The 56,795-nt window shown below is 61.7% G+C and carries 55 protein-coding genes (2 of these 55 running past the window's edge); 22 read left to right on the top strand and 33 right to left on the bottom strand.

Annotation, left to right across the window (positions count from 1 at the left end; translation table 11 throughout):
• A protein-coding gene (locus LDN82_RS11965; protein ID WP_224164382.1) for an NAD(P)-binding protein crosses the window boundary here: on the top strand, positions 1–578 show its end. It extends 808 nt beyond the left edge of the window; 578 of the gene's 1,386 nt are visible here — the last part of the coding sequence; its start codon lies off the left edge, out of view; the stop codon is at positions 576–578.
• Positions 579–614: 36 nt separating this feature from the next.
• Here the strand turns inward: LDN82_RS11965 and LDN82_RS11960 are convergent, their stop codons facing one another.
• Genes LDN82_RS11960 through LDN82_RS11950 form a run of 3 tightly spaced genes read right to left on the bottom strand, consistent with a single transcriptional unit; the run spans position 615 to position 3,105 of the window.
• Positions 615–1,508: an RNA methyltransferase gene (locus LDN82_RS11960; RefSeq protein WP_224090295.1), complete on the bottom strand. Its 894-nt coding sequence runs from the start codon at positions 1,506–1,508 to the stop codon at positions 615–617.
• A gap of 7 nt (positions 1,509–1,515) precedes the next feature.
• Positions 1,516–2,301 carry a sulfite exporter TauE/SafE family protein gene (locus LDN82_RS11955; RefSeq protein ID WP_224090293.1) on the bottom strand — a complete coding sequence of 262 codons (786 nt, stop codon included), beginning with the start codon at positions 2,299–2,301 and terminating at the stop codon, positions 1,516–1,518.
• Between the two features lie 6 nt (positions 2,302–2,307).
• Positions 2,308–3,105 carry an ABC transporter ATP-binding protein gene (locus LDN82_RS11950; RefSeq protein WP_224090283.1) on the bottom strand — a complete coding sequence of 266 codons (798 nt, stop codon included), beginning with the start codon at positions 3,103–3,105 and terminating at the stop codon, positions 2,308–2,310.
• A gap of 111 nt (positions 3,106–3,216) precedes the next feature.
• On the opposite strand from LDN82_RS11950, the gene serB reads away from it, so the two are divergent.
• The gene (gene serB, locus LDN82_RS11945; protein ID WP_224164381.1) at positions 3,217–4,110 is read left to right on the top strand and encodes a phosphoserine phosphatase SerB; all 894 of its coding nucleotides are present in this window, start codon (positions 3,217–3,219) and stop codon (positions 4,108–4,110) included.
• A gap of 5 nt (positions 4,111–4,115) precedes the next feature.
• Here serB and LDN82_RS11940 read toward each other — a convergent pair whose 3' ends face one another.
• A complete protein-coding gene (locus LDN82_RS11940; protein WP_224164380.1) occupies positions 4,116–5,654 on the bottom strand; it encodes a SpaH/EbpB family LPXTG-anchored major pilin in 1,539 nt (512 codons plus the stop codon).
• A gap of 191 nt (positions 5,655–5,845) precedes the next feature.
• Between LDN82_RS11940 and LDN82_RS11935 the strand changes: the two genes are divergently transcribed.
• Both LDN82_RS11935 and LDN82_RS11930 read left to right on the top strand, forming a co-directional pair.
• Positions 5,846–6,295: a hypothetical protein gene (locus LDN82_RS11935; RefSeq protein ID WP_224164379.1), complete on the top strand. Its 450-nt coding sequence runs from the start codon at positions 5,846–5,848 to the stop codon at positions 6,293–6,295.
• Between the two features lie 325 nt (positions 6,296–6,620).
• Positions 6,621–6,989, top strand: a complete 369-nt coding sequence (locus tag LDN82_RS11930) for a hypothetical protein (RefSeq protein WP_224090277.1) — start codon at positions 6,621–6,623, stop codon at positions 6,987–6,989.
• Positions 6,990–7,066: 77 nt separating this feature from the next.
• Here LDN82_RS11930 and LDN82_RS11925 read toward each other — a convergent pair whose 3' ends face one another.
• The 3 genes from LDN82_RS11925 to LDN82_RS11915 form a co-directional block, all read right to left on the bottom strand.
• Positions 7,067–8,569 carry a sugar ABC transporter ATP-binding protein gene (locus LDN82_RS11925; protein ID WP_224164378.1) on the bottom strand — a complete coding sequence of 501 codons (1,503 nt, stop codon included), beginning with the start codon at positions 8,567–8,569 and terminating at the stop codon, positions 7,067–7,069.
• A 288-nt stretch (positions 8,570–8,857) separates the two neighbouring features.
• A complete protein-coding gene (locus LDN82_RS11920; RefSeq protein WP_224164377.1) occupies positions 8,858–9,610 on the bottom strand; it encodes an SDR family oxidoreductase in 753 nt (250 codons plus the stop codon).
• Between the two features lie 125 nt (positions 9,611–9,735).
• Positions 9,736–10,461, bottom strand: coding sequence for a beta-ketoacyl-ACP reductase (locus LDN82_RS11915; protein ID WP_224164376.1), 726 nt, complete (start codon positions 10,459–10,461; stop codon positions 9,736–9,738).
• Positions 10,462–10,614: 153 nt separating this feature from the next.
• On the opposite strand from LDN82_RS11915, the gene LDN82_RS11910 reads away from it, so the two are divergent.
• The 4 genes from LDN82_RS11910 to LDN82_RS11895 are packed head-to-tail and all read left to right on the top strand — an operon-like array spanning position 10,615 to position 12,729.
• A complete protein-coding gene (locus LDN82_RS11910; protein ID WP_224167527.1) occupies positions 10,615–11,115 on the top strand; it encodes a DUF3099 domain-containing protein in 501 nt (166 codons plus the stop codon).
• Positions 11,112–11,387 carry a hypothetical protein gene (locus LDN82_RS11905; RefSeq protein WP_224090264.1) on the top strand — a complete coding sequence of 92 codons (276 nt, stop codon included), beginning with the start codon at positions 11,112–11,114 and terminating at the stop codon, positions 11,385–11,387. Before LDN82_RS11910 ends, LDN82_RS11905 begins: the two co-directional genes overlap by 4 nt.
• On the top strand, positions 11,388–12,260 hold the full coding sequence (locus LDN82_RS11900; protein WP_224164375.1) for an SURF1 family protein: 873 nt from the start codon (positions 11,388–11,390) through the stop codon (positions 12,258–12,260).
• Positions 12,244–12,729 carry a YbaK/EbsC family protein gene (locus LDN82_RS11895; RefSeq protein WP_224164374.1) on the top strand — a complete coding sequence of 162 codons (486 nt, stop codon included), beginning with the start codon at positions 12,244–12,246 and terminating at the stop codon, positions 12,727–12,729. Before LDN82_RS11900 ends, LDN82_RS11895 begins: the two co-directional genes overlap by 17 nt.
• A gap of 34 nt (positions 12,730–12,763) precedes the next feature.
• Here LDN82_RS11895 and LDN82_RS11890 read toward each other — a convergent pair whose 3' ends face one another.
• Complete coding sequence (locus tag LDN82_RS11890) at positions 12,764–14,362, bottom strand: ABC-F family ATP-binding cassette domain-containing protein (protein WP_224164373.1); 1,599 nt, start codon at positions 14,360–14,362, stop codon at positions 12,764–12,766.
• 277 nt (positions 14,363–14,639) lie between these two features.
• Between LDN82_RS11890 and LDN82_RS11885 the strand changes: the two genes are divergently transcribed.
• From LDN82_RS11885 to LDN82_RS11875, 3 genes are read left to right on the top strand one after another with little or no spacing between them, the layout of a single operon-like run.
• The gene (locus LDN82_RS11885) at positions 14,640–15,254 is read left to right on the top strand and encodes a biotin transporter BioY (protein ID WP_223946046.1); all 615 of its coding nucleotides are present in this window, start codon (positions 14,640–14,642) and stop codon (positions 15,252–15,254) included.
• Positions 15,255–15,287: 33 nt separating this feature from the next.
• Positions 15,288–16,040, top strand: coding sequence for an ABC transporter ATP-binding protein (locus LDN82_RS11880; protein ID WP_224164372.1), 753 nt, complete (start codon positions 15,288–15,290; stop codon positions 16,038–16,040).
• Between the two features lie 10 nt (positions 16,041–16,050).
• Positions 16,051–16,680: an energy-coupling factor transporter transmembrane protein EcfT gene (locus LDN82_RS11875; protein WP_224164371.1), complete on the top strand. Its 630-nt coding sequence runs from the start codon at positions 16,051–16,053 to the stop codon at positions 16,678–16,680.
• A 57-nt stretch (positions 16,681–16,737) separates the two neighbouring features.
• Here LDN82_RS11875 and LDN82_RS11870 read toward each other — a convergent pair whose 3' ends face one another.
• Positions 16,738–17,919, bottom strand: a complete 1,182-nt coding sequence (locus LDN82_RS11870; RefSeq protein WP_224164370.1) for a thiolase family protein — start codon at positions 17,917–17,919, stop codon at positions 16,738–16,740.
• A 10-nt stretch (positions 17,920–17,929) separates the two neighbouring features.
• The gene (locus LDN82_RS11865) at positions 17,930–19,321 is read right to left on the bottom strand and encodes an AMP-binding protein (RefSeq protein WP_224164369.1); all 1,392 of its coding nucleotides are present in this window, start codon (positions 19,319–19,321) and stop codon (positions 17,930–17,932) included.
• Positions 19,322–19,382: 61 nt separating this feature from the next.
• On the opposite strand from LDN82_RS11865, the gene LDN82_RS11860 reads away from it, so the two are divergent.
• Positions 19,383–20,282 carry a neutral zinc metallopeptidase gene (locus LDN82_RS11860; protein WP_224090248.1) on the top strand — a complete coding sequence of 300 codons (900 nt, stop codon included), beginning with the start codon at positions 19,383–19,385 and terminating at the stop codon, positions 20,280–20,282.
• Between the two features lie 76 nt (positions 20,283–20,358).
• On the opposite strand, the gene LDN82_RS11855 is transcribed toward LDN82_RS11860, so the two are convergent.
• From LDN82_RS11855 to LDN82_RS11825, 7 genes are all read right to left on the bottom strand, one after another.
• Positions 20,359–21,249, bottom strand: a complete 891-nt coding sequence (locus LDN82_RS11855; protein WP_224164368.1) for a hypothetical protein — start codon at positions 21,247–21,249, stop codon at positions 20,359–20,361.
• A 306-nt stretch (positions 21,250–21,555) separates the two neighbouring features.
• A complete protein-coding gene (locus LDN82_RS11850) occupies positions 21,556–21,888 on the bottom strand; it encodes a metal-sulfur cluster assembly factor (RefSeq protein WP_224164367.1) in 333 nt (110 codons plus the stop codon).
• Between the two features lie 13 nt (positions 21,889–21,901).
• Positions 21,902–22,687, bottom strand: a complete 786-nt coding sequence (sufC, locus tag LDN82_RS11845; RefSeq protein ID WP_224090246.1) for a Fe-S cluster assembly ATPase SufC — start codon at positions 22,685–22,687, stop codon at positions 21,902–21,904.
• A 44-nt stretch (positions 22,688–22,731) separates the two neighbouring features.
• Positions 22,732–23,088 (bottom strand): non-heme iron oxygenase ferredoxin subunit, encoded by a 357-nt coding sequence (locus LDN82_RS11840; RefSeq protein WP_216925772.1) that lies wholly within the window; start codon positions 23,086–23,088, stop codon positions 22,732–22,734.
• 18 nt (positions 23,089–23,106) lie between these two features.
• Positions 23,107–24,420, bottom strand: coding sequence for a Fe-S cluster assembly protein SufD (sufD, locus tag LDN82_RS11835; protein ID WP_224164366.1), 1,314 nt, complete (start codon positions 24,418–24,420; stop codon positions 23,107–23,109).
• 2 nt (positions 24,421–24,422) lie between these two features.
• Positions 24,423–25,886, bottom strand: coding sequence for a Fe-S cluster assembly protein SufB (gene sufB / locus LDN82_RS11830; RefSeq protein ID WP_223932865.1), 1,464 nt, complete (start codon positions 25,884–25,886; stop codon positions 24,423–24,425).
• Entirely contained in the window at positions 25,886–26,689 is an 804-nt protein-coding gene (locus LDN82_RS11825; protein ID WP_224091012.1) for a helix-turn-helix domain-containing protein, read from the bottom strand. The genes sufB and LDN82_RS11825 overlap by 1 nt, the downstream gene beginning before the upstream one ends.
• 127 nt (positions 26,690–26,816) lie before the next feature.
• On the opposite strand from LDN82_RS11825, the gene LDN82_RS11820 reads away from it, so the two are divergent.
• From LDN82_RS11820 to LDN82_RS11810, 3 genes are read left to right on the top strand one after another with little or no spacing between them, the layout of a single operon-like run.
• Positions 26,817–27,782: an ABC transporter ATP-binding protein gene (locus tag LDN82_RS11820; RefSeq protein WP_224164365.1), complete on the top strand. Its 966-nt coding sequence runs from the start codon at positions 26,817–26,819 to the stop codon at positions 27,780–27,782.
• The gene (locus tag LDN82_RS11815) at positions 27,779–28,543 is read left to right on the top strand and encodes an ABC transporter permease (protein ID WP_224164364.1); all 765 of its coding nucleotides are present in this window, start codon (positions 27,779–27,781) and stop codon (positions 28,541–28,543) included. Before LDN82_RS11820 ends, LDN82_RS11815 begins: the two co-directional genes overlap by 4 nt.
• Positions 28,544–28,574: 31 nt before the next feature.
• Positions 28,575–29,519 carry a COX15/CtaA family protein gene (locus tag LDN82_RS11810; RefSeq protein WP_224090243.1) on the top strand — a complete coding sequence of 315 codons (945 nt, stop codon included), beginning with the start codon at positions 28,575–28,577 and terminating at the stop codon, positions 29,517–29,519.
• 577 nt (positions 29,520–30,096) lie between these two features.
• Here the strand turns inward: LDN82_RS11810 and LDN82_RS11805 are convergent.
• Entirely contained in the window at positions 30,097–31,059 is a 963-nt protein-coding gene (locus LDN82_RS11805) for a heme o synthase (RefSeq protein ID WP_224090238.1), read from the bottom strand.
• A gap of 430 nt (positions 31,060–31,489) precedes the next feature.
• Here LDN82_RS11805 and tkt point away from each other — a divergent pair, with 430 nt between their 5' ends.
• The 6 genes from tkt to pgl are packed head-to-tail and all read left to right on the top strand — an operon-like array spanning position 31,490 to position 39,713.
• A complete protein-coding gene (gene tkt, locus LDN82_RS11800) occupies positions 31,490–33,616 on the top strand; it encodes a transketolase (protein ID WP_224164363.1) in 2,127 nt (708 codons plus the stop codon).
• A 22-nt stretch (positions 33,617–33,638) separates the two neighbouring features.
• Positions 33,639–34,757 carry a transaldolase gene (gene tal / locus LDN82_RS11795; RefSeq protein WP_224164362.1) on the top strand — a complete coding sequence of 373 codons (1,119 nt, stop codon included), beginning with the start codon at positions 33,639–33,641 and terminating at the stop codon, positions 34,755–34,757.
• A 6-nt stretch (positions 34,758–34,763) separates the two neighbouring features.
• A complete protein-coding gene (locus LDN82_RS11790; RefSeq protein ID WP_224164361.1) occupies positions 34,764–36,395 on the top strand; it encodes a glucose-6-phosphate isomerase in 1,632 nt (543 codons plus the stop codon).
• Between the two features lie 15 nt (positions 36,396–36,410).
• On the top strand, positions 36,411–37,967 hold the full coding sequence (zwf, locus tag LDN82_RS11785) for a glucose-6-phosphate dehydrogenase (RefSeq protein ID WP_224090233.1): 1,557 nt from the start codon (positions 36,411–36,413) through the stop codon (positions 37,965–37,967).
• Positions 37,964–38,905 (top strand): glucose-6-phosphate dehydrogenase assembly protein OpcA, encoded by a 942-nt coding sequence (locus tag LDN82_RS11780; protein WP_224090231.1) that lies wholly within the window; start codon positions 37,964–37,966, stop codon positions 38,903–38,905. Before zwf ends, LDN82_RS11780 begins: the two co-directional genes overlap by 4 nt.
• Entirely contained in the window at positions 38,895–39,713 is an 819-nt protein-coding gene (gene pgl, locus LDN82_RS11775) for a 6-phosphogluconolactonase (protein WP_224090229.1), read from the top strand. The genes LDN82_RS11780 and pgl overlap by 11 nt, the downstream gene beginning before the upstream one ends.
• Here the strand turns inward: pgl and LDN82_RS11770 are convergent.
• The 15 genes from LDN82_RS11770 to LDN82_RS11700 all read right to left on the bottom strand — a co-directional run bounded on the left by LDN82_RS11770 (position 39,666) and on the right by LDN82_RS11700 (position 55,613).
• Positions 39,666–40,061 (bottom strand): RNA polymerase-binding protein RbpA, encoded by a 396-nt coding sequence (locus LDN82_RS11770; protein WP_224090228.1) that lies wholly within the window; start codon positions 40,059–40,061, stop codon positions 39,666–39,668. The genes pgl and LDN82_RS11770 overlap by 48 nt on opposite strands.
• Positions 40,062–40,226: 165 nt before the next feature.
• Complete coding sequence (secG, locus tag LDN82_RS11765; RefSeq protein ID WP_216925786.1) at positions 40,227–40,484, bottom strand: preprotein translocase subunit SecG; 258 nt, start codon at positions 40,482–40,484, stop codon at positions 40,227–40,229.
• Positions 40,485–40,520: 36 nt separating this feature from the next.
• Positions 40,521–41,336 carry a triose-phosphate isomerase gene (tpiA, locus tag LDN82_RS11760; RefSeq protein ID WP_224164360.1) on the bottom strand — a complete coding sequence of 272 codons (816 nt, stop codon included), beginning with the start codon at positions 41,334–41,336 and terminating at the stop codon, positions 40,521–40,523.
• 75 nt (positions 41,337–41,411) lie between these two features.
• The gene (locus LDN82_RS11755) at positions 41,412–42,638 is read right to left on the bottom strand and encodes a phosphoglycerate kinase (protein ID WP_224164359.1); all 1,227 of its coding nucleotides are present in this window, start codon (positions 42,636–42,638) and stop codon (positions 41,412–41,414) included.
• 9 nt (positions 42,639–42,647) lie between these two features.
• Positions 42,648–43,658 (bottom strand): type I glyceraldehyde-3-phosphate dehydrogenase, encoded by a 1,011-nt coding sequence (gap, locus tag LDN82_RS11750; protein WP_224090226.1) that lies wholly within the window; start codon positions 43,656–43,658, stop codon positions 42,648–42,650.
• Positions 43,659–43,928: 270 nt separating this feature from the next.
• Positions 43,929–44,552, bottom strand: a complete 624-nt coding sequence (locus LDN82_RS11745) for a superoxide dismutase (RefSeq protein ID WP_216925790.1) — start codon at positions 44,550–44,552, stop codon at positions 43,929–43,931.
• A gap of 180 nt (positions 44,553–44,732) precedes the next feature.
• Complete coding sequence (gene whiA, locus LDN82_RS11740; RefSeq protein WP_018777554.1) at positions 44,733–45,713, bottom strand: DNA-binding protein WhiA; 981 nt, start codon at positions 45,711–45,713, stop codon at positions 44,733–44,735.
• A gap of 13 nt (positions 45,714–45,726) precedes the next feature.
• Positions 45,727–46,743, bottom strand: coding sequence for a uridine diphosphate-N-acetylglucosamine-binding protein YvcK (gene yvcK, locus LDN82_RS11735; protein WP_224090225.1), 1,017 nt, complete (start codon positions 46,741–46,743; stop codon positions 45,727–45,729).
• Complete coding sequence (rapZ, locus tag LDN82_RS11730) at positions 46,743–47,666, bottom strand: RNase adapter RapZ (RefSeq protein WP_224164358.1); 924 nt, start codon at positions 47,664–47,666, stop codon at positions 46,743–46,745. The genes yvcK and rapZ overlap by 1 nt, the downstream gene beginning before the upstream one ends.
• An 87-nt stretch (positions 47,667–47,753) precedes the next feature.
• A complete protein-coding gene (gene uvrC, locus LDN82_RS11725) occupies positions 47,754–49,775 on the bottom strand; it encodes an excinuclease ABC subunit UvrC (protein ID WP_224164357.1) in 2,022 nt (673 codons plus the stop codon).
• Between the two features lie 44 nt (positions 49,776–49,819).
• On the bottom strand, positions 49,820–50,488 hold the full coding sequence (locus LDN82_RS11720; protein ID WP_224164356.1) for a lysophospholipid acyltransferase family protein: 669 nt from the start codon (positions 50,486–50,488) through the stop codon (positions 49,820–49,822).
• Positions 50,475–51,191, bottom strand: a complete 717-nt coding sequence (locus LDN82_RS11715) for an HAD hydrolase-like protein (RefSeq protein WP_224090223.1) — start codon at positions 51,189–51,191, stop codon at positions 50,475–50,477. The genes LDN82_RS11720 and LDN82_RS11715 overlap by 14 nt, the downstream gene beginning before the upstream one ends.
• Before the next feature lie 111 nt (positions 51,192–51,302).
• Entirely contained in the window at positions 51,303–54,230 is a 2,928-nt protein-coding gene (uvrA, locus tag LDN82_RS11710; protein ID WP_224164355.1) for an excinuclease ABC subunit UvrA, read from the bottom strand.
• A 65-nt stretch (positions 54,231–54,295) separates the two neighbouring features.
• A complete protein-coding gene (locus LDN82_RS11705; protein WP_216925843.1) occupies positions 54,296–54,676 on the bottom strand; it encodes a GntR family transcriptional regulator in 381 nt (126 codons plus the stop codon).
• 157 nt (positions 54,677–54,833) lie between these two features.
• The gene (locus LDN82_RS11700; RefSeq protein WP_224164354.1) at positions 54,834–55,613 is read right to left on the bottom strand and encodes a trans-aconitate 2-methyltransferase; all 780 of its coding nucleotides are present in this window, start codon (positions 55,611–55,613) and stop codon (positions 54,834–54,836) included.
• Positions 55,614–55,683: 70 nt separating this feature from the next.
• Between LDN82_RS11700 and LDN82_RS11695 the strand changes: the two genes are divergently transcribed.
• A protein-coding gene (locus LDN82_RS11695) for a DEAD/DEAH box helicase (RefSeq protein ID WP_224164353.1) crosses the window boundary here: on the top strand, positions 55,684–56,795 show its start. It continues 1,423 nt past the right edge of the window; only the first 1,112 of its 2,535 coding nucleotides appear in the window; it begins with the start codon at positions 55,684–55,686; its stop codon lies off the right edge, out of view.

Here is a 56,795-nt window from a genome sequence, read left to right as displayed (position 1 = left end):
CGGTGCCACCCACGATGTTCCACGGCGCGATCGTCGGAGAAGCCGAGATCGCCCTCCTCCGGCAAATCGAGGATGTCGTCCGACTCGGCCACGTGCGTAGTGTCGAGCGCGACCGCATCATCCTCGACGACGGCGTCATCCCCACGACACGCGAAACGCTGCACGTCCACTGCGCGGCGACGGGGCTCGTCCGGCCTCCACTTCGTCCGATCTTCGAACCTGGCCGCATCACGCTTCAGCCGATGTTCTGGGGCACCGTCTCGTTCCAGTACGCGATGCTTGGCGTCGTCGAAGCCGAACTCCACGACGACGACCAGAAGAACAAGCTGTGCCGCCCGCTGCACCTCTGGGATCGGAATGTCGACTTCCTCATCGCCTACGCCGCGCTGATGGCGAACTCCCGGGCACGCGGCAAGCATCCGGCCGTGTCCGCATGGTCGCGCACGAGCCGGCTGTATCCTTTCGCCGAGCTGCAGCGTTATGCCGACGACCCACGCATCCCCGAGGCTCAGGAGCGCAGCCGAGCCCATGCCGCCGGAGCGCTCTCCAACCTCCCCCGCCTCATCGCCTCAGCATGACCCGGCCATCGTCGGGCCGCGATCGCTGGGGGGCCACTACTTTGTCGCGTAGAACGCCACAGCGGATGCCGCGGCAACATTCAGCGAATCCACGCCATTCATCATCGGAATTGTTACGCGCGCGTCGAGCACTTGGTCGGTCTCAGGCTTCAATCCCTCACCCTCGGTGCCGAAGACCAGCGCGAGGTTCGGATGGTCCTGGGCGACCAGCTCATCGAGTGTTATGGCCCCTTCGCCAAGCGACATGCCGGCAACGAAGTAACCTGCATCCTTAAGGACTCCAAGGTCTCCAGGCCACGACTCGATCCGCGTCCACGGCACCTGGAACACGGTGCCCATCGACACCCGGATGGAGCGTCGGTACAGCGGGTCGGCGCACTGGGGCGAGACCAGTACAGCGTCGACACCGATGGCTGCCGCGCTGCGGAAGATCGCCCCTACGTTCGTATGGTCGGTTAGGTTTTCAAGGACCGCGATCCTCGATCGTCCTCGAAGAGGAGCGGTTTCGTCCCCTTGCACTTTGGAACCACCGACGTCGGGGTGGTCCACGCTGTCTTCCAGCACGGCAACCCGGCGCGCATCCGCCAGCAGCTGCGAGAGCGGCACAGGTGCCGGACGGTGCATGGCTGCCATCGCTCCGCGGTGCAGATGGAAACCCGTGATTTCTTCCAGCAGCTTGGCTTTGCCAACGAACACCGGGACGTCGGGATAAGCCTGGAAGACGTCGTCGAGGTCTTCCAGCCACTTCTCCGCCAGGAAGAACGAGCGTGGCTGATGACCTGCTGCCAATGCACGGCGGAGGACCTTGGAGGATTCGGCAATGTACATGCCTTCCTCCGGCTCGCGAACCTTGCGAAGGTGCACATCCGTCAGCGTGGTGTAGTCGGTCACGCGGGGATCATCGGCGGACTCAAGATAGTGAAACGTCACCGGCCGATTATTTCAGCAGATTGGCGATCATAAAGCCAAGGGCCACGATCCCAAGCGTAAAGATGACCGCCCTCAAGACGCGTGGCGAAAGCTTGCGGCCAACCTTGGATCCGACCAGGCCGCCAATGGTTGAACTCACGCCGATCAGCAGGACCACGAGCCAGTTGATTCGATCGAAGGCGAAGATCAGGTAAGACACAGCAGCCACCATGTTGACGCCGAGCACCAGGATGTTCTTCATGGCATTGGCGTTCTGCATGGTCCCTGTGAGGAACACGCCCAGGATTCCTACAAGCAAAATCCCTTGGGCCGCTACGAAATAGCCGCCGTAAACGCCGGCGAGGTAAACAAGGACCACGAGGAGGACTCCGTGGCTCCGGTCCCTGAGGGCATGTTCCGGATTTTGTTCACGGTTTCGCACCGAGGCTTGGAGACGAGGCTGGAACATCACCATCAGCAGCGCCAGTACCAGCAGGACGGGGGCCACAAAGTGGAAGACTTTGTCCGGCAGATGAAGCAGCAGCCAAGCCCCCGTGATACCGCCCAGCAGAGAGGCCGGAAGCAGCTTCATCAACTGCCTGCCGCGGCCCGCGAGTTCGCGGCGATACCCCCAGGCTCCGGCGGCAGTGCCAGCCACCAGGCCCATGGCATTGCTCATGGAGGCAACCACCGGAGTCACGCCCAGCGCGATGAGCACAGGAAAAGTCACGAGGGTGCCGGAGCCGACCACCGCATTGATGGTGCCGGCCCACAAGCCCGCGAAAAAGATCAGGATGCTGCTAAGAATCTCCACCGTCGACTACTGGCCCGCCTGGCGGCGGGCGGTTGCCGTGTAACGGCCGGCGTTTTCCGTGACGTCCAGGGCCAGGCCGAAAGTGTTGCTCAGGTGCTCGTCCGTGAGTACGTCCTTAATGGCACCGGCTGCCACTACTCCACCTTCGCGCAGCAGCATGGCGTGGGTGAATCCCGGGGGAACTTCCTCAAGGTGGTGGGTCACCAGGACCATCGCCGGAGCTGCCTCGTCCTTGGCAAGTTCACCGAGTTTGTGCACGAGCTCTTCGCGCCCCCCAAGATCGAGTCCGGCGGCCGGTTCATCCAGGAGCAGGAGTTCGGGATCGGTCATGAGTGCGCGTGCGATCTGCACCCGCTTCCGCTCACCTTCGGAAAGCGTGGCAAACGTGCGGTTGAGCAGCGGTCCCATCCCCCAGTCATTCAGGAGGCCAAAGGCACGACGCTCGTCGTCGCGCTCGTATCCTTCACGCCAGCGGCCGGTGACGCCGTATGCCGCGGTCACTACGACGTTGAGGACGTTCTCGTGTTCCGGGATCTGGGTAGCCAGTGCGGCCGAGGAAAGGCCGATGCGGGGTCGCAGTTCAAAGACGTCAACCCGGCCCAGGGTTTCGTCAAGGATCCCTGCCCTTCCGCTGGTCGGGTGCATGCGGGCTGCAGCAATCTGGAGAAGCGTCGTTTTGCCTGCGCCGTTGGGGCCAAGAATGACCCAGCGTTCGCCTTCGTTGACCTGCCAGTCAACCTTGTCCAGCAGGGTCTTCTTGCCTCGGACAACGCTGACGGAAGCCAATTCCAGAACATCACTCATAGCAGTAGACACTAGGACAAAAATACAGATGACTGATAACCGGGCGTACGTGCTGGCTGCTGCGGAGAAACGAATTCGGGTGGAGGTAGCACGCTCAGTAGGATTGGGACCATGACTTCGAACTTGGCTGCGGTCAGCTATGGCGTGAATTTGTCCCCTGAATCGCTTGATAACGTGCGCAAAGTGCTGGCTGATGCCGGCGCCGAAGTGTCATCGGAATCACAATCGGGGGACCACCGCTTTGGTGTTCACACGGCCGGTCTTGCCGTTGATGCCATCACGCCCGAAGCCCTGACAAGTATTCGACGGCGGGTGGCTGAGGCCGCGGACGCCGGGGTGGATACTGCGATCGTTCCGGAGGACCTTCGCCAGGCTCCAAGGAAGCTCCTCATCATGGATGTGGATTCCACGCTGATCCAACAGGAAGTCATTGAGTTGCTTGCCGCTTATGCAGGCAAGCGCGACGAAGTTGCAGCCGTAACCGAAGCAGCCATGCGTGGGGAACTTGATTTCGCACAGAGCCTCTACGCCCGCGTTGAGGTCCTCGCAGGGCTGCCGGCCGCCGTCGTCGATTCTGTACGTGCGGAGGTGCGCCTCAGCCTTGGCGCAGCAGAACTGGTGGCTGCCTTCAAGGAAGCGGGCCACGCGGTGGCTGTGGTTTCCGGTGGCTTTAACCAGATCCTCGGGCCCATAGCCGAAGAACTCGGCTTGGATTACTGGATTGCCAACGAGCTGGAAATCGTCGATGGCGCTTTGACGGGCAGGGTGCTGGGCGACGTCATCGACCGCGCAGCGAAGGAGAAGTACCTGCGCAAGTGGGCAGCTGCCGAGGGAATCGACCTTCAGCACACCATCGCAGTGGGCGACGGCGCCAACGACCTCGACATGCTGGGAGCGGCCGGAATTGGCGTTGCCTTTAACGCCAAACCGGCCGTCCGTGCAGTGGCAGACGCCGTCATCAACATGCCCTACCTTGATGCGGTGCGGCACATCGCCAACGTCTGAACCCCCTAACTGTTGCTATCTTCCCTGCGGTTGCGGACAAACAGCAGTCCGGCACCAATGACCAGGAAAGCGCCGGCTCCATAAAGCAGACCGGTTCCCACTCCTCCCGTCAGAGGCAGCTCGAACCCGGCGTTGGACGGCATGTTCTTCACGCTCAGGTCAACGCCGACGGTTGTGGTTGTGGAGTTGATCAGGAAGGACAAAGGTTCGGCAAGCAGCTCGTAGCCTGCCGGCGCCGTGGTCTCCACCAGGTAGTAGGTGCGGTAGTCCAGGTCCCCAGGGGCAACGGCCGCACCGTTGGCCCAATCCGAGTAGCGCAACCCTGAAATGGTCAAGGTTCCATCGCCGCCAACGGTGAAGACATTCTGGCCGTCAATATCTACGGGGTTGGTGCCTGCGTTGGCATCAGCCTCATTGGTGTAGACCGAGAAAGAAGCGCCAGCCAGGGCGGCAGCATTCTCGTCTACCTTCTGCAACGTCATCCCGCCCCACTTGGTAACGACGGGCGGCGTTACTACCGGGCCGCCGGGCTGGCCGAGGGTGATGGTGAAGCTCGCAGCGTTCGGGTAGGCAAGTGCGACGTTTTCAATTTCACCTATGGTGTTGACCTTGGTGTTCACAACTATCTGCACACGGGTGTCGGTGCGGGCGGCCAGGAAGGCACGGCCGTCATCGGTGAAGACCACCGAGGCAGTGTTGGTTGTGGCATCGAAGCTCACAACATAATCGGCACCTTCCGCAAGTGCGGTCCCATCCTCCAGCAAGGCGGTGGCACCAACATACGTCAGTTTGGTGTCGAGCTGATCCACCACCTTATAACCGTCGATCACGGCCTCGTTGGGGATATCAGCGGTGATCGTCCAATCGACCTGATCGCCGAGCTTGACGTCGGGAGCATCAGTGACCGTCTTCTCCGCACCGGAGACGGAGTTCTTCGGGTACACGTCGACGTCGTAGATCCAGTTGTCAAGGTTATCCGGATCAGTTGTCGGCACCGAGATAAGGAACGGAGCCGATGGGGTGACACCGGCCGGATAGTTCGTCTCGGTCACTAGATACAGGCCTATGGGTAGGTCGGCAAAGACGGCAGTGCCGTCGGCAGCAGTGACCTGCGCCTGGCTGGCACCCAGGGTGTATCCAGCGCCAGTAATGGAACCGGAGGGGTCGGACGGCACAAAGACATTGCTAAGGTTGTGTGCCGCATCCCAGCCTGCATTGCTGGATAGGTCAATCGTATTGACCTGCTGGATCGTGAATTCAATACCAGGCAAGGGCGTCAGGCCCGTGGTGTCCGGAACGACGCGGGAAAAGTTATTGCCTCCTCCGCCGTGGCCGCTGCCATTGCCACCCCCGCCGTGGCCACCGCCGCCACTGCCACCAGGGATGGGCTTCTCGAACTTGTGAACGGTGATGGAACCGGTCTGGTCACTATTGATCACCGGGGCTGCCGAGGCTGGCGCGACGGAGAGTGACACAGACAGCACTGCCCCTGCCAAGGCGGCAGTGGCGGCTCGCCAATGTCGTGAGGCGCGTTGATTGATCACACTTTTCCCCTTCGATTGATGGTGCCCAGGACACTTGGCCGAGGGCCTCCACCATTCGAGTAGCGCTGGCACGGTGTTCATGTTGCGGATTCCACAACCTTTCAGCGAAACGATTTGCGCTTTCAGGACACTCATCAGATGTGGCGCTTGCCGGTTGGCGCACGTCGCCTTGCCGATCCGAAGGAGATGCGTTGCTGGAGCATGAAACCCTGTGCAAGTCTGTTGTTTCGGCTGACCCTGACGGTGTGCTGAGGAAGCACTTCACGTCCTGGTGTGCGCGGTTCAAGATCTTTCCAACAGAATCCGGCTTCGCCACCGAAACCGGCCACATCGTGTACCCGGCCCACGGGGTGGTCGAGGCAGATGGAACTGTCTGGCTGTCTACCTTGGCATCCTTTGATCATTCGGGGATCCGTGGGCACGTGGAGAACCATCCGGGTTTTCGGAGCATGCTCGCACATGCGTCGCGAACGCCTGACAGGGCACCTGACGGAATAGCCCTGTTGATTGGGCACACGCCCTATCAAGTGATCTTCCAGAACACGGTGGAGGCCGGTGGGGACCACATTATTAACGTTGCCTTCATTAATCGAACGGCGATGAACATAAACGCCCCTGAAACTCATGAACGTATTTCGTGACGCCAACTTCGGAATAATTTATGCGATCGTCACTAACTGGTTCACTTGTTGAGACAGTGCATTGTGTGTTCCCAATGTGTAAAGTTGGAAACTCCAAGACGGAGCCGTGATGCATTAGGCAGCCGGGGATCAATACCAGCAGGGGCAGAAAGTGAATCGTTCGCGGCACGCACGGAGATGGTGGAAACGTCAGGAAAAGTCTGTATCTGCTGGAGTGCTTGCCAATGAGGATGAATCACTTCCCAATGCGCCGGTGTACCAAGAGATCCGGACGGACTACTTCACACATATCGGTGATGATAAAAAAGAAAAGGAAGAACATAATATGAGCACGCTTGACGAATCCATAAAGCAGTTGCTGTCCATAGAGGGCGCAACGGGCGCGGCCGTCGTGGACTACTCCAGCGGAATGGCTTTGGCCCAGGGTGGAAACCCTGGCTTTGACCTGGGTGTGGCAGCTGCCGGCAACTCAAATGTTGTCAGTGCAAAACTCCGCACCATGGCGGACCTCCACGTGGACAGTGATATCGAAGATATCCTCATCACCCTCGGTTCGCAGTACCACCTGATTAACGTCCTGAACGCAGGCGGTTCCAAGGGCCTGTTTGTCTACTTGGTTCTGGATCGAACGTACGCAAACCTTGCGCTGGCGCGCCACAAGCTCAACAACCTGGCCAAGGGAATTACCGTCTGATCTTCCCCGGAACAGTGAAAGGGGCGGCCGCGCATTCGCGGTCGCCCCTTTCGGTTCGTGTCAGGAAGAAAGGGCCGTCAACTCTTCACCCGGCGGGCTTCCCCACTGCCGGAAGTGAATTTCTCGCCCAGCATATGGTGCACCAGGGCGTCTTCGTTGGTATTGGCATTGGCCTCAATGGCCACCATTTCGCCGTTGCGCATCACGCCAATCCGATGACACCAGCTGACCAGTTCCGACAAATCGGACGACAAGAGGATGATCGCAACCCCCGTGCGGCTGAGCTCCTGGAGCATCCTGTACACCGTCTCTTTGGCCCCAACATCTATACCGCGGCTGGGGTGGCTAAGAATCAACACATCGCAGTCACTGGTCATCCATTTGGCAAGCTGCACCTTCTGGCGATCGCCGCCCGAAAGAGTGGTGATGGCGCCATGAATGTTCGTCGTGTTGATGCGCATGCGGCGAACCAGTTCGATCACGCCACGAAGCTGGGTGATCTCATCCTGCAAATTCGCGCCGGCAGCATCGTCAGTACGCTGGAGGCCTTCAACGATTCCGCTTGCCGATTCCAGGGTGTCTGCGGTGTCTGACAAGTAACCGATCTTCAAACGCAGTGCATCCTGCAGCCCCTGGATCTGTACAGGTTTCCCTTGTATGAAAATCTGGCCCGAGGTACTCGGGTGGATACCTACCAGCGCTTCGAGCAATTGATAAATGCCTGAGCGATGTGTTCCGGCCAAACCGAAAATCTCACCCTTGGACACGCTGAAGGAAATATCGCGGATACTGTCTTCGACAGTGAGCTCCACCACCCGAATGGCCTCATCTCCGGGTGCCGGATCCGTGGGCCTGGAGTTGTTGGCCAGCTCGTGCTGAAGCAAGAGGAAGGCGAGCTCGTCGACGTCGGTCCGGCTGGCTTCCAGGATTTTGTGGACCCTGCCATCCCGCATGACGGCGATGCGGTGGGCTATGGACCGGACCTCATCAAGGCGGTGGGTGATGTAGATGATGGCACGTCCCTGCCCGACCAGCATCCGCAGGACTTGATGCAGGACGGCGACGTCATGATCCGGCAGCGACGCAGCAACCTCGTCCATGATCACGAGTTGGGCTTCCTCGGCAACCATTCTCAGAACTTCCACGAGGGTCTGCTCGGCACGAATCAAAGTGCCCACCTTCACGTCGGGATCCAAGGCGATTCCGATGTCCTGAATGAGTTTGATTGCTTGACCCCGGAGTTCATCATGGGATCGATTGGCTTGAAACGTTCCCCGGAAAATTGCCTCGGCTACGGTCAGGTCAGAGTCGAGCCGGAAGTTCTGCGGGATGAGCCCTACGCCGCAAGCCTGGGCTTCCTCCATCGAATCCGGTCCATATTTCTCGCCAGCCAGCGTGATGTGCCCGCCATCGTGCTTATGGGATCCGGCCAATACGCCCATGAGGGTGGTTTTGCCGGCGCCGTTGGTTCCGATTAATCCCAGGATCTCGCCGCGGTGGAGTGAAAGTCCAACACCTTTGAGGATGCGTCTTTGATCGTAGGACGCGTGAATATCATCAGCATGCAGTAACAGGTCCAAAGATGCTCCTAGTTCACAGTAGTGGGTTCGACCCTGGACACTGCCATAAAGTTCCTGCCTTGGCCTAATACAGTTTGCTTACCTTAGGGACGATGACGCCTTGGAGATTCAATCAGATCGATTCCTTAAATGCAAAAGCTCGAACTTGAAACAACTAATCGAATTTCGTGTCGCAGAAAGCTGAACAATTTATGAAATTGTCATCACCCACCTTTGGTTGCCATTTGAACGGTTAAACAGTTGTGGCCCGGACGCGTGTCCGGGCCACAGTAAATTTTGGCAGGATGCCTACTCGGCGGATTTGCCGAAGTAGTCTGCTCCACCCACGTATTCGGTGTGGCCGGATTCGACGTCGGCCGTCACCATCTTGGCGACCTCGGCCGCAAATTCTTCAACCGAATACAACTTGCCGGCTTCTGCACGGCGGGCTTCGATGGCGCCCGGGTTGGAGCGGTCAAGCAAGGTGGCCGTGACGGTGCCCTCGATCATGTCACCGGAAACAACCACCAGCGAGATGCCTTTGGCGGCGAGGTCGGGCAGGAGTGCACGCAGGGCGTCCTCGCCGGCCCGCTTGCTCTTTGCCACCGGCTCGTATTCAGGCATGGTGGGGACGGTCTCCACGAAATGCGCCTGGTGGCTGGTCACGAAGACGACGCGCGAACCTTCGCGCATGAGGGGAACAGCCGCATTGAGCATGTTGATCTGGGCATCGCGGTTGAGTTTGAGGGCGTAACCCTCCTCCATTCCGGACTCCATGCCTCCGGAAGCATTCAGGACCAGGACATCCAGCGAACCGAACTGTTCCATGGCGGTGCTGGCAAGAGCGTGTACGCCTTCATCGGTAGTGAGGTCTGCGCCGACAGCCGCAGCGCGGCCGCCCGCTGCCTGGATTTCAGCAACTACCTTGTTGGCGCGCGGTGCCTTCTGACGGTAGTTGACGACGACGGCGGCACCCTCACCCGCGAGGATCTTGGCGACTTCAGCACCGATACCACGGGAAGATCCCGTGACGATCGCGGTCTTGTTATCCAGCATTCCCATTCGTGCTCCTTTTGTTCACTTCAGCTAAAAATGTGCGGGCCTGGGTTCCATCATGCCAGTGGTGGGCTCAAACCCTTTTGTCGGGTCGCGACAAAAACTGGCTGATGGCCTCAGAGCGTGCCGCTTTAGTGGCCCATCCCGAGGCCGCCGTCAACCGGAATCACAGCGCCTGAAATGTAGGCGGCCTCATCGCTGGCTACCCAACGCACAACGTTGGCTACCTCGGAAGCCTCGGCGAAACGGCCCGCCGGCACGTTTGCCAGATACGACTTCTGGGTTTCCTCGGGTAGTTCTGCCGTCATGTCCGTAGTGATGAATCCGGGAGCCACCACGTTGGCCGTGATGCCCCGGCTGCCCAGTTCGCGGGTCAGCGAGCGTGCGATGCCCACCATGCCCGCCTTCGATGCGGAGTAGTTGATCTGGCCCGGAGCTCCATACAGGCCGGACACCGATGAGATGAGGACTACGCGGCCCTTGCGGAGCCGGATCATGCCCTTGGAAGCACGCTTAATGACGCGGAACGCTCCGGTGAGGTTCGTGTCCAGCACAGAGGTGAAGTCGTCCTCACTCATGCGCAGGAGCAGCGTGTCCTTGGTGATGCCAGCATTGGCAACCAGAACCTCCACGGGGCCGTGCGCTTCCTCTACTGTCTTGAAGGCGGCATCAATCGAGGCTTCGTCCGTGACGTCGGCTTTGACTCCCAGGATGCCTTCAGGCAGTTCTGATTCGCTTCGATAAGTCACTGCCACCTTGTCACCGTTTGCAAGGAAGGACTCGGCAATGGCCAGACCGATGCCCCTGTTGCCGCCGGTAATGAGGACGCTGCGGCCGGTGGATACTGCTTCAGACATACTTTCGCTCCAGGTTCTGCGGCATGGGTGTGCTGCGGTGAAGAGGGGATTTCCTGCCTCGATCTTATCGGGCACCTGCTCCAACCCGCGGGTAACCGGCCCGACCCGCGGTTTGGGCGGCTACCGCCTTGGTGAGAGAATTGAGTGAAGCCTTTGGAGCGTGATGATTCAGCTGTGACACGAGAAAACAGTCCCCTGCAGCAGGTGCCCGGGGATCCGGACGCTGTCTCCGGCGACCCCGAAGTCCACAGCATCACCGATGCCGCTGCTGCCCACTCGGAAGACATGCGGGAACGCATGATCAAGTACGCAGTGGCCATGGGTATTCGCATGGTCTGCATCATCCTGATCTTCGTGGTGGACGGCTGGTTCAAGATCATCGCCGTGGCCGGCGCCGTGTTCCTTCCCTGGATAGCCGTTGTCATCGCGAACGGTAGCGATAAAGCCGAGGACCACAGCGATTCCCTCCTGGATTATGTGGCAGCAGCGGAAATCGAGGGCTCGCCCCAGTCCACCGACGATGAATCGACAGACAACATCACTGTGCTCAAAGGCGAACTGGTAGACGACGAGCCAGCAGGTCAGCGAACAGAGCCTGACGCGACCCATACACCCAAGACCGGGAATGCCGGCAACGAACGGGCGGCTTCATGAACATCTTCAACCTTGGCGGCACCGGTTTGGGCAGCCAGGAGTCCGATCGCGCCACCGGCCCCGCCCTCTGCTCCCGTAAAGGGTGCCGGGAGGGCGCAGCCTGGCAACTCCTGTGGAACAACCCGCGCATCCACACCCCTGACCGGCGGAAGGTTTGGCTTTCGTGCGACGAGCACCGCGATTGGCTTGAGGACTACCTTCAAACCCGGGGCCTCTGGAAAGAGACCATCCCTTTCGAGGCAGATGACGCTGCCGTTGGCGAGGCCCGCTGAATGTATCGTTTCCTGTTCTCCAGCAAGTGGCTGGGTTACTTCGTTCTGGCCGTTATCTTCGCCACAGCATGCGTGTTCCTCGGCCGTTGGCAGATGGATCGGCGGGCGGAGACGCTGGCTGAGATCAACCGCGTAGTCAGCAATTACTCCGCGACGCCAGTCCCCTTCGCTGACATCAAAGACCAGTTCCACACCTTGGACCCCGAGCGCGAATGGACCCAGGTAGAGCTGCGGGGTAGCTATGACCTGAACGGCCAGCGCGTTGTACGAAACCGTCCATTGAATGGGCAGCCAGGTTACGACGTCGTGGTTCCTTTCCGCCTCAGCACCGGCGAAGCGGTGGTGATCGACCGCGGCTGGTTGCCAATTGGCAACAACACTCCCGGCCGTCCCGACGTCGTTCCGGCACCTCCCGTGGGTGAGGTCACCGTGGTTGCCCGCCTCAAGCCAACCGAACCGAAGCTGGACCGTGGTGCGGTGGACGGACAGCTGCCATCCATTGACCTGGCCAGCTTCGCAAGCGAACTCCCCTATCCCGTCGCGACGGGCGCCTATGGGCAGCTGGCCAGCGAGGACCCCGCAGTCCAGCCCATGCCAACGCCCTTCCCCAAACCAGCCACGGAAGAGGGCACGCACCTCTCATACTCCCTGCAGTGGTTTGCCTTCGGCGTCCTGATGTTCATCGGCTTCGGTTACGCAGCCCGACAGCAGGCGCGTAACGCTGCCATCGACGCGGAAGAGGACGAAGAAGGCGAGGACGAAGTCATTGCCGTCAGTAGCCCACCCAAACGTCGTGCGCCCGCAAACCGAAAGAACAAGCGCCCCACGTCAGAAGAAGAGGAAGACGCAATCCTGGATGCCCAAGGTTACTGAAGCTATTCCGGACCCGGTGCTCAACGTGAAGTCGGCCCTCACGGCGGCCGGCGTTGAGGACACCGTCCGGATCTTCACGGACAAGGTGCCCACGGCCGCAGCCGCCGCCTCTGTCCTTGGATGCGAGGTTGCAGCCATCACCAACAGCCTGATTTTCGACCTCGACGGCAAACCCCTGCTGATCCTCGCCAGCGGAGCCGCGAGAGTAGACACAGCACTGGTAGCCAAACTGCTGGGCACCGGAAAGATCCGCCGGGCGAAGCCTGATTTCGTGCTCAAACACACCGGCCAGGAGGTGGGGGGTGTCGCCCCGGTAGGTCACCCCAGCCACATCCGCACCATCCTGGATGTCTCGCTAAAGCAGCACCCCGTCCTATGGGCCGGCGCCGGAGACCATAATTCCATGTTCTCCATCACTTACGACCAGCTGCAAAGGATAACGAACGCCGAGGCGTTGCAGGTCCGCTAGCGCGCCGCGAAGCGGACGCAGAAGTGAACGGTCCCTATGCCAGCGTGATCAGGTCCAGGTAGTCCTCGTTCCAGTGGTCTTCGACACCGTCCGGGAGCAGCACCACACGCTCCGGACTCAGGGCCGCTACGGCGCCCTCATCGTGGCTGACCATGACGACAGCGCCACTGTAGTTCTTCAGTGCACCAAGGATTTCCGCGCGGCTGGCGGGGTCCAGGTTGTTGGTGGGCTCGTCGAGGAGCAGCACGTTGGCGCTGGAGGCCACGATGGTTGCAAGGGCTAGCCGGGTCTTCTCGCCACCGGACAAAACACCCGCCGGCTTTTCGACATCGTCACCCGAGAACAGGAACGAACCCAGAATGCCGCGGACTTCGGCGTCCTTCATGTCAGGTGCGGAGGAACGCATGTTTTCAAGGACGGTGCGATCGTGGTCCAGGGTTTCGTGTTCCTGGGCGTAGTAGCCCACCTTCAATCCGTGCCCCGGGATGATGTCGCCGGTATCCGGCTTGTCCACGCCCGCAAGCATTCGCAGGAGGGTGGTCTTGCCCGCACCGTTGAGGCCAAGGATCACCACTTTGGAACCGCGATCGATCGCCAGGTCCACGTCAGTGAAAATCTCCAGGGAGCCGTAGGACTTGCTGAGACCTTCGGCAGTCAGCGGGGTCTTGCCGCAGGGTGACGGATCCGGGAAGCGCAGGGCGGCGACGCGATCGTTTTCACGAACGGCTTCCAAACCGCCAAGGAGACGCTCAGCACGTTTTGCCATGTTCTGTGCTGCGACGGCTTTGGTTGCCTTGGCGCGCATCTTGTTGGCCTGGTCGATGAGGACCTGGGCCTTCTTTTCCGCATTGGCCCGTTCGCGCTTTCGGGCCCTTTCATCCGTTTCGCGCTGCTGGAGATAGCGCTTCCAGCCCATGTTGTAGTAGTCGATCTGGGCTCTGTTCGCGTCAAGGTGGTAGACCTTGTTGACCGTGGCCTCCAACAATTCAACATCGTGGCTGATCACGATCAACCCACCCTGGTGGTCCTTGAGGAAGTCGCGCAGCCAGGTGATGGAGTCGGCGTCGAGGTGGTTGGTTGGTTCGTCAAGGAGCAGGGTTTCTGCCGAGGAATAGAGAATACGGGCGAGTTCCACGCGACGGCGCTGACCACCGGAGAGGGTCTTCAGCGGCTGGTTAAGGATGCGTTCCGGGAGCGCAAGGTTGGAGGAGATCGCGGCTGCCTCAGCTTCAGCGGCGTATCCGCCGCCAGCCAGGAACTCAGCTTCCAAGCGATCGTAGCGGTTCATGGCCTTGCGCTGGATGGCGTCATCCTCGCTGGCCATCTCAGCCTGCGCCTTCTTCAGTTTCCCCACCACCACGTCCAAGCCACGTGCAGAAAGGATGCGATCACGTGCGAGCTGTTCCATGTCCGGGGTGCGGGGATCCTGCGGCAGATAGCCGATCTCACCGCTCCGGGTCACTTTGCCGCCCGCCGGGAGGCCTTCGCCCGCGAGGACGCGGGTCAAAGTGGTCTTGCCGGCGCCGTTGCGTCCAACAAGGCCGATTTTGTCGCCTTTGTCCACCCTGAAGTTGACCTTGTCCATGAGCAGGCGTGCGCCGGCGCGGAGTTCGAGTTCCTGGACGGTAATCAATTCGGGTGATGCCTTTCAATGGGGAACGCCTGCGTGACCGGTTGGCCCGGTAGTGCGGCGGGGACGGCTGTGAGAACAGCCTGTTCAAGTCTACCGGCACCATGCCCTCCCCCGGACCTCACATTGTCCGCTCGGCACGTTGTGCCATCTCGTACAGAATTTAGACCCACGGTTGTGGAGAGGCTCCAAAAAAGGCCGTTCCCAAGCTCCGTATCCTCACTGTTGGGGGAAATAAACGTCAACCTCGCACCCACAGCATTTCCTGATAGGACCCGTCATGAGCCAAACCACCTCCGCCTCTGTGGAACGCAACTCTTCGCGTAAGCGATGGACCGCCACAGACCTCGGCCTCATTGCCGTCTTCGCAGCCCTTGTGGCCGCATCCGCGATCGTTCCCGGCATTCCGGTTGGCGCCCTTGGCGTGCCGATCACCCTGGTGACCCTCACTGTGATGCTGAGCGGCCTGGTGCTTGGCCCCGGGCGGGGATTCGCCGCCGTCGGGCTTTATGTCCTCCTTGGGCTCGCCGGGCTGCCGATCTTCAGCGGCGGCCGCAGCGGACTGGGCATCCTCGCTACAGCTTCGGCAGGCTACATCATTGCCTTCCCCCTCGCGGCGGCCGCCACGGGCTATCTGGCCGCGCTGATTATCCGTAAGACGGTGCGGAACCGCTCCCTGCTCCTGTTTGCTGCAGCTATGGTCAGCAGCATCGTCCTCATCCACGGCCTGGGCGTCCTGGGCATGATGGTCAACGGCAAACTGGACTTCACCAAAGCCTTCATTGCCGATCTGGCGTTCTACCCCGGGGACATCCTCAAGAATGTCCTTGCAGTGATCATTGCTGTGGCTATTCACAAAGCCTTCCCGGATGTCCTGGTCCGCAGGGTCAAATAGCCTGCGGCACGCAAAGTCGGAAACAATACCTCTATGAACTCCATCAGCTTCAGCAGGGTCTCGGTTCGTGTCGCCATTGACGGCTCCAGCACGTCCAAGACCCTGCTGGAGGATGTTTCCTTGAGCCTTACAGAGCGGCGCATCGGCGTCATCGGGGCCAACGGTTCCGGAAAGTCCACACTGTTGCGGCTGGTGAACGGCCTGGTGGAGCCCAGCGACGGAACTATTGAAGTCCACGGCGATGACACAGTCAAAGCTGTACGCAGGGTTCGTGCGAACGTCGGCTTCGTCTTCACTGATCCCTTGTCGCAATTGGTCATGCCTACCGGGCGGGAAGACGTTGAACTCTCGCTCCGCCGGACCATCAAGAACACGCGTGAACGGGCCACACGTGCCGAGGCGGTTCTTGACCGGTTTGGCCTGCTGCCCCTGGCAGACCAGAGCATTTATGAGCTTTCCGGTGGCGAGCGTCAGTTGCTGGCCCTGGCTGCGGTCCTCGCCGTCGACCCCAAAGTGCTGGTCCTCGATGAGCCCTCCACCTTGCTTGATCTGCGTAACCGCGAACTCCTTCGCCGCACGGTGGCGGGCTTGGACCAGCAAGTGATGATGTCCACGCACGACCTCGACCTCGCCCTGGATATGGACCGCGTCCTGGTGGTGGACTCAGGGCGCATCATCTTCGACGGCGGGCCGGCCGAAGGCGTCGCACGGTACCGGGAGCTGTGCGCAACTGCGCTCGACGAGGTCCCGGGCTTTGGCGAACGTCCGGGGAGAGCCCAGTCATGAGGGGCCAGCTATGAGGGGCCATGGCTTCCTGATCGCAAACTATGTGCCGGGAAACTCGCTCATCCACCGCACTCCGCTGTGGCTGAAGTTCCTGGTAGTGGCAGCATGCGGAACGGCGTCCTTCCTGATCGTCGACTGGGCGGTGTCGCTGATGGTCTTCGCCCTGATGTGCGGCTTGTTCCTGCTCAGCGGGGCCGGTTTGCGCCGACTGATGCGTGCCATATCGACGATTACGCCCATCCTTGTGGTGATCGGCTTGTTTCAATGGTGGCAATTGGGTGCCCCTACGGCTGCACGCATCGTCCTGAACGTCCTGGTGTGCGTCGTCGCAGCCTCGGTTCTAACTGCCACCACACCCGTGCAGGACCTCTTGGACGGCGTTGTCTCCCTCGCCAAACCGTTCCAGCGCTTCGGTGCCGATCCCGAGCGTTTCGCGCTGACCATCGCCGTGATGCTCAGGAGCATCCCGTTCATCGCGGGAGCCTTTTCGGACGTCAGGGATGCGGCCCGCGCCCGCGGACTTGAACGCAATCCAAGGGCACTGATACTCCCCGTCTTTATCTCGACGGTCGCTTATGCGCGGCAAACCGGCGACGCTTTGGCCGCCCGGGGACTCGGGGAACCGAACGAACCCAACTAGGTCGCAGCTGAGCGCGTTTTGACGGCTCTAAACGCGCTCTAATGCGACTCCGTTGGGTCAGAGCCGGGCGTAACGCAGGAGGGCCGCCGTGCCCATGCCCCCCGCAATGCTGATCATCGCCAAGGCCAACGGTGCGGGTCCGGAGTTTTCGGACAGGCTGCGCGCCTGGGTGAACAGGCGCGTGACCAAAACAGCCCCCGAAGCGCCGTAGCCGTGGCCAAGCGCCAGCGCTCCGCCCTCCGCATTGGCCTTCCCAGGATCGATGCCCAGATGAACAAGGCAAGCGATGGCCTGGGAAGCAAAAGCTTCATTGAATTCGATGAGGTCAACGTCAGTGGCAGCCACGCCGTGCTGAGCCAACAACCGTTCCGCAGCATGCGCGGCCCCGATGCCGAGCAACTCCGGATGCACCCCAGTCGTTTCACAACCCAAAACCAGCAAGCCGGCAACCGCGCCCATCTCCCGGGCACGCTTCAGGGACGTGATAACGACGGCGGCAGCCGCGTCGGCATCGAAACACGAGTTGGCTGCCGTGACAGTTCCGTCAGGGACGAAAACTGCCGGGAACCGAGACATCAGCGAAGCGCGCAACGAACGCTTGGGGCCGTCGTCGGCCTCGACGAGCGTCCCGCCATTTTCCAGCGGCACGATTTCGCGTGCGAGCTTGCCCGCTGCAACAGCCTCAAGTGCCCGCCGATGGCTGCGGAGTGCGTACTCATCCTGCCGCTCACGACTGATACCAAACGTGCGCGCCACATTTTCCGCAGCAACACCCATGTCGGGGTCACCAAACCCGGGTGGCACAAAGGTGGCCCGCGAGTAAAAATCCAGGCCGCCGTCGTCGGTCCTGTTGGCCCGCGCTGGAGCGGTACTGATGCTTTCCACCCCGCCGGCCACATACAGCGGATCTCCACCGGCGCCAACCAGACGCGCAGCAAGTGCAATAGCATCCAAGCCGGAACCACACTGCCGATCAACCGTGAGCCCGGGCACGGTGATGGGCAGGCCGGCCTGCAGCGCAGCGAATCGCGCCACGTTTCCACCACCACCAACAGCATTGCCCACGATGACGTCGTTCACCCCTGCCGGATCAATGCCTGCCGACTTGACGAGGGAACGGATGACCGGTGCCAGGAGGTCCGGCGCCCGGAAACGCTTCAGCTGCCCGTTGGCACGGCAGATTGGAGTCCGCAACGCCGCGATGATGACCGGCTGGCGGGACTCGTCCACCTCCTGCATTGAAGGGCCGCTACCCAAGGGGACGCACCCGGGCATCATGGTTTTTGATCCAGTCGAGTAGCACTATCCGGCTGACCTTACCGCGATCCGTGATGGGTAACTCGGACAGGACGTAGTACTGCAACGGCCATTTGTCCCGTGCGAGAAGGCCATCAAGGCCGGTGCGGAGCTGCGTCGCCGTGACGGCACCGTAGGCGGGAACGACGCCGGCAATCACCTTTTGACCGCGGACGTCATCCGGAGCGCCGGCTGCTACCGCAACTTCGATGCCCGGAACGGAGGCGAGGGCGAGTTCGACCTCGTGCGGATACACGTTCTTCCCCGCAGTGATGATCATGTCCGAACGACGTCCCAGAATGTGCAGGGTCCCGTCGGCGAGATAGCCTTGGTCCCCTACGGTGTACCAGCCGTCCAAGCAGCGGAGGGCCTGGCCGTCGTCACCCCAGAGGTAGCCGTTGCTGACCATCCCACTGCGGACGCTGATGTTGCCGTGCTCCCCGTCCGGAAGGTTCCGGCCGGTGTCGTCCAGGATCCGCAATTCCACGCCAGGAAAAGGCCGGCCAATCCCCGTACCCCCGACGTCAAGGGGTTCCCCCGCAGCCAATCGTGTGCCGGAAACGAAGCTCAATTCGGAGGCCCCGTAGTATTCAAAGATGGCAGCATGCGGGGCCCAGCGGCGCGCCGCTTCCAACGTACGGCCATCGAGCTTGGAACCCGCGCAGACAATGCTGCGGATGCCCGAAGCATCCACGTCTCCCGCCAGGCCCCGTTCACTCAGCAAACGAAGCATAGTGGGCGTAAGAACCAGCCTTGTGATGTTGTCATGGCTGATCGAAGCGTGGGCGTCACCCACGTCGAAGGACTCCAGCGTGTGGAATGCGGAGCCCGCGTAAAGGCACTCGGACAGGGCGTAGAGGTTCAAGCTGGAGGAGAGCGGACCTGCTGCCAGGGTCCGGTCGTCCTGCGAGAGCCCAAAGAACTCGATCGACGCCTCGAAGGAAACCTGCCAGGAACGGCGGGATCGCGTGAACGCCTTCGGCACCGAAGTGGTGCCGGAAGTAAGCCCAATCAGGAACGTCGTGGAGGGATCGCCGTCGATGAGTTCGACGCCGGATGCGACGGAAGAGTCGACGATCCGGGACGTCACTTCCTCCACCATTGCTGCGGGCCACTGTGGGTCCAGCACGGCACAGCGGCGCTCCCCCGCCACCGCCGCCGCGAACTTGGCGATGAAGTCAGTGGAGTTGGGCTCGGCAAGCACCGTAGTGGCCATCGCATGGCCAAGCAGGCCCGCCGCGGCGTCGCGGAGCTCGGCCCAGTTGAGCCGGCTGCGCCCCACAACGACGGCGGTGTCGTGGGGACGCTCATCGGCCCAGAGCTGAATTTTGTCCAGGAAAGGCATCCCCGCAATTTTACGGCAGTGTTCTCCCTACGGCACCAACGGTGACGTCTATTCTGACTGTATGAGTTTCAATGACGGTGCGCAGCTTGACCCATCCCAGGTAGAAGACCGACGCGGCGGAGGCATGGGCCGTGGGACGAAGATAGGTGGCGGGATTGGTGGTGGCATCGTCGTGCTGCTTCTGGCCCTCTTCGGAATCAACCCCAACATCCTTGGCGACCTGACAGGCGGCGGAACGCAGCCGCCCGCCGTGGAAGGCGGGAGCGGCGGTGTGCAGGAGTGCCAGACGGGCGCTGACGCGGACAAACGACTCGACTGCCGGATCACAGGCACGGTCAACAGCCTTAATGCCTTCTGGCCGGAGTACCTCGCCCAATACAACGTGCAGTACTCCCGACCCGGAACGGTCATCTTCGACCAGGGAACCAATACGGGATGTGGCCCTGCCACCACGGCTGTAGGACCCTTCTATTGCCCGGCGGACACCAAGGCATACTTCGACCCCGGGTTCTTTGATGAGCTTGTGACCCGCTTCGGTTCATCAGGGGGACCACTGGCGCAGGAGTATGTGGTGGCCCACGAATTCGGCCACCACATCCAAAACATCCTGGGCAACCTGGACCGGGCACAACAGGATCCCCAAGGACCACAATCCGGTGCAGTCCGTGTCGAACTGCAGGCGGACTGCTACGCCGGACTATGGGTTCGCCACGCCACCACCCAGAAGGACCCTGCAACGGGCAAGCCGTTCCTTGACCCCCTCACCGAGCAGGACCTGCAGGACGCGCTGTCCGCCGCGTCCGCCGTCGGCGATGACCGCATCCAGGAAGCCGCAACCGGACGGGTCTCGCCGGAGTCCTGGACCCACGGCTCAAGCGAACAGCGGCAGAAGTGGTTCTACCAGGGGTACGCCACAGGCGACATCAACAAATGCGACACCTTTGGTGTTGCAGCACCGTAATACGCCCCAAGCCAGGCACACGGACAAGCGAACCGGCCCGGACTTCCGAGGGAAGCTCCGGGCCGGACGCTGTCGGTTAGTTGCAGGTCACGTCAACACGGTATGTGTAGTCGCCCTGCGTATGATCAGCAACGGTGACAGCCACCGTGGCACTGCTTCCCTTGATTTTGGCCAAGGATCCGTCAGGACCTTGCACCGAGCCAAGAGCACAGCCGGGCTGACTTGAAACCTTGATGGAATGAGTGCCCTGTTCCGTGGCTTCAAAGTGAGCCTCGTGGTACGCCAAAAGGCTCGGATTCCACTCGGAGAACTTGATGTTGTGGGCGCCATTCGTGTCCGTCCACTCAGCTCCATAGCCATCCAAGGCTGCGCCGTTCTTAAAGAAGCGGACATCTATCTCAACGATCAGCGGGTTACGGACTTTGAAGTTGTCCACCTTGCTGTAGCGGGGCACGAAGCAGTTCTTGTTGCCGGGTGCCGTGCAATCGTACTTGTCCACCGGGGTTACCCACACCTTGTAGACGCCGCCGTTGTTCGGGGTGTCGGCGTAAGGGAACAATTGGACAGTGGCGCCGCCATCTTCTCCATCCGCGCCCGTCGAGTGTTCACAGCCACCGGCCGGAACTACGTCCTCGATCACCCCGGAACTATTGACAGTGAACTCCCTACAGTTGATTGCATCCGTGGACAGCAGGGTCTTGCCCGACGGATCAGTGACTTGGAAGTAATAGTCACCCGCCGGGAGTCCGGCGGCATCGTCCGGGGCGTTGATGCCGGGACCGCCATTGAGGTAGACGTCCTCCTTGGCGTCATAAATGTTCAGGTTCACCGGGACACCGGAACCGTCAGTCGTGAAAATTGCTCCAGAGAGTTGACTTCCGCCAGGCGGTGCAGCCGACGCGGCTGGCGCCAGGAGTCCGGCCGCGGCAAGGGCGACAGCACTTGGTAGGGCGAACTTTGCTTTCATGGGGAGTGCCTCTATTCAGTGTGTAGTTATAGCTGCACCGAATACGCAACCGTGCGGCCACTCCCCAGCCAGTAGACACCTCCAACCTCCCGGATAAAGGAAGGCACAGAGGGTTGGTGTTGCGCCTCGGATGGCCGCATCCTACTCCTTCCCGCGTTGGGGAGAAAGGTCGCGCTGCAAAGCCACATGGCCCTCTGGCCCGACCGCCAGGTCCCCCAAGGCCGACTTCCCGGGAAACAAGAAATGGTTCCAGGCCAATTGGCCCGGAACCATTTCTATTTGCCCTTCAAAGGCGAAAACTGCTGATCAGATGTTGAAGCCGAGGGCCCGCATCTGGTCCTTGCCGTCGTCGGTGATCCGCTCAGGACCCCATGGCGGCATCCATACCCAGTTGAGGCGCCAGTCATCGACGATTCCGTCGAGGGACTTGCCCACCTGCTCCTCCAGGACGTCAGTCAGCGGGCAGGCCGCAGTGGTCAGCGTCATGTCGATGAGGAGTGCGCCGTCCTCTTCCGAGTACTTCAGGCCATAGAGGAGGCCCAAGTCAACGACATTGACACCGAGTTCCGGGTCAATGACGTCCTTGAGCGCTTCCTCGACGTCCTCGAGGCTGGTGCGCGCCGCGTTGATTTCGGTCATGGAACGATCCTAACTAGGCCTGTACGGCAGGAGCAACGGCAACGCCGGCGCCTGCGGCGTAGCGGTCGTAGCCTTCTTCTTCAAGGCGGTCAGCGAGCTCGGGGCCGCCCTCTTCAACGACCTTGCCGTCAACGAAGACGTGGACGAAGTCCGGCTTGATGTAGCGCAGGATGCGGGTGTAGTGGGTGATGAGCAGCGTGCCCATGTTGCCCTCTGCGTGTGCGCGGTTGACGCCTTCGGAAACTACCTTGAGGGCGTCGACGTCCAGGCCTGAGTCGGTCTCATCCAGAACCGCGAACTTCGGCTTGAAGAGCTCGAGCTGAAGGATCTCGACGCGCTTCTTCTCGCCACCGGAGAAGCCTTCGTTGACGTTGCGCTGTGCGAAGTCGGCGTCGATGCGCAGCTGCTGCATGGCAGCCTTGACGTCCTTGGTCCACGTGCGAAGGGCGGGTGCTTCGCCGTCGATCGCGGTCTTGGCGGTCCGCAGGAAGTTCGTCATGGTGACGCCGGGAACCTCAACCGGGTACTGCATGGCGAGGAAGACGCCTGCACGGGCGCGCTCGTCAACGCTCATTTCGAGAACGTTTTCGCCATCGAGGGTGATGGTGCCGCTGGTAACCGTGTAACGGGGGTGGCCGGCAATGGTGGATGCGAGGGTGGACTTGCCCGAGCCGTTGGGGCCCATGATGGCGTGCGTTTCACCGGTCTTGATGGTGAGGCTGACGCCCTTCAGGATCTCCTTGGTGCCCTGCTCCGTCTCGATGCTGACGTGCAGGTCCTTGATCTCAAGAGTAGACATGCTCTTCTTTCTTTTCCGTTCGTAAGTCTGGTGATACCGGGCGCTCAGTAGTTATCTACCGAAGCACCGTTCACAACGTTGGTCACGTCCACGTAGACGTCGTCACCATCGATGGTGACGGCGAAAACGGGAACGGGGTCGTAGGCAGGCAGCTGGAGAGGCTGTCCGCTGCGGAGGTCGAACTGGGAACCGTGCCCCCAGCACTCAATCGCACAGCCGTCAATCTCGCCTTCGGACAACGAGATGTCCGCGTGCGAGCAGGTATCGCCGATGGCATGGATCTCACCCATCGAGTCCCTCACGATGGCTACGGGATAGTCATCGATCAGGACACGCAGCGCCTGCTTGACCTGGATGTCATTGGCGTTGCATACCAGTTCGCCCTTGGTTTGTTCACTCATGGTTGCCTGCCTGGTCTGCTAGTTGTCGGTCGCGGCGAGTTCGCGCTCAACAGCTGCGGTCAGGCGCTCTTCGATTGCCGGGACGTTGATCTGCTGGATGATCTCGTTGAGGAAGCCTCGAACCACCAGGCGGCGGGCAACCTTTTCCGGAATGCCGCGTGCCATGAGGTAGAACAGGTGCTCGTCGTCGAAACGGCCGGTGGCGCTGGCGTGGCCGGCACCCTCGATGAGTCCCGTCTCGATTTCCAGGTTCGGCACAGAGTCCGCACGTGCACCGTCCGTGAGGACCAGGTTGCGGTTGGCCTCATAGGTGTCGGTGCCTTCGGCTTCCTTACGGATCAGGACGTCGCCTACCCACACAGTGTGGGCGTTGCGGCCCTGCAGCGCGCCCTTGTACAGCACACGCGACTTGCAGTTGGCCACTGCGTGGTCAACGAACAGGCGCTGCTCAAGGTGCTGACCGGCATCGGCGAAGTACAGGCCGAACATCTCGACGTCGGCACCAGGGGCCGTGAAACGGGTGGACGGCGTAACGCGAACAACGTCGCCGCCGAGGCTGACCACAATGTGCTTGAACTTCGCGTCGCGGCCGATCTTGGCCTGTTGCGATGAAGCATGTACTGCTTTGTCGTCCCATTCCTGCAAGGACACGACAGTCAGTTCAGCGCCATCCTGGACGATGATTTCAACGTTCTCGGAAACGACCGCGGTGCCCTGGTGGTCCAACACAACAACAGCCTTGGAGAAACGCTCTGCCACAATCACGATGTGCTGGGCAGCCGGAGCCTCGCCGGATCCGGTGATCAGGACGGAAACTTCGCCTTCGGCCTGGAGCTCAGCCGGAACCGTGACAACGGTAGCCTCGGTGAAGTTCTCCCAACCGTTGGCGGATACGCGGTCTTCGGGAATTGCTGCCTGGCCGATCCGCTGATCCTCGCGGCCAACCGTTTCGACAACGACGCCGGAAGGTGCAGTCACGCTGACAGCGGGAGCTGCACCGTCAAGGACCTCGGTGTGGAGGCCGCGCAGGCGCTTCAGCGGTGTGAAACGCCAGTCTTCTTCAAGACCGGTCAGGGGCTTGAAGTCCTCCAGCTTGTAGGACGTGAGGCGTCCGGCGCGGGAGCTGTCCGGAATACCGACGCCGCCGCCATGCGAGTGGCTCTTTACCGATGCGCCGCCGAGCGGACCAGCAGCAGGCTGCTCCGACGTCGTGCTGGTGTTTGTTCCGGTGTTTACGGGCGAAAGGTTTTCGCCTTCCTCGGTGAAGCCGTCGATAAACGGCTGGGCCGAGGGCGCGCCGATGCGTGCCTTTTCAGTAGTGATATCAGTCATTGTTAACCGACGGACCCTTCCATCTGCAGTTCAATCAAGCGGTTCAGCTCAAGGGCATATTCCATGGGCAGTTCACGGGCGATCGGCTCGATGAAGCCGCGCACGATCATGGCCATGGCCTCGTCCTCAGGCATACCGCGGGACATCAGATAGAAGAGCTGCTCTTCGCTGACGCGGGAAACGGTGGCCTCGTGACCCATAACGACGTCGTCCTCACGGATGTCGATGTACGGGTACGTGTCCGAGCGTGAAATGGTATCCACCAGAAGGGCATCGCAACGGACCGTGTTGGCCGAGTGCTTGGCACCTTCGCGGACCTGGACCAAGCCGCGGTAAGCCGCACGGCCACCGCCGCGCGCCACGGACTTGGAAATGATGGAGCTCTTGGTGTTCGGTGCGATGTGCACCATCTTGGAGCCGGTGTCCTGGTGCTGGCCCTCGCCGGCAAAAGCGATGGACAGGGTTTCACCCTTGGCGTGCTCGCCTACCAGGTAAACAGCCGGGTACTTCATGGTCACCTTGGAACCGATGTTGCCATCGATCCACTCCATGGTGGCGCCCTCTTCGCAGATGGCACGCTTGGTGACGAGGTTGTACACGTTGTTGGACCAGTTCTGGATGGTCGTGTAGCGGACGCGGGCGCCCTTCTTCACGATGATCTCTACAACGGCGGAGTGCAGGGAATCCGAGGTGTAGATCGGAGCCGTGCAACCCTCGATGTAGTGAACGTAGGAGTCCTCATCGGCGATGATCAGGGTGCGCTCGAACTGGCCCATGTTCTCCGTGTTGATACGGAAGTAAGCCTGGAGCGGGATGTCCACGTGCACGCCCTTGGGCACGTACACGAACGATCCACCGGACCATACTGCCGTGTTCAGGGAAGCGAACTTGTTGTCGCCCACGGGGATGATGGTGCCGAAGTACTCCTGGAAGATCTCCGGGTGTTCCCGCAGGGCGGTGTCCGTGTCCAGGAAGATAACGCCCTGGGCCTCGAGGTCCTCGCGGATCTGGTGGTAGACAACTTCGGATTCATACTGGGCAGCGACGCCGGAAACGAGCCGACTGCGCTCAGCTTCCGGGATGCCGAGCTTTTCGTAGGTGTTCCGGATGTCTTCCGGCAGATCTTCCCACGTGGCCGCCTGCTTCTCAGTGGAACGCACGAAGTACTTGATGTTGTCGAAGTCGATGCCCGAGAGGTCTGCGCCCCATGTAGGCATGGGCTTGCGGTCAAAGTACTTCAGGCCCTTGAGGCGCAGATCGAGCATCCATTCGGGCTCGTTCTTCTTCGAGGAGATGTCGCGGACAACCTCCTCGTCGAGGCCACGACGGGCGTTTGCGCCTACGTCGTTCTTGTCGGCCCAGCCGTACTCGTAGTTTCCGATACCGTGCAGTTCGGGATTCTTCTCCAGAATCTCCGAGATCACAGTGCCGTCAGCTACCGCTTTCTCTGCTAGTTGGTCCGTCATCACGGCCTTTCTTGCTGGTTGTTTGATTCCTGGTACGGGTTCCCGGACTGCTCTGCGGTGCTGTGGGGCACCGTGGCAGCTGGTCGCCCGGTAGGTATATGGGTGGTGCAGACGTGCCCGCCTTGCGCCAGGGTTGAAAGACGCCGGACGTCGACGCCCACCAAGCGGGAAAAGACTTTGGTTTCGCTGTCACAAAAAACCGGGAATTCGGCTGCGAGCTGCTGGATGGGGCAATGTCCCTGGCACAGCTGGACACTGGAAAATTCTGCCGGCAGAGGGGCTTTGGCCTCAATGGAATGGGCAGAGGCTACGTAGCCGTCCCGGCTGAGGGCCTTGGACAAGGCCAAGGCGCGGGCGGCGATGTCCTGCCCGGCGGCCGCAACTTCGGGGGCATAGCGGCGCTCCATTTCAGAGAAGCGCTCTTCCGCATATTCGCGGACTGCATCCTCACCGGCAATTTCCTGGAGTCGACGGAGCGCGGAGCTGGCGATGTTCAAGTAGTCATCGCCAAGTTTGGATTGCCCTTGTGAACTCAGGACATAGCGGCGCGCGGGGCGTCCCGCACCGGCTCCAGCCTTGGCGACGCGCTTGACTTCGATAACGCCATTGCGCTCCAAGTGATCCAGATGCCGGCGGACTGCTGCAGGCGTGAAGCCAAGGAGGTCGCCCAACTCGGCAGCACTCACGGGGCCGTGCTCCAACACGGCACCCAGAACGCGGTCCCTTGTGCGGTCTTCCGCGTCCGGCAGCGCAGACGAAGGCGCGAAGGCCTCCGCCGCTGCAGCATGCCGCCGTGAGGGCATGGAAATTGGACTGCTCATGGAATACACAACACAATCATGTCGTAATTTGTTTCATGCATCCAGTAAGGCAAGACTGACCTTAGTCACCCGCCAGGTGCGACCGTACTACTTCACGTAGAATACTCTGGTGCGATCCACCGATTCCCCTGTCCTCACTATAGACGGACTCATTAAGGATGTAGGGCCCCTGGCCTCCCTCGACGGCAAAATGCTCCGGGTTGTCAGTGGGCTGTCCATGGTGGCTGAGCGGGGCCGGATTACCGCGCTCCTTGGAGCCAACGGCGCCGGCAAGACCACCACCCTTGAATGTGCCCAGGGTTTGCAGAGACGGACCGCTGGAACCATTTCACTTCTGGGGGAAGACCCGGATACTGCCGGCGCTGACTTGAGGTCCCGGGTAGGTGTCATGCTCCAGGATGGCGGCCTCCCGCCGTCGGCCCGTCCCATCCCCCTGTTGCGTCATGTTGCCGGTATGTACCGCAACCCCATGGACGTCGATGCCCTCGTGGACCGCTTGGGCATTGCCCAGTTCAGCCGCACCAGCGTGCGGCGCCTCTCAGGTGGCCAGAAGCAGCGGGTGGCCTTGGCTGCGGCATTGATTGGCAACCCCGAGGTCCTCTTCCTCGATGAACCCAGCGCTGGATTGGATCCGCATTCGCGGCAAGTGGTTTTCGACCTCATTGCGGAACTGCGCGACGCCGGCATGGGCATCATCCTCACGACCCACCTGATGGATGACGCCGAGCGCTTGGCTGACTACGTTTACATCATCGACGGCGGACACAACGTCGCGGAGGGAACGGTCGCCGACCTCCTGCGGCACGATCATTCCGCCGACACTGCAATCACTGACCGGACCCTCTTCTTCGATGCGCCGCCGGGGCTCGAGTTCAAAGACGTCCTGGGAGCAGGCCTGAAAGTCCTTGAAACCCGGGCCGGCAGCTACTCGATTACCGGTGCCCTGGGGCCCGACGACCTTGCCGCCCTAACCGCCTGGTGGGCCGCACGGAACATTATGCCCGCGTCACTAAGACTCGAGGCGCGGAGCCTCGAGGACGTTTTCCTGGACATTTCCGGAAGGGACCTCCGATGAGCAAGTTACTGTCCCCCAACGCCGGACCCGCTTCCCTGCCACGCCGTATTCTGCAGCAAGGCCGGTACGAGACCATCACGATGCTGCGGAACGGTGAGCAACTGATTCTTGCCGTTGTCCTGCCGCTTCTTGCGTTGGCCGGGCTGACTGTCACTCCCCTGCTGGATGGGCTCGGAGGCTCCCGTGTCGACGTAGCCACGCCGGGCATTCTCGCCCTATGTGCCATGTCCACCGCGTTCACTGGCCAAGGCATTGCCACGGGATTTGACCGGCGTTACGGCGTTCTTCGCTTTCTCTCGACCACCCCGCTGGGGCGGGGTGGGCTGATTGCCGGCAAGATACTCGCCGTGCTGGTCGTCCTCTTCCTTCAAGTACTGGTAGTCGGGGTAGTCGCTGGACTCCTGGGCTGGCAGCCAAGGTCGGAGGCATGGCTTCCGGGCCTTGGCATCCTTGTCCTTGGTGCGGCTGCGTTCACTGCGCTGGGACTCCTCGTCGCTGGAACGGTGCGACCGGAAGCCACCCTGGCCATCACCAATCTTCTATGGATCCTCCTCGGAGCGCTGGGCGGGATCGTTGTCCCGGCAGAACGGCTTCCCGCCGTGGCCCAGGGCATCGTGCACTTCCTGCCCTCCGGCGCCCTGGGCCAGGCATTGCGGGACGCGTTCCTGCTGGGCATTGTGCCCTTCCCCGCCGTCCTGGTCCTCCTGGTGTGGACATTGCTGGCCGGCGCCGCAGCCATTCGCTGGTTCAAGTGGAACTGACAACAAAGCAGAACTGAGAGTTGAGCAAACTGTGAGCACGGCATCGCGCCTCCCTAAATCCGTCCAGCGATTCACCACCAAGCTGCCGACGCAGGTAAACCGCACTATCCGCCGGCTATCGGTCCTTTCCCTGATCGGACAGACGGTACTCGTGGTGACCGGTGGTGCAGTTCGCCTTACGGCTTCGGGCCTCGGTTGCCCCACGTGGCCTCGATGCACCAACGAATCGCTCGTCAACACGCCTGAAATGGGCATTCACGGTTTTATCGAATTCGGCAACCGTATGCTCACGTTCGCGCTGGCGGCGGTTGCAGCACTCATGCTGGTCTACTTGTGGAATCTCCGCAAGGAACGTCGGGACCTCTTCATGCTCGCTCTTGGCCTCCTGGCGAGCATCCCTGCCCAGGCCATCATCGGCGGAATCACCGTCCTGTCCAACCTCAACCCCTGGGTCGTGGGCCTGCACTTCCTGGTATCCATGGCCTTGGTTGTCTTCGCGACCCTGCTCGTGAACCGCGCCTTCGGCCGCACCGGCCGATTCATGAAGCAGGTATTGCCTGCCCTGCCTGTGGTTGCCCGCCCCGTTATGCTGGCTGTCGCCGTCTTCTCTGCAATAGCGGTCATGCTTGGCGTGGTAGTCACAGGCGCCGGTCCGCATGCAGGGGATGCAGATGCGCCACGCAATGATCTGGACTGGGACCTTTTCTCACACATTCACGCTGTGCCCGCTTACCTGATTACGGCCGGGACACTATTGGCTGTGTACCTTGTGGTGCGGCATAGGATCGGCGGCCCGTTCCGAACCGCTTCTTTCCTGCTGCTCGCCGTGACGTTGCTCCAAGCCGTCATCGGGTTCACCCAGTACTACAACGGAATTCCCGCCCTTCTCGTGGGCGCACACATGCTGGGGGCAGCCCTGCTGATGAGTGCATCGACCAACGCGGCTGATATCGCCAAGTACAGCCCCTCCAAGTAGCACCCCAAACACGCTCGCTCACATCCTGCGCCCCTGGGCCGGGTGCTCTATCAGATCGTGCGGCCCTGGGCCGGGTGCTCTATCAGATCGTGCGGCCCTGGGCCGGGTGCTCGCTCACATCCTGCGGCCATGGGGCCGGATGCTCTCTCAGATCGTGTGGGTGCGGGGCCCAATGTTCTCTCAGATCGTGTTATGGCTGTTCGCTATCTACAGCACCGCCACGTCCGAGTGCAGATGACGTGCATGCATAGGTGCCCTATGAAAACATCCGCTTTGGACCAGTGGGATGTGAGAGAAGATCCGCTTTGAACCGGCAGGATGTGCGAGAGGATCCGGCCAAAAACGGGCAGGATGTGCGAGAGCATCCGGCCAAAACCGGGCCGGATGTGCGAGAGGATCCGGCCGAAAACGGGCAGGATGTGAGAGAACATCCGCTGAAAACGGGCAGGATGTGAGAGAGCGTCCGCCGAAAACGGGCAGGATGTGAGAGAACATCGCTGGGGAAGCGAGAAGGCACCACGCCGGAACTCGGGTGGGTTCCGGCGTCGTGCCTTCTTTGTTGAAGCGGTCGCGGAGGTTAGCCGCCGATGATTGGTGATCCGATGAACGGGTCCACGGCCAGCGCGATGAAGAGCAGCGTCAGGTAGCTGATGGAGCCGTGGAAGACCTTCATGGCGCCCTTGTTGGAGACGTCGCCGCCCTGTGCGCGCTTGTAGAGGGCGTGGCTTTCGTACAGGAACCAGGCGCCAGCAGCGACAGCGGCAACTGTATAGACCCAGCCGGCGCCGCCAACGGGAATCATGAGCAGGGAGCAGGCAACCATGGCCCAGGCGTACAAGACCACCTGCACGGATACAACCTTGGCGCCGGCGATCGCGCCGAGCATGGGCACCTTGGCGTTGCGGTAATCCTCGCCGTAGCGCATGGACAGCGGCCAGTAGTGCGGCGGCGTCCAGAGGAAAATGACCATGAACAGCACAATGGCAGGCCATTCAACGGTGTTGGTGACCGCGGCCCAGGCGATAAGTACCGGGAAGCAGCCGGCAGCCCCGCCCCAAACGATGTTCTGTGCGGTGCGGCGCTTGAGGATCATGGTGTAGATGACCACGTAGAAAACGATGGCACCCAACCCAAGCCATGCGGACAACGGATTCGCACCGAACCACAGGATTGCGATCGACGCGGCGCCGAGAATCCAGGCGAATACCAAAGCCTCCCGCGGGGAGACTTCGCCGGTTACGAGCGGGCGCTTCTCGGTGCGGTGCATCAGTTTGTCGATGTCGCGGTCGATGTAGCAGTTGAACACGCCGGCGCTGCCCGCCGCGAAAGCGCCGCCAACCAGAGTGGCCAGAATCAGCCCGATGGACGGGAAGCCGCGCTGGGCGAAAATCATGGTGGGGAGCGTGCTGACCAGGAGCAGCTCGATGACACGCGGCTTGGTGAGAGCCAGATACGCCTTTAACTTACGGGAGATTCCGATGCTTCCCCGGGCCGGGGACGCGTTGAGGGGCGTATCAGTTGTGCTCACGGCGGCAGTCACTCTGTTCTATGCTCTGGGGTTCTCGCAGCGGTCGCAGTCCGGGTTTCCGAGGAGGAACCGCAGGCGCATGAACCGCTGGTGGCCTCCAGATATCATACCGTGGCTGGAAGTGCGTCCATGTCCGCAAAATACGCCAATGTTTCGGAAAGTTCACTCTGCGGGGGCGCCATCGTGATTCATATAAGGGAAATTCTGTCCAGTTAGTGGGATTCCCTGAGTCTCAGGACACGTTTGGGGCTAAGCTGTTGAGCAGATCAGCACACGTTGACAATCCGGGAAACCGTATTCTCGGAGGAGCCGTGCGTCTGGATGAAGGATCAACGTTTCAATGGTGAACGGCTGGTAGACACATTGCAGCGGGCGCCATCCTGTGCTTCCTGCGTGCCGTGTCCTTACACCTGCCGTCAGCACAGAGAGGGGCTCGGTTTTCGTGCCACATTTGGAAGAGCAAGAACTGTCATGGACCGATCTGGACAAGAAGGCTGTTGACACCGTTCGCGTGTTGGCCGCTGATGCCGTGGAGAAGGTCGGAAATGGCCACCCTGGCACGGCTATGAGCTTGGCTCCGGCAGCATACTTGCTGTTCCAGAAGCTGATGCGCCATGACCCGAAGAACCCTGACTGGATTGGGCGTGACCGGTTCGTCCTGTCCCCCGGCCACACGTCACTGACGCTTTACATCCAGCTGTTCCTCTCCGGATACGGCCTGGAGCTGAAGGACCTCGAGGCACTGCGTACCTGGGGTTCGCTGACTCCGGGACACCCCGAGTACAAGCACACCGCGGGTGTGGAAATCACTACTGGCCCGTTGGGCCAGGGCCTGGCTTCGGCTGTTGGCTTCGCTTACTCCCAGCGCCGCCAGCGTGGCCTGTTCGACGCCGATGCTCCCGCTGGCGAGTCGCCGTTCGACCACACGATCTGGGTTATCGCTTCCGACGGCGACCTGCAGGAGGGCGTGACCTCAGAGGCGTCCTCGCTTGCCGGCCACCAGGAACTGGGCAACCTTGTAGTGATCTACGACGAGAACCACATTTCCATTGAAGACGACACCGACATCGCGTTCACTGAAGATGTCCTGAAGCGCTATGAAGCATACGGCTGGCACACCCAGCGTGTGGACTGGACCAGGACCGGGGAGTACGTCGAGGACGTCCAGGAACTCTACTCGGCACTGTTGGCTGCGAAGGCTGAGACGAACAAACCGTCCATCATTTCGCTGCGGACCATCATTGGCTACCCGGCCCCGAAGAAGCAGAACACCGGCAAGATCCACGGCTCTGCCTTGGGCGCCGAGGAAGTCGCAGCACTGAAGACCGTGCTCGGTTTCGACCCCGCGAAGTCCTTCGATGTTGACGAAGAAGTCCTGGCCCACGCCCGCAAGGTCCTGGACCGCGGCGCCGAGTCCCGCGCCGCATGGCAGTCCTCGTTCGAGGCATGGCAGTCCGCCAACCCGGACGCCGCTGCCCTGCTTGAGCGCGTCGAAGCCAAGAAGCTTCCCGTCGGCATCGACGCTGCACTGCCGGTCTTCGAGGCCGGCAAGGACGTCTCCACCCGTGCGGCCTCGGGCAAGGTCCTGAACGCGATCGGACCTGTCCTGCCGGAGTTGTGGGGTGGCTCGGCCGACCTCGCGGAGTCCAACAACACCACGATCGAAGGCTCGCCGTCGTTCATTCCGACCTCGCGTTCCACCGAAGCCTGGAAGGGCAACCCCTACGGCCGGGTGCTGCACTTCGGTATCCGTGAGCACGCGGCTGCCTCGATCGTGAACGGTATCTCCCTGCATGGACGTACCCGCGCGTTCTCCGGCACGTTCCTGATCTTCTCGGATTACCAGCGCCCGGCCATCCGCCTCGGTGCGCTGATGGGCGTCCCGTCCCTGTACGTCTGGACGCACGACTCCATCGGCCTGGGCGAAGACGGTCCCACCCACCAGCCCGTGGAGCAGCTCGCTTCCCTGCGCGCCATCCCGGGCCTGGACGTTGTCCGGCCCGGTGATGCGAACGAGGTCTCCGCAGCATGGAAGGCCATGCTGGAGAACCACGAGAACCCCGCAGGCATTGTCCTGACCCGACAGAACATCCCCACCTACGCCCGCGGCGAAGGCACTGCAGAAGGCGACACCTTTGGTTCCACCGCTGGTGTGGCAAAGGGCGGTTACGTCTTGGCCGAGGCTTCCAAGGACGGCGAAACCGTTGACGCCCAGGTCATCCTGATCGGCACCGGCTCCGAAGTCCAGCTCGCCGTTGCAGCCCGCGAAGCACTCCAGGCTGAAGGCATCGCCACCCGCGTTGTCTCCATGCCGTGCGTGGAATGGTTCAACAAGCAGGACGAGGCTTACCGCGAGTCCGTGCTCCCGGCCGATGTGAAGGCCCGTGTTTCCGTTGAAGCCGGCCTCGCACTGGGCTGGAAGGAATTCGTCGGTGACGCCGGCCGTTCGGTCTCCCTGGAGCACTTCGGCGCCTCGGCAGACTACAAGCGGTTGTTCCAGGAATTCGGCATCACTGCCGAAGCCGTTGCCGCCGCCGCAAAAGACTCCCTCGCAGGCCTGAGCGCCTGATACCTCTATCAAGGAGAAAACAATGACCAGCACCCCCACGCAGCAACTCTCCGACGCCGGCGTTTCCATCTGGCTCGATGACCTTTCCCGCAACCGCCTCGAAACGGGTACGTTGCAGAAGCTCATCGACGAAAAGAACGTCGTCGGTGTAACCACCAACCCGTCCATCTTCCACGCCGCCATCACCACGGGCACGGACTATGACGCCACGATCGCCGCGCAGGCCGCGGCCGGTGCAAGCGTCGAAGAAACCATCTTCGAGATCACCACCACGGACGTCGCAGACGCCTGCGATCTGTTCGCACCGATCGCTGCCGCCACCAACGGCGTGGACGGTCGCGTGTCCATCGAAGTGGATCCCCGCCTGGCCTGGGACACCCAAGCCACCATTGCCGAAGCCAAGCACCTGTACGGCAAGGTCAACAAGGCCAACGTCCACATCAAGATCCCGGCAACCCTGGAAGGCCTGGAGGCCATCACGGCTACCCTGGCCGAGGGCATCAGCGTCAACGTGACCCTGATCTTCTCCCTGGAGCGCTACCGCGCCGTCATCAACGCCTTCCAGACGGGCCTGGAGCAGGCCAAGGACAACGGCCACGACCTCTCCAAGATCCACTCCGTGGCATCCTTCTTCGTTTCCCGCGTGGACACCGAGATCGACAAGCGCCTGGACGCCATTGGCACCGATGAAGCCAAGGCCCTCAAGGGCAAGGCAGGCGTCGCCAACGCACGCCTCGCCTACCAGGTCTACGAAGAGCTGTTCTCCACCGAACGCTGGGCCTTGCTCGCAGAAGCCGGCGCGCTCCCCCAGCGTCCGCTCTGGGCTTCGACGGGCGTCAAGGATCCGGCCTACCCGGACACCCTCTACGTCACCGAACTCGTCGCCGCCGGCGTGGTCAACACCATGCCGGAAAAGACACTCGATGCAACGTTCGACCACGGCGTAGTCACCGGAGACACCATCACCGGCACTTACGCAGAAGCGAACCAGACCCTCGACGCACTCGAAGCACTCGGCGTCTCCTACAACGACGTCGTAGCCGTCCTTGAGACCGAAGGCCTCGAGAAGTTCGTGGCCAGCTGGAAGGAACTCCTGGCCGACGTTGAAGGCGCCCTCGCAACCGCACGGAAGGCTTCCTAACCAACCATGAGCACAATCAGCTACGACGCCAGCGGTGCCGCGCAGCAGGCCATCGCCCAGAACATCTCCAGCCTGGTAGACGACAAGGTCGCCACACGGATTTTCGCCAAAGACCATACGCTGTGGGGTCCTGAAGCGGAGTCCGAGTCGGCCATCCGCATGGGCTGGGTTGAGGCTGCCGCCGTATCGCAACCTTTGGTGGAGAGCATTCTCGAACTTCGCGATGCTCTCCGCGCCGAGGGCGTCTCCCGTATTGTCCTCTGTGGCATGGGCGGCTCCTCCTTGGCTCCCGAGGTCATTGCCGGCACCGCCGGTGTCGAGCTGACTGTGCTGGACAGCACAGACCCTGAGCAGGTCAACGCTGCTTTGACGGACCGGTTGGCGCAGACCGCGATTGTGGTTTCCTCCAAGTCAGGTTCAACCGTTGAGACTGACTCCCAGCGCAGGGTGTTCGAGAAGGCGTTCAACGACGCCGGTATCGATGCAAAGAGCCGGATCATCATCGTCACGGATCCGGGTTCTCCGCTGGACAAGGCTTCCCGCGAAGCCGGCTACCGTGCAGTCTTCAACGCCGATCCGAACGTCGGCGGCCGGTTCTCTGCGCTCACGGCGTTCGGGCTTGTCCCGTGTGGCCTTGCTGGCGTGGACATCCAGGCTTTCCTGGACGAAGCTGAGGAGGCTGCCGAGATCCTCAATGAGGATTCGGAGGACAACATTGGTCTTGCTCTGGGCATTGCCCTGGGTGGTACCAATCCGCTGCGCAACAAGATCGTCATTGCCGAGGATGGTTCCGGCATCGTCGGCTTCGCCGACTGGGCCGAGCAGCTCATCGCTGAATCCACGGGCAAGCTGGGCACGGGTGTGTTGCCTGTTGTTGCAGGACCTGATTCCCCCGAGGCCCTCAACGGGGCCGAGGATGTCCTGGTGGTCCGGCTGGTCAGTGCGGACGCCGACGTCGAACTTCGTGAAAACGAAGTAGCCATCGCAGGTGGTCTCGCTTCCCAGATGTTCCTCTGGGAATTCGCCACCGCCGTAGCTGGACGCCTCCTGGGCATTAACCCGTTTGACCAGCCCGACGTCGAGGCTGCCAAGGTGGCCGCGCGCGGCCTTCTGGATGCCCGCCCTGAGCCCACGCCCGCGGCTTTCACGGACGGCGTCATAGAGGTTCGCGGGGGCGACTGGCTCGGTAGTGCGTCCACGACATCTGAAGCCGTGCAGGCCCTTCTGGAGCAGCTCGGCACGGATGGCTACCTCAGTGTCCAGGCCTACCTGGACCGCATCTCCCACGCACCCCTTGAAGGCATCCGCGACGAATTCGCCGCAGTCTCCCGCCGTCCGGTGACGTTCGGATGGGGCCCGCGGTTCCTGCATTCCACGGGACAATTCCACAAGGGAGGTCCGGCTATTGGTGTGTTCCTCCAGATCACCGCAGCGTCGTCCCTGGATCTGGAAATCCCGGACCGCCCCTTCACATTCGGGGAGCTCATTGCTGCACAGGCCTCCGGGGATGCCCAGGTCCTGGAAGGCCATGGCCGTCCTGTGTTGCGCTTGCACCTCACCGAGCGTGCTGCCGGCGTAGCCCAACTCCAGGAAGTCGTCGCTGCTCTGGCCGGCCAGGCCAGCGCACTCGAAAGCTAAGGCACAAAACCAAACATGCCAGAAACTGAAAACGGCAGGAAGAACGCCGGCCTGCGGAACCCCTTGCGGGATCCGCGGGACCGGCGCCTGAACCGCATCGCCGGGCCGTCGTCGTTGGTGTTCTTCGGAGTCACCGGGGACCTCGCCCGTAAGAAACTCATGCCAGCGGTCTATGACCTCGCGAACCGCGGCCTGCTTCCGCCCAGCTTTGCCTTGGTTGGATTCGGACGCCGTGAGTGGGATAACGCCGACTTCGCCGCAGAGGTGAAGGAGAACGTCAAGGCCCATGCACGGACCAAGTTTGACGAAGCTGTCTGGGAACAGTTGGCTTCGGGCATCCGCTTCGTTCAGGGCGAATTCGACGACGACGACGCCTTTGAGCGCCTCGGCGACGTGTTGGAGGAACTGGATGAAACCCGCGGCACGCGTGGCAACCACGGCTTCTACCTCTCCATCCCGCCCAAGGCGTTCGAGCAGGTCTGTCGCCAGCTGTCCAAGCATGGCCTGGCCCAAGCGAAGCCCGGGCAATGGCGGCGTGTAGTTATCGAAAAGCCGTTCGGCCACGACCTCGAGTCTGCCCGTCAGCTGAACGACATCGTGGAGTCTGTGTTCCCGCAGGATGCGGTGTTCCGGATCGACCATTACCTCGGCAAGGAGACGGTCCAGAACATCCTGGCGCTGCGCTTCGCGAACCAGCTGTTCGAGCCCCTCTGGAACGCCAACTACGTTGACCACGTCCAGATCACCATGGCCGAGGATATCGGCACGGGTGGCCGTGCAGGCTATTACGACGGCGTGGGTGCTGCCCGCGACGTCATCCAGAACCACTTGCTGCAACTGCTGGCGCTTACGGCAATGGAGGAGCCCATTTCCTTCAACGCCGATGACCTGCGGGCCGAGAAGGAAAAGGTCCTGGCCGCCGTCAAGCTGCCGGATGACCTCTCCACCCACTCCGCCCGCGGACAGTTCACCGGCGGCTGGCAGGGTGGCGAGGAAGTCCTTGGCTACCTGGACGAGGACGGCATCCCTGCTGATTCCAAAACCGAAACCTACGCTGCGATCCGTGTGGATATCAACACCCGCCGCTGGGCCGGGGTGCCGTTCTATCTGCGTGCCGGGAAGCGACTGGGCCGCCGCGTGACCGAAATTGCGGTTGTCTTCAAGCGTGCGCCCAACCTGCTGTTCCGCGATCACAACGATGACGACTTCGGCCAGAACGCCGTGGTGATCCGTGTCCAGCCTGATGAGGGCGCCACGATCCGTTTCGGTTCCAAAGTCCCGGGCACGCAAATGGAGGTCCGCGACGTCACGATGGACTTCGGCTATGGCCACTCGTTTACCGAGTCCAGCCCCGAAGCCTACGAACGGCTCATCCTGGACGTACTCCTGGGCGAACCGCCGCTGTTCCCGCGCCATCAGGAAGTTGAGCTGTCCTGGAAGATCCTGGACCCGTTCGAAGAGTACTGGGCGGGCTTGGACGAACAACCGCAACCTTATGCACCGGGCAGCTGGGGGCCGGCCTCGGCCGATGAGCTCCTGGCCCGCGACGGACGAACCTGGAGAAGGCCATGATCGTAGATCTTCCCGACACAACCACCTCCAAGATCTCCAAAAAGATCATGTCCCTGCGGGAACAGGGCGGCGTGATCGCCCTGGGCCGGGTCCTGACCTTGGTGGTCGTCACGAAGTCCGGACAGGAAGAAGACGCCATCGAGGCAGCCAACGAGGCCAGCCGCGAACACCCCTGCCGCATCATCGTGCTTGCCGATGCCGGGGCAGAAGCACCGGACCGCCTCGACGCGCAGATCCGCGTTGGCGGCGACGCCGGTGCTTCCGAAGTCATCGTTCTCCGGGGATTCGGCCACATGGCCCACGAAAGCGAGTCCCTGGTATCAGGCCTCCTGCTTCCGGACGCACCGATTGTGGCGTGGTGGCCGCACGGCGCACCGGAAAGTGCCTGCGAGACGTCCATCGGTCGTATTGCACACCGTCGCATCACGGACTCCGCGAACGAGCCCGACCCCGCCCAGGCGCTGGAGAACATTCGTCGGACCTACAAGGCAGGCGACACCGATCTCGCATGGACCCGCCTGACGAACTGGCGCATGCAGCTTGCCGCCGTGTTCGACCAAGTGGACGGCGATCCTGTCTCGGCCGTTGCGGTGGAAGGTGCTTCGGACTCTCCGAGTACCCTGCTACTGGCAGCCTGGTTGAGCCTTGCCCTGCAGGCGCCTGTAACGATCGTTGCCGATCCGGCCGGTACGGGAATCCGCCGCGTCCGCATGACGCGTGCCAGCGGTGACGTCCAGCTTTTCCGCCCGGGATTGTCCGTGGCAGAGCTAACGCAGCCGGGTCAGCCCGCGCAGCGCATCACCCTCCCCCGACGCAGCCTGAAGGATTGCCTCGCCGAAGAACTCCGCCGGCTGGACCCCGACGAAGTCTTCGGAGAAGTGATTACGATGGGACTGCCATTAACCAGTCAGAGGAGAGTCCAGACCAGTGCACGCTGAGCCCAGAGTAAGCATCCACCCCGATTCCAAGGTGCTCATGGCGGCCATTGCGGCCCGCCTTATCACCAAGCTTGTGGATGTCCAGGACAAGCACGGTGAGGCCACGGTGGTCCTGACAGGAGGAACTGTCGGGATCGGCACCCTGAAAGCGGTGGCGGATTCGGCCGCGGCACCAGCTGTCGACTGGTCAAAGGTGAACTTCTGGTGGGGTGATGAGCGCTTTGTCGCAGCAGACAGCGATGACCGCAATACCCGCCAGGCACATCAGGCCCTGCTCGCTCACCTGCCGGTTGACCCTGCCCGGGTCCACGAGCCCGGTTCCTCGGACGAGTTCGTTTCAGCTGACGACGCTGCGGCTGACTATGCCGACAGGCTGAAGGCAGCAGCTGAGGCAGAGCACGCAGCTGACATGTCCGATACCCGCCCGGAGGAGCCCGGTGTCCTTCCTCGGTTCGACGTACTCCTGCTCGGTGTAGGTCCGGACGCCCATGTCGCGTCCCTCTTCCCGGAACAGGCTGCCATCAGGGAGAAGAACCGGACAGTGGTGGGCGTTGAAAACTCACCCAAGCCGCCGCCGTCGCGCATTTCCCTGACCTTGCCCGCCATCAACACGGCGCAGGAAATCTGGATGGTCGTAGCGGGTGAAGACAAGGCCGGTGCTGTGGGCCTTGCCTTGGCAGGTGCCAATCCTGTTCAGGTCCCCGCAGCGGGCCCCGTGGGGCGCTCCAGGACCCTGTGGCTCATTGACGAGAACGCTGCGTCACGTGTCCCCCAGCAGTTGGTCCGGAAGGACCCCGCGGGCGCGTAACCGCTCCAACGCTCCAGCCAGGACGATTTCGGCGTCCTGGCTGGAGCGTCGTTCTTTAACGTAATCCAGGTGGGACTTGAAGAGGTCGTCGTCCGGCCGGGCTTCCGTAACCTGGCCCGGGTCTCTGGATGCCACAAGGCCGCATTTGGGGCAGTCCCAAGTCTTAGGTATTTGTTCGTCCGGCAGCTTAAGAAAAACAAGCCGCGTCTCGTGTCCCTTGGCGCACCAATATGGGACACGAATACGCGGCAGTTGTTCTCCATCGCCGTGGTCGCTTTGATGTCGAGGGGCAGATCCCAGTGCCACACCAACACGGGTGCCCCGGTAACCAGGCGTGCCATGAACCATTTTCGAACCCCTAGCGACTCGGTGGTTGGCCGTCACGGCCCGTAGGCCTTACGGCCAACAGGGCCAGTCTAATGCGAGGGGTACGACGGCGGCACTGGTGTTTGGTGCCGAATGATCCGGAAGTGACGGGAAGGCTCCCTTGCAGGAGCCTTCCCACACGAACTTTTAAGAATCGCCACCCGAAGTGAAGCGCATGATCAGGCCAAGGCCGATGATGACGACTCCCCAGGTAACGCCAAGAATGATGGTGAAGCGGTTCAGGTTCCGCTCAGCGACACCGGAGGAGCTCAATCCGGAGCTCATGCCCCCACCGAACATGTCGGACAAACCGCCTCCACGTCCCTTGTGGAGAAGAATGAGCAGCGTCAGCAGAAGGCTGGTTACGCCCAGCAGGATCTGCAGAATGACATGAAGAACGTCCACGACGGCCTTTCGAAGAAGCGGAAATCGGGAGCCGGACTAGTCCGTGACGAGGTGGCTCTCGAACCTGACAATGTTAGCAAACTCAGCTGGGTCCAAACTGGCGCCACCCACAAGCAGGCCGTCAACATCGTTTTCCGCCATGATGGCGGCAGCGTTGTTGGCCTTGACGGAGCCTCCGTACAGAAGGCGCGTCTTCTCAGCTACGCCCTCGTCGAAGAGCTTGGCAAGTTCGGCGCGGATAGCTGCACACATTTCCTGTGCGTCGTCCGGACCTGCAACTTCACCTGTTCCGATAGCCCACACAGGCTCATAGGCGACCACAAGCTCAGCGGCCTGTTCCGGAGTGAGGCCTTCGACACCGGCGCGCAGCTGCGCCAGCGTGTGCTCCACGTGCGTTCCGGCCTGACGGATTTCGAGGCCTTCACCGACACAAAGGACCGGTGTGACACCGTGGCGGAACGCGGCTTTGACCTTTGCGTTCAGGACGTCGTCGGACTCGTTGTGGATGGTCCGGCGTTCACTGTGCCCTACCAGTACGTAGGTGCAGCCCAGCTTGCTGAGGAACTGTCCGGAGATGTCACCGGTATAGGCTCCGGAGTCGAACTGGGACAGATCCTGTCCGCCGTAAACAACGTCAAGTTCGTCGCCCTGCACAAGCGTCTGCACGCCGCGGAGATCAGTGAACGGAGGGAAGACGGCAACCTCTACACGGTTGTAATCATGCTTGGCGTCAGAGAGGGTCCAGGCGAGCTTCTGTAGCAAGGTGATGCCCTGGACATGGTCCATGTTCATCTTCCAGTTGCCTGCGATGAAGGGCTTTCGGACAAAGTTGCCGTTGGCAGAGGTAGTCACATGAACTCCAAGAATGCGTTGATAAATGGAAACAGCCGGCAGGACGCGTGGGCGTCCTGCCGGCCGGATTGCTGTTTAGCGGTCCAGGACGCTGAGGCCTGGAAGTTCCTTGCCTTCAAGGTATTCCAGGCTTGCCCCGCCACCGGTAGAGATGTGGCCAAACTGGGAATCCTCGAAGCCGAGGGTCCTTACTGCTGCGGCGGAGTCGCCGCCACCGACCACTGTGAAGGCCACAGTGTCGGTGAGTGCCTGCGCGATAGCCCGCGTGCCGCTGGAGAATGCTTCGAATTCGAAGACGCCCATGGGGCCGTTCCAGAAGACGGTCTTGGCTCCTTCAATCTGCGCTGCAAATGCAGACGCGGATTCGGGCCCAATGTCCAGCCCGATGCCGGTGGCCCCAAAGGAGCTTTCCTCAATGGCATCCGCCCGGACGACTTCATGCTCGGCATCCGCCGCGAAACGGCTTGCAACCACAACGTCCGTGGGAATCACGAACGAAGTACCGGCATCAGCCGCGCGCTTGAGGTAGTCCTGGACCACCGGAATCTGGTCTTCTTCCAGGAGGCTGCCGGCAACCTTGTGGCCTTCGGCGGCCAGGAAGGTGAACAGCATGCCGCCACCAACCAGGATGGTATCTGCCTTGCCAAGAAGGTTGTCGATGACTGCCAGCTTGTCCGAGACTTTGGAACCGCCCAGGACAACGACGTAAGGCCTCTGGGTGTCCGCGGTGAGCTTCCGGAGAACTTCCACCTCGGTGTGCACGAGGTCGCCGAGGTAAGACGGCAGCCGCGTTGCGACGTCGTAAACGCTGGCGTGCTTGCGGTGGACTGCGCCGAAGGCGTCATCCACGAACGCGCCGTTGTCGCCCGTCAGGGCAACCAGCTCGTCAGCGAATGCGCCGCGCTCGGCGTCGTCCTTGCTGGTCTCGCGGGCGTCAAAGCGGACGTTTTCCAAGATGAGTACTTCGCCGTCCTGCAGTGCGGCTGCCAACTCCTTGGCGGAGTCGCCCACTGTGTCGGCAGCCAATTGGACGTTGAAGTCCGCAAGTTCCGCGAGGCGGGCTGCTGCGGGCTTCAAAGAGTACTTTTCCTCAGGGGCCCCTTTGGGGCGGCCGAGGTGGGCGGTTACGAGCACACGGGCACCGGCGTCCGAGAGCTTCTTAAGGACCGGGAGGGAGGCCTTGATGCGGCCGTCGTCGGTCACTGTAGAGCCGTCGAGCGGCACATTAAGGTCACTTCTGACCAGAATGTACCGCCCGCGGACACCTTCAGCGATGAGTTCGTTGAGGGTGTGAGATGTCATGTGTCTACCCTAGCCCAGCTTGGATGCGACGAGCTCCGTGAGGTCGACGAGGCGGTTGGAGTAGCCCCACTCGTTGTCATACCAGGAAACAACCTTGACCTGGTTGCCGATGACCTTGGTCAGGCCGGAGTCGAAGATCGAGGAAGCGGGGTCGCCGACGATGTCCGAGGAGACGATAGGGGCATCCGTGTAGCTCAGGATCCCGGCGAACTGATCGGACTCAGCAGCGGCCTTGACCGCGGCATTAACTTCCTGAACCGTAACTTCGCGGGAAACAGTGACCGTGAGGTCCGTGGCGGAACCGGTGGGGACCGGGACGCGGATCGCATAGCCATCCAGCTTGCCCTTGAGCTCCGGCAGGACCAGGCCGATGGCCTTTGCGGCACCGGTGGAGGTAGGAACCATGTTGATGGCGGCAGCGCGCGCACGGCGGAGGTCTCCGTGGGGGCCGTCCTGCAGGTTCTGGTCGGCCGTGTAGGCGTGGACCGTGGTCATCAGGCCACGCTCGATGCCGAAGGCGTCGTTGACTACCTTGGCCAGCGGCCCAAGGCAGTTGGTGGTGCAGGATGCGTTGGAAATGATGTGGTGTGCCGCAGGATCGTAGAGCTCGTGGTTCACGCCCATGACGATGGTGATGTCTTCATCGCTGGCAGGTGCCGAGATGAGCACCTTCTTGGCGCCGGCGTCGATGTGCTTCTGCGCAGCTGCTGCCTTGGTGAAGAACCCGGTGGATTCGATGACGATGTCAACACCGAGCTCGCCCCAGGGAAGGTTCGCGGGATCGCGTTCAGCAAGAACCGTGATGGACTCGCCATTAACAACGAGGTTGCCCTCTTTGACTTCCACGGACTGGGTCAGACGGCCACCGACGGAGTCGTACTTCAGGAGGTGGGCGAGGGTCTCGGGGCTGGTGAGGTCGTTGACTGCGACGATCTCAAGGTCTGCGCCCTGGGCCAGTGCTGCGCGGAAGTAGTTACGGCCGATGCGGCCGAAGCCGTTGATACCAATACGGGTGGTCACTATGTGTCAATCTCCTTGGTGCTCTTGCAAGCACGCCTAGTGAGTCGGATCAATATTTCCAACTAACAGACCCCGCACGTCATTGGGCAGAGGTGATTATCAGATCGGAGGGCGACCAGCCACGTTGCTGAAGGCTAACCGCCTTCCGTGACCCATCTTACGTTTAACTAAGCCTGCCCCCGCAACTGCGGGGGCAGGCTTTCCAGTATTTGGTCCCATTTCACCGTTAATGTGACTTTTGTTACATCAGCGTGAACCGGGCCTCACCAGCTACAGAACGATGAGGCCCGTAGCGTTGGCGCGGGCTGCTTCGAAGCGCTTGGCGACGTCTGCCCAGTTCGCGATGTTCCAGAATGCCTTGACGTAGTCAGCCTTGACGTTGACGTAGTCCAGGTAGAACGCGTGCTCCCACATGTCCAGCATGAGCAGCGGGGTGGTGCCAACGGCGACGTTGCCCTGCTGATCGTAGAGCTGCTCGATGACGAGGTTGCCACCGATGGGCTCGTACGCCAGGAAGGCCCAACCGGAACCCTGCAGGCCCAGTGCGGCAGCGGTGAACTGGGCACGGAAAGCGTCAAACGAACCGAAAGCGTCCTCGATGGCTGCTGCGAGTTCGCCTTCAGGCTTGTCGCCGCCGTCCGGGGAGATGTTGTTCCAGAACACGGAGTGGTTGATGTGGCCGCCGGTGTGGAACGCGAGGTCCTTGGAGAGGCGGTTGATGTTGGCGAAGTCGCCCGATTCGCGGGCTTCAGCGAGCTGCTTGAGGGCGTTGTTGGCACCTGCAACGTAGGCGGCGTGGTGCTTGCTGTGGTGCAGCTCCATGATCTTCGCCGAAATGTGCGGCTCTAGAGCTGCGTAGTCGTAGCCGAGCTCGGGCAGAACGTACTCTGTCACGAAATCCTCCAATGTAATGGACCGAAGTCCGGTTTGGTAACTCTCGTTGTGTTCATCCGGCCGGCCGGCAGGCCAGCCGGAAATCTCTGGGGAAGAAGCCTGCTCCTGCCACCAACGGGAACAAACCCGCCGCGCCCTCGCAGTATTTCCTCCACACGATCTCGATTCTATGGGCGGGAACTATTCGTCCATCATTTCCGGAGTCACATTTGCTTCCGTACCCGGAATTCCGAGATCAAGCGCGCGTTTGTCAGCCATCGCGAGCAAGCGACGGATCCGGCCTGCAATGGCGTCCTTGGTCATGGGCGGATCGGCAAGGCGGCCCAGTTCGTCCAGGCTGGCCTGCTTGTGGGCGACCCGGAGTTCGCCTGCGTACTTCAGGTGGTCCGGAACATCATCGCCCAGGATTTCAAGTGCCCGGTCAACCCTGGCGCCGGCCGCTACGGCGGCCTGCGCCGAGCGGCGCAGATTGGCGTCATCAAAGTTGGCCAGCCTGTTGGCAGTAGCCCGGACTTCCTTGCGCATGCGCCGCTCCTCCCAGACCATCAGGGCGTCATGTGCGCCCATCCGGGTGAGGAGCGCGGCAATAGTGTCACCGTCGCGGATGACCACGCGGTCTACGCCGCGGACTTCCCGGGCCTTGGCCTGTATGCCCAGACGGCGGGCGGCACCCACCAGTGCCAGCGCGGACTCCGGTCCGGGGCAGGTTACTTCCAGGGACGACGAACGACCCGGTTCGGTGAGGGAGCCATGGGCAAGGAAAGCTCCGCGCCAGACGGCTTCCGCATCGGCCGCGGACCCATTGACAACTACGGAAGGCAGGCCGCGCACCGGGCGGCCGCGACCGTCCAGCAGACCTGTCTGGCGGGCAAGGGCTTCGCCGTCGCGGACAACCCTGACCACGTAGCGGCTCCCCCGGCGCAGGCCGCCACCTGAGACCACGATGATCTCGCTCTGGTGCCCGTAAACCTCTGCTATCGCGGCACGCAGCCGCCGCGCGGTGGAAGCCAGGTCCACCTCAGCCTCGATAACGATTCGTCCCGAGATAATATGCAAGCCCCCTGCAAAGCGGAGCATCGCCGAAACCTCAGCTTTACGGACTGAAGATTTCTTGATGTCCAGCCGGGACAGTTCGTCCTTGACCGACGCGGTAAGTGCCATCGCGTGTGTATTCCTAACTGTTCCCGAAAATATCGTGGTACGCCGCTGCCAGGAGCAGTGGGTCATGGACAGGGCGGCGCCTCGAAGCCCCTACTCTACCCAACACCACCTCCGCACCGATCATCCCCGCTGCTTTCTCAAAGGCCTTCAGGTCCTGGATCGCGGAGGGATCGGCGAGTACGACGTCGACGCTGAACTCCGGCGCATAGCGTCGCAGGACATCCAGGTGGTCGGCCGCCGTCATGCCGGACGTTTCCTTGGTTTCGACGTCAAGATTCATGGTGAGGCAGCGCTTGGCAGCGGTATCCCCCAAGGCCTGCCGAAGCTCGGGGAGCAGCAAATGAGGCAATACCGAGGTGTACCAGGACCCTGGTCCGAGGATGACCCAATCGGCGAGCTCGATCGCGGTGAGGGCCTCGGTGCAGGCCCGGGCGTCCTCGGGCAGCAGCCGCACTTCGTCCAGTTTTCCCGCAACGGCGCACTTTGCCTGGCCGCTGACGGTCTGCAGTTCATATCCACCGCCGGGCAGTTCCACCCGGGCTTGGCCCTCAATGGTCAGGGGAACACTGGACATGGGCAGCACCTGGCCCCGCGCGCCCAGCAGCGCCCCGGCCCATTTGAGGCCGGCCACGGTATCCCCCAGCAGCTCCCAGAGCGTGACAATGAGCAGGTTGCCCATGGCGTGGTGGTCCAACGAACCGCCCTTGGCGGTTCCGGCAGTGAAGCGGTGCTGCATGACGTCCCGCCATGTCCGCCCCCAGTCGGTGTCGTCGCATAGCGCGCTCAGTGCCATGCGCAGGTCGCCGGGCGGGAGGACGCCGTACTCGTCCCTAAGACGCCCGGAGGAGCCGCCGTCGTCAGCTACCGTGACGATCGCCGTCAGTTCCGACGTCAACAAACGAAGTGCGGAGAGCGACGCGGCCAGTCCGTGTCCGCCGCCGAGGGCCACGACCGAAGGACTTTTGTTTTGCTGGCTGCCCGGAACGCCCTTTGGCGGGATGAGGGGCAACGGACCTGTGAGGACTCCCATTACTCACGCCCCAGGTCGCGGTGGGTGGTTGTCACGGTAACGCGCGGATATTGCGCGAGGCGTTTGGAGAGCTCGACGGCGACTGCCACCGAACGGTGCTTGCCACCGGTGCATCCCACGGCCAGGGTGGCGTAGTGCTTGTTCTCCTGGCGGTAACCGTCCAGGACCGGCTCCAGGGCCTTGACGTAACGGTCGACAAAATCCTGCACCCCATCAGCAGAGAGCACGTAGTCGCTGACGTCCTCATCCAGTCCTGTATGGGGACGTAGCTGCGGCACCCAGTGCGGGTTGGGAATGAAACGGGCGTCGGCCACGAAGTTGGCGTCAACAGGCAAGCCGTACTTGAACCCGAAACTCATGACATTCAGCCGGAGCGTCACAGGTCCGGTATCGCTGAACAATTCAGTGATGGCTGTTGCAAGGCCGTGCACGTTGAACTCACTGGTGTCCAGGACAACGTCGGCATGCTCCCGCAGTTCGCGCAGGACTTCACGCTCTATGCCGATTCCGTCAAGGATCCGTCCCCCGCCCTGCAGCGGATGCGGCCGCCGGCCCTGTTCGAACCGCCGGACCAGGACTTCGTCGCTGGCATCGAGGAACAACACCCGGAACGTGATGCCGGTGGCGCTCAAGGCCCCCAGAGCGGTCTGGATGTCGGTAAAGAGGTCCTTGCTTCGGACATCCACCACTACGGCCAGCTTCGGGATGGATTTGGGCGCGTGCGAGACAATTTCCGCCAGGGTGCCAAGCATCTGGGGAGGAAGGTTGTCCACAACGTACCAGCCGTGGTCCTCCAAGGCGTCCGAAGCGGTACTGCGGCCCGCCCCCGACATGCCGGTAACCACCAGCAGTTCCGCCTCCGCCGGCTTGACGGGCGTTAGTCCGTCCTGCTCCGCGCCGGCTCCTGCCGTTGCCTCATCCATCAGTGGTCCCCGTTTCCTCGACAAGTGGTTGTTACGGCCTGACCGGTGGCATCGCAGTTGCGGCCACCGGTCAAGTTCTTACCCTAGCTAAGATTCGAGGATTTCGCCGGTGGTCATGTTCACGGCAGGAGCGGTTTCACCTGCGTCTTCGCTGGAACCCAGATGCTGCACGACTGCAGCAGCTAACGCCGGACCGATGCCCTTGGCGGAGGTCAGTTCCTCCACACTGGCCGCCCTGATCTTCTTGAGGGACCCAAAATGTGCCACCAAGGCCTTGCGTTTGGCTTCTCCCAGGCCCGGAACGCCGTCCAGGGCAGACACTGTCATGGCCTTGCCGCGCTTTTGCCGGTGGTACGTAATGGCGAAGCGGTGGGCTTCATCGCGGATGCGCTGGAGCAGGTACAGGCCCTGCGAAGTCCGCGGAAGGATCACCGGGAAGTCGCTGTCGGGGAGCCAGACCTCTTCAAGGCGCTTTGCCAGGCCCACCACGTAGACGTCGTCGATGCCCAACCCGGCCAATGCGCGGGCTGCAGCGTTGACCTGCGGCTGCCCGCCGTCCACCACCACCAGGTTGGGCGGGTACGCGAACTTGGCTTTGGGGGCCGGCATGGTGGGGTCCGACGGCGGCGCTTCAGTTCCAGGGGCAGCCGCGGCGGTGCCCGCACGGGTTGGGTTGATGATTTCACCGGAGACGGGAACCTGGGCGGCCTTGTCGGTGAGGTAGTGGCGGAAACGGCGCGTCAAGACATCGTGCATGGCGGCGGTGTCATCGGTTGCCGCCGCTCCCGTGATGGAGAACTTACGGTAATCGGACTTCTTGGGCAGGCCGTCTTCCACGACCACCATGGATGCGACCACGTTGGTTCCTTGGACGTGCGAGATATCGAAGCATTCGATGCGAAGCAGCGGAACCGGAAGCTCAAGGGCCTCCTGAAGCTCCTGAAGGGCCAGCGAACGGACGGTGATGTCCCCGGCGCGGCGCGTCTTGTGCAGCTTCAGCGCCTGCTCGGCGTTCTCGCGGACCGTTGACATGAGCGCAGCCTTGTCACCTCGCTGGGGCACGCGGATATCCACTTTTGCTCCGCGGAGCCCGCCCAGCCATTCACTCAGCTCGGCGTGGTTGCTCGGATTCTCCGGAACGAGTACTTCCCGGGGAATGCGGCCCTGGACCTCGCTGTCTTCCCCGTAAACCTGTTGCAGCAGGTGCTCGATGAGTTCCGGCGTCGTGGCGTCTTCGACTTTCTCCACCACCCAGCCACGCTGTCCACGGACCCGGCCGCCGCGGACGTGGAACACCTGCACGGACGCCTCGAGCTCGTCTTCATGCAGTGCGAAGACGTCGGCGTCCGTATCCTCGGCGAGGACTACGGCGTTGCGTTCGAAGACCTTGCGCAAAGCGATGATGTCGTCCCTGAGCCGTGCGGCGCGCTCATAGTCGAGTTCCGCGACGGCGGCCGCCATATCCTTTTCCAGCCGGTTGATGAAGCGCTTGGCTTCCCCGCCCATGAAGGCGCAGAAGTCCTCCGCAAGTTCACGGTGCTCCTCCGGCGTCACGCGGCCAACACAGGGTGCTGCGCATTTGTCGATGTAGCCAAGAAGGCAAGGGCGCCCACTGGCTTGTGCGCGCTTGAAAACGCCCGCGCTGCAGCTGCGGACCGGGAACACGCGAAGGAGTGTGTCCATGGTTTCCCGGATAGCACCCGCGGTATAGGGGCCAAAATACCTGGTGCCCTTCTTGCGTTCGCCGCGCATGACCTGCACCCTGGGGTACTTCTCCCCCATGGTGACGGCCAGGTAGGGATACGTCTTGTCGTCCCGGAAGACCACGTTGAAACGCGGCTTGAATTCCTTGATCCAGGTGTACTCCAGCTGTAGCGACTCCAACTCGCTACCCACAACCGTCCACTCCACGCTGCTCGCGGCATGGACCATGGCATGCGTCTTGGGTAGAAGCCCGGACGGGTTTGCAAAGTAGGAATTCAGCCTGGAACGGAGGTTCTTGGCCTTCCCCACGTAGATAACCCGGCCGTGGGGGTCGCGGAAACGGTAGACGCCCGGGGTGGTGGGAATTTCACCCGTTTGGGGCCGGTAACTTGCTGGATTTGCCACGATTCCAGTCTAGTGAACAGGATCGGCAGCCTACGCCAGCCCGCTCAGTCCACCGACTTGCTTTGGTTGTAGCTTGAGGACCGTTCCTGTCCGCTGAGGGCAGCTATGGCATCCATGATCTTGTCCGTCACCTGGCGTCGTGCTGGAAGGGAATGGTCCGGGCCCGTCTTGTCGAAGTAGAGCGGCTCGCCAACCTTCATGGTGAAGTGCTGGGGGCGGACGGCGTTCTTGTCCGCTGGCTGCAGTTTCTCCGTGCCTATCAGGCCCACGGGAATTACAGGTGCGCCCGTGGTGAGCGCCAACCAACCGACGCCGGTCCGGCCGCGATAAAGGATGCCGTCACGGGAGCGGGTGCCCTCCGGGTAAATTCCAATGCCCTTGCCGGACTCCAGGATGTCCAGAAGGGTCTTCAGGGCCTGCACGCTGGCAGCCTGTTCACCGCGTTCCACCGGGATGGAACCGACGGCTTCGAAGAAGGACTTCATCACCGCGCCCTTAACGCCTTTGGTGGTGAAATACTCCGCCTTGGCGAAGAACGCTACTGGACGGGGCATGAGCGCCTGGACAATCACGCTGTCCAGGAAAGAGAGATGGTTTGGCGCCACGATGAAGGGGCCTTCTGTTGGCACGTTCTCCAGTCCAATGACCGTGGGCCGGCACGTGGTGGAGATCAGTCCACGCGTTGTCCAGCGGATCGCATCAAAGACTGCCATCGTTTTGTACCTCGCTCAGGGCCGCCGCGCGGACAGCGTCAAGTTCTTCAATTTTGGTTCGCAACTCAAGGGTGCTGCCGACCACGGCAACCGCACCGGCTTCCTCCAGTTCGCCGTCCGAAGCGAAACCCCAGCCAACACCAATGCAGTCAAGGCCATTGGCCATTGCTCCGGCAACGTCCTGGTGCCGGTCCCCCACCATCACAGCAGGCTGGGAGTGGAGATCAGCCAAGGCCGCGCCAACAATCCCGATCTTTCCGGACGCGGAATTGGCTGCCAGCGATTCGTCGTCGGAAGCTCCCCTAATGGAGACAAAGAAATCCGCAATACCGTGATGCTCAAGGACAATCCGGGCAATACCTTGAGGCTTCTGGGTTGCAACGGCGACGGCCCGCCCCGTTTCGGCAAAGAATTCAAGGAGGTCGAATATTCCCGGATACAACTTGCTCTGGCCAATACCGGTTTCCCTGTAATGCCGCCGGTAACGGGAAATGGTTTCATCGACCAATTCGGTCGGAACATTCGCCAGATGCAGGAGTGCATCGCTGAGCTTGGGGCCAACCATGGCGTTCAGCACGGCCTGTTCCGGGACCGGGAGGTCCATTTCGCGCAGGGCCGCGGATATTCCTCCTGTGATACCGCCGGCTGGATCGACAAGGGTGCCGTCCAGATCGAAAATTACGGGCACCGTTGTTTGAGTCACCGGGTTAGTTTCTCACGAGTAGCGGCATGCCTGAAACTCGCATGCCGCTACCGGAATACTTCTGCCCCGCTGAGGATATTCTTTAGGCGTCCAGGAAGGCGATCCGGGCTGTTAGCGCAGAATTTCCGCAAGGAACGTTGCGGTGTGGCTGTCAGTGGACTTGGCTACCTGCTCAGGCGTGCCCGTTGCGACGATCTTGCCGCCACCTGAACCACCGTTCGGCCCGAGGTCCACAATCCAGTCCGCGGACTTGATGACGTCCAGGTTGTGCTCAATGGTGATCACGGTGTTGCCCTTGTCCACCAGTCCTTGCAGGACCATAAGCAGCTTCCGGATGTCCTCGAAGTGCAGGCCGGTAGTGGGTTCGTCCAGAACGTAGATGCTGCGTCCGTTGGACCTCTTCTGGAGTTCTGCAGCCAACTTCACGCGCTGCGCTTCGCCACCGGACAGGGTTGTGGCCGGCTGGCCCAGCCTGACATAGCCCAGTCCCACGTCCACCAAGGTGTTCAGATGCCGCGCGATAGGGGTGAAGGCAGCAAAGAATTCAGCGCCTTCCTCGATGGGCATGTTAAGGACATCGGCAATGGTCTTTCCCTTGTAATGCACTTCAAGGGTTTCCCGGTTGTAACGGGCGCCATGGCACACCTCACACGGAACGTAGACGTCAGGCAGGAAGTTCATTTCGATCTTCAATGTGCCATCTCCGGAGCACGCTTCGCAGCGGCCGCCCTTGACGTTGAACGAGAAGCGGCCGGGCTGGTAACCGCGGACCTTTGCTTCGGTGGTTTCAGCAAACAGTTTCCGGATGTTGTCGAACACGCCTGTGTACGTTGCCGGGTTGGAGCGCGGTGTGCGCCCGATGGGGCTCTGATCGACGTGGACCACCTTATCCAGGTGCTCCAATCCATTCACGCTGCGGTGCCGCCCGGCAACCTGCTTGGCGCCATTGAGCTTGTTGGCGAGGACCTTGTAAAGGATCTCGTTCACCAGCGTGGACTTGCCCGAACCGCTGACACCCGTCACTGCCGTGAAGAGCCCCAGGGGGAACGTGGCATCCACATTGTCCAGGTTGTTTTCCCTGGCGCCGATGACCTTTAGTTCACGTTTTTTGTCGTACTTGCGGCGCTTGGCCGGGACATCGATCTTGCGGCGGCCGGACAGGTAGTCGCCAGTGAGGGAGTCCTTGTTTTCCAAGAGCTCCTTGTAGGTACCTGAATGGACCACTTGCCCGCCGTGCTCCCCGGCGCCGGGTCCAATGTCAACCACCCAGTCCGCTTCATGGATGGTGTCCTCGTCATGCTCCACCACGATCAGTGTGTTGCCGAGATCCCGCAGGCGGGTCAGCGTCTCGATCAAGCGGCGGTTGTCGCGCTGGTGCAGACCGATGGAAGGCTCGTCAAGGACGTAGAGGACTCCCACCAGGCCGGAACCAATTTGCGTGGCCAGGCGGATACGTTGGGCTTCACCGCCGGACAAGGTCCCGGAAGGACGTTCCAGGTTCAAGTATTCAAGTCCCACGTCCAAAAGGAACGTCAACCGGGCCTGGATTTCCTTAAGGACCTGGTGGGCAATCTGTGCCTCGCGGTCGGTCAGGGTCAGGCTGCCCAGGAACGACGCACATTCACGCATGGGAAGGGCCGCGACTTCAGCGATCGACTTCCCATTGATCAACACCGACAACGAGGCAGGATTGAGCCGGGCACCGTTGCACTCGGGGCAGGGAATCTGGCGCATGTACTCTTCGTACCTGTCCCGTGCCCAATCCGAGTCAGTTTCGCCGTGTTTGCGGTGAACATATTGGATGGCGCCCTCAAAGCCGGTGCTGTACTTGCGTTCCCGGCCGAACCGGTTGCGATACTGGACCACAACCTTGTGGTCCTTGCCGTGCAGCACGGTGTTCCGGACATCCTTGGGGAGTTTTTCCCACGAAGTGTCCATGGAGAAGCCGAGCTCATGGGCCAGGCCCTCCAGGAGGCGGTTCCAGTACTCCGTGGTGGCGGTGCCCAGGGACCAGGGGGCGATGGCGCCTTGTGCCAGGGAAAGCTCCGGATTGGGAACAATCAGTTCCTCGTCCACTTCAAGCCTGGTTCCGATGCCACTGCAGGCCGAGCAGGCGCCAAAGGGGTTGTTGAACGAGAAAGAGCGTGGCTCGATTTCATCGATGGCCAGGGGGTGCTCGTTGGGGCATGCGAGGTTCTCGGAGAAAGCACGGATACGTGCGGGGTCCCCGGCGTCAAGGTCCACGAACTCAATCAGCACCCGGCCTTCCGCCAAGCCCAAGGCAGTTTCAATGGAATCGGTGAGCCGCTGGCTGATCTCTTCCTTGACCACCAAGCGGTCCACCACCACCTCGATGGTGTGCTTGAACTGTTTGCCAAGCTTGGGCGGCTCGCTGAGCTGTATCAGTTCGCCGTCCACCCGTGCGCGCGAATAGCCTTTGGCCGTGAGTTCCTTAAAGAGGTCCACGAACTCGCCCTTGCGCCCGCGAACCACAGGAGCGAGAACCTGGAATCGTGTGCCCTTTTCCAATTCCAACAGCTGGTCAACGATCTGCTGCGGGGTTTGCCGGGCGATGGGCTCGCCACAAACCGGGCAGTGCGGACGGCCTACACGCGCCCAGAGCAGGCGCATGTAGTCGTAAATTTCGGTGATGGTGCCCACGGTGGAGCGGGGGTTCTTGCTGGTGGATTTCTGGTCGATCGACACCGCGGGCGACAGGCCCTCAATGAAGTCCACGTCCGGCTTATCCACCTGGCCGAGGAACTGGCGGGCGTAGGCGGACAACGATTCCACGTACCGACGCTGCCCCTCGGCAAAGATCGTATCGAATGCCAAGGAGGACTTGCCCGAGCCTGAAAGGCCCGTGAACACGATCATCGCATCCCTGGGGAGGTCCAGGTCTACATTGCGCAGGTTGTGTTCCCGCGCGCCCTTGACTACCAGCCGGGACAGGTCCGGCCGGGTGGGCTTGGTTTCGGGGACGACGGCTACACTCTTCAGGGCATCGATGGCTGCATCTTCAGCTAAGGCTTTGGGCACCTACCAATGCTAATCGAAAACTTCTTCGAATTTCCATGTCGTGCCTCACATGCTACCGATCGGTATCAATCAGCGTCATATGCGGCCGCAAGAAGCTGTACAGCCTCCGCGAATGAGGCTCCTTGGGCCTTTGCCGCAGCAGCATACTGGGCGGCAACTTCCGCAAGCGCGCCCCAGCGGTCATCCCGTGCACACACGATGGTGCCGTTGCGTCCCCTCGTGGCGACGACGCCGGCAGCCTCCAGTTCCTTGTAGGCGCGGGCCACTGTATGTGGGGCTACATCCAACACACCCGCCAGGTTGCGCACCGGCGGGAGCTTCGCTCCAACTGCGAGGACGCCGGAGTCTGCGAGTTCGATGATGCGCAGCCTCAGCTGCTCAAAAAGGGCAACTCCGCTGCTGGTGTTGGGCCGCCAGTTCCCGGGGAAGCCGTCCATGGCAGTCATCGCGAAAACCGGCCGGGTACCGGTAGCCATCCGGGCGTTTGCTGCTCAATGAAGCGTCCATGGTCCATGCCGAGAATTAGACCAGCGACGCGGAAAGGGTACAAGCCAAGGGCGGCAGGAAACTTAATTGCTACGTCCGGCAACACGTCCTGCCGGCTCATTTGTCTTTCCGGGCCACCGCGAAGATACGACGGAACGGGAACACCGTCCCGTGGCCCGTAGGCGGATATGCCTCGCGCAGCAAAGCGGAGTATTCCTGCTCGAATTCGGCGGCATCTGCAGGAGACAGCGCTGCCAGTACAGGCCGCAGTCCTGTGCCGCGCACCCACTCAAGGACGGGGTCCTTGCCCGGCAACAGCTGCTGGTAGGTGGTTTCCCAGGCGTCAGCTGCGCAGCCGGCGTCGAGCATAAGACCCAGGTAGTCCGCAGGACTGCCCACAACGCCATCATGCCGAAGGACGCCGCCAAGGCGGGAGGACCATTTGGGTGACGCGGCAAGCTCCCTCATCAGAGTGTGCGAAGGGGATGTGAAGTTCCCCGGGACCTGGAGCGCGAACCAGGCGCCTGGTTTAAGTGCACGCAGCCAGTGACCGAGCATGGCCTGGTGCCCGGGAACCCACTGGAGTGCGGCGTTGGTTACTACGACGTCGGTCTCCTGGTCAGGCTGCCAACCAGCAATATCTGACTGCTCGAATTCCAGGTTGGCGAATTTCCGGGCCTCTCCATCTGCCTTCGCAAGCATGTCGCCGGAGGAATCGAGGCCGACCACGCGCGCATCGGGCCAGCGGACAGCCAGTGTGGCTGTGAGGTTGCCGGGGCCGCATCCAAGATCCACCACTTTCCGCGGCGATTCAGCCTGGATCCTGGCCACCAAGTCATGGAACGGCCTGTCCCTGTGATTGCCGAACTCCACATACTTGGACGGATCCCACCTCATATAAGCCTCCTGGCGTTGGGCAACAGTGCTGGGGCGAGCCTAAACCGTCCGGGGACTAAGCTGGAAACCAATGAAACTTCTTGAGCAGCTCCCTGGTTCCACCCCCTCCAACCCGTTGGGTCCGGACGAGATCTATACACGGTTCGTTGAGTGGACAGAAGGCCGCGGCTTGCAGTTGTACGCTGCCCAGGACGAAGCCATCATGGAGCTCGCCTCCGGAGCCAACGTCATCCTGGCTACACCCACCGGGTCGGGTAAATCGCTGGTCGCCATTGCAGCCCACTTCGAGGCCATGGCCCGTGGCCAGCGCAGCTACTACACTGCTCCCATCAAGGCTTTGGTCTCGGAGAAGTTCTTCGCTCTCTGCGACATCTTCGGTGCCGAAAACGTTGGCATGATTACGGGTGACTCCGGCGTAAACCAGGATGCGCCGATAATTTGCTGCACCGCTGAGATCCTGGCCAATATTGCCCTCCGCGAGGGAGCTTCCGCGGAACTTGGCACCGTGATCATGGATGAATTCCACTTCTACTCCGATCCCCAGCGCGGATGGGCCTGGCAGGTTCCCCTGCTTGAACTGCCGCAGGCCCAGTTCCTGCTCATGTCCGCGACGCTGGGCGACGTCAGCCGTTTCGAAGCCGGCCTCACTGAACTCACCGGGCGGCCCACCACTACCGTTAGCTCTGCCGAGCGTCCGATTCCACTGCATTACTACTACCACCTCACTCCGGTCCACGAGACCCTGGAAGAACTGCTCTCCACCAAGCAGGTCCCGGTCTACGTTGTGCACTTCAGCCAGGCAGAAGCGATCGAGCGTGCCCAGAACCTGATGAGCATCAACATGTGCAGCCGGGAGGAAAAGGACCGCATCGCAGAGCTCATCGCAGGCTTCCGGTTCGCCGCGGGCTTCGGAAAGACACTCAACCGGCTGGTCCGCCATGGCATCGGCGTCCATCACGCCGGCATGCTGCCCAAGTACCGCCGCCTGGTGGAGCAACTCGCACAAGCCGGGCTCCTGAAGGTTATCTGCGGGACCGACACGCTGGGCGTGGGCATCAACGTTCCCATCCGCACGGTTCTGTTGACGGCGTTGAGCAAATACGACGGCGTGCGCACCCGGGTGCTCAACTCACGCGAGTTCCACCAGATTGCCGGCCGCGCGGGTCGCGCAGGGTATGACAC

This window comes from Arthrobacter sp. StoSoilA2 (genome assembly GCF_019977195.1).
In the GTDB taxonomy this organism is placed as follows: Bacteria; Actinomycetota; Actinomycetes; order Actinomycetales; family Micrococcaceae; genus Arthrobacter.
Note: the sequence above shows the minus strand (reverse complement) of the source record. Positions and strands in the feature narration are given on the sequence as shown.

What these genes read in the sequence shown, in the direction of transcription:
- LDN82_RS11950 (WP_224090283.1), bottom strand. Translation starts at nt 3,105, where the DNA reads ATGAGTGATGTTCTGGAATTGGCTTCCGTCAGCGTTGTCCGAGGCAAG.
- serB (WP_224164381.1), top strand. Translation starts at nt 3,217, where the DNA reads ATGACTTCGAACTTGGCTGCGGTCAGCTATGGCGTGAATTTGTCCCCT.
- LDN82_RS11930 (WP_224090277.1), top strand. Translation starts at nt 6,621, where the DNA reads ATGAGCACGCTTGACGAATCCATAAAGCAGTTGCTGTCCATAGAGGGC.
- LDN82_RS11920 (WP_224164377.1), bottom strand. Translation starts at nt 9,610, where the DNA reads ATGGGAATGCTGGATAACAAGACCGCGATCGTCACGGGATCTTCCCGT.
- LDN82_RS11915 (WP_224164376.1), bottom strand. Translation starts at nt 10,461, where the DNA reads ATGTCTGAAGCAGTATCCACCGGCCGCAGCGTCCTCATTACCGGCGGC.
- LDN82_RS11905 (WP_224090264.1), top strand. Translation starts at nt 11,112, where the DNA reads ATGAACATCTTCAACCTTGGCGGCACCGGTTTGGGCAGCCAGGAGTCC.
- LDN82_RS11900 (WP_224164375.1), top strand. Translation starts at nt 11,388, where the DNA reads ATGTATCGTTTCCTGTTCTCCAGCAAGTGGCTGGGTTACTTCGTTCTG.
- LDN82_RS11895 (WP_224164374.1), top strand. Translation starts at nt 12,244, where the DNA reads ATGCCCAAGGTTACTGAAGCTATTCCGGACCCGGTGCTCAACGTGAAG.
- LDN82_RS11885 (WP_223946046.1), top strand. Translation starts at nt 14,640, where the DNA reads ATGAGCCAAACCACCTCCGCCTCTGTGGAACGCAACTCTTCGCGTAAG.
- LDN82_RS11880 (WP_224164372.1), top strand. Translation starts at nt 15,288, where the DNA reads ATGAACTCCATCAGCTTCAGCAGGGTCTCGGTTCGTGTCGCCATTGAC.
- LDN82_RS11875 (WP_224164371.1), top strand. Translation starts at nt 16,051, where the DNA reads ATGAGGGGCCATGGCTTCCTGATCGCAAACTATGTGCCGGGAAACTCG.
- LDN82_RS11870 (WP_224164370.1), bottom strand. Translation starts at nt 17,919, where the DNA reads ATGCAGGAGGTGGACGAGTCCCGCCAGCCGGTCATCATCGCGGCGTTG.
- LDN82_RS11865 (WP_224164369.1), bottom strand. Translation starts at nt 19,321, where the DNA reads ATGCCTTTCCTGGACAAAATTCAGCTCTGGGCCGATGAGCGTCCCCAC.
- LDN82_RS11860 (WP_224090248.1), top strand. Translation starts at nt 19,383, where the DNA reads ATGAGTTTCAATGACGGTGCGCAGCTTGACCCATCCCAGGTAGAAGAC.
- LDN82_RS11855 (WP_224164368.1), bottom strand. Translation starts at nt 21,249, where the DNA reads ATGAAAGCAAAGTTCGCCCTACCAAGTGCTGTCGCCCTTGCCGCGGCC.
- LDN82_RS11850 (WP_224164367.1), bottom strand. Translation starts at nt 21,888, where the DNA reads ATGACCGAAATCAACGCGGCGCGCACCAGCCTCGAGGACGTCGAGGAA.
- sufC (WP_224090246.1), bottom strand. Translation starts at nt 22,687, where the DNA reads ATGTCTACTCTTGAGATCAAGGACCTGCACGTCAGCATCGAGACGGAG.
- LDN82_RS11840 (WP_216925772.1), bottom strand. Translation starts at nt 23,088, where the DNA reads ATGAGTGAACAAACCAAGGGCGAACTGGTATGCAACGCCAATGACATC.
- sufD (WP_224164366.1), bottom strand. Translation starts at nt 24,420, where the DNA reads ATGACTGATATCACTACTGAAAAGGCACGCATCGGCGCGCCCTCGGCC.
- sufB (WP_223932865.1), bottom strand. Translation starts at nt 25,886, where the DNA reads ATGACGGACCAACTAGCAGAGAAAGCGGTAGCTGACGGCACTGTGATC.
- LDN82_RS11825 (WP_224091012.1), bottom strand. Translation starts at nt 26,689, where the DNA reads ATGCCCTCACGGCGGCATGCTGCAGCGGCGGAGGCCTTCGCGCCTTCG.
- LDN82_RS11815 (WP_224164364.1), top strand. Translation starts at nt 27,779, where the DNA reads ATGAGCAAGTTACTGTCCCCCAACGCCGGACCCGCTTCCCTGCCACGC.
- tal (WP_224164362.1), top strand. Translation starts at nt 33,639, where the DNA reads ATGACCAGCACCCCCACGCAGCAACTCTCCGACGCCGGCGTTTCCATC.
- LDN82_RS11790 (WP_224164361.1), top strand. Translation starts at nt 34,764, where the DNA reads ATGAGCACAATCAGCTACGACGCCAGCGGTGCCGCGCAGCAGGCCATC.
- zwf (WP_224090233.1), top strand. Translation starts at nt 36,411, where the DNA reads ATGCCAGAAACTGAAAACGGCAGGAAGAACGCCGGCCTGCGGAACCCC.
- LDN82_RS11780 (WP_224090231.1), top strand. Translation starts at nt 37,964, where the DNA reads ATGATCGTAGATCTTCCCGACACAACCACCTCCAAGATCTCCAAAAAG.
- LDN82_RS11770 (WP_224090228.1), bottom strand. Translation starts at nt 40,061, where the DNA reads ATGGTTCATGGCACGCCTGGTTACCGGGGCACCCGTGTTGGTGTGGCA.
- LDN82_RS11755 (WP_224164359.1), bottom strand. Translation starts at nt 42,638, where the DNA reads ATGACATCTCACACCCTCAACGAACTCATCGCTGAAGGTGTCCGCGGG.
- whiA (WP_018777554.1), bottom strand. Translation starts at nt 45,713, where the DNA reads ATGGCACTTACCGCGTCGGTCAAGGACGAACTGTCCCGGCTGGACATC.
- yvcK (WP_224090225.1), bottom strand. Translation starts at nt 46,743, where the DNA reads ATGGGAGTCCTCACAGGTCCGTTGCCCCTCATCCCGCCAAAGGGCGTT.
- rapZ (WP_224164358.1), bottom strand. Translation starts at nt 47,666, where the DNA reads ATGGATGAGGCAACGGCAGGAGCCGGCGCGGAGCAGGACGGACTAACG.
- LDN82_RS11720 (WP_224164356.1), bottom strand. Translation starts at nt 50,488, where the DNA reads ATGGCAGTCTTTGATGCGATCCGCTGGACAACGCGTGGACTGATCTCC.
- LDN82_RS11705 (WP_216925843.1), bottom strand. Translation starts at nt 54,676, where the DNA reads ATGACTGCCATGGACGGCTTCCCCGGGAACTGGCGGCCCAACACCAGC.
- LDN82_RS11700 (WP_224164354.1), bottom strand. Translation starts at nt 55,613, where the DNA reads ATGAGGTGGGATCCGTCCAAGTATGTGGAGTTCGGCAATCACAGGGAC.